Genomic DNA, 55,415 nt, shown 5'->3' on the forward strand with positions numbered 1-55,415 from the left:
CCCGCAGGCGCGCATCTTCCGCCTGCCCGGAATCTATGGCCCCGGCCGCTCCCCGCTCGACCGGGTTCGTGCGGGTCAGGCGCACCGGGTCGATCTTCCCGGTCAGGTGTTCAGCCGCATCCATGTCGACGACATCGTCGGCGCGGTGCTGGCAAGCTTCGATCAGGGGCCGCCGGGCATCTACAACATCGCCGACGATCGCCCCGTCAGCCAGAATCGGGTGGTCGAGGCGGCCTGCGCGCTGCTGGGCATCGCCCCGCCCCCGCTGCTGCCGATCGAACAGGCCGGCCTGTCGCCGATGGCGCGTGCCTTCTATGCCGAGAACCGGCGCGTCGCCAATGGCAAGGCGAAGCGCCTGCTCGGCTGGGCCCCGCACTATCCGGATTATCGCGCGGGTCTGGCCGCCTTGTTCGCCGAAGGCGCCTGAGCGCCGCTCTTGCCCCGCAGCGCGATGACGAGGCCGACGCCCGCGAGCACTGCGCCCGCGACCGCAGTTCCGGTCCAGCGATAGCCTTCGAGCAGCGTCGAGAAGAGCATCGCCACGATCGGGATCAGCACGCTCGAATAAGCGGCCCGCGCCGGGCCGATCGCGCGCATGACGTGCAGGTAGAGCGGAAAGGTCAGCGCCGAGCCGACAAAGGCGAGCCACAGCGTCGCCAGCCAATATTCGGGACGCGTGTCGATCCTGGGGAGGCCCGACATCGGCAGCGCGATCACCATATTGGCGACCGCGCCGAGCGCCATGGACCAGAAGAGAAGCTGCGCGGCATGGAGGTGGCTCGCACGCTGGCTCGCCTGGAGCAGATTGCCGACCGACGCCGACAATATGCCGAACAGCGAGAGGCCGATGCCGAGCAGCACGGTAGAGCCGCCGCCTGCCGCCTGGCCGATTTCGTGCCGGAACAGCAGCGCCATACCGAGTCCGGCGAGCAGCGATCCGATGAAGAAGGCGCCGCCGACACGCTGTTTCAGAAAGATGCGGCCGAGGACCGCATTGGGCACGATCAGCAGCGCGAAGATCATCGCGACCAGCCCCGAGGTGATGAAGCGCTCGGCATTGTAGACGAACAGGAAGTTGAGCACGAACTGCGTCATCGCGACGCCCAGCAGCAGCGGCACGTCGCGCCGGTCGAGCCGCAGCGATACGCCCGCCAGCCTTGCATAGAGGCCCATCGCGAGCGACGCGAAGACGAAGCGCCAGGCGATCGACCAGCCGGGTGCCTCGACCCCGAGCTGATAGCGGATCGCCGTCCAGGTCGAGCCCCAGATCAACACCAGCACCGCGAAGATCAGCATGACGCGCGGCGACATCGCCCCCAGAGCGGGCGATCCATCGCTCATAAGGCGCGGATGGCCCGGGCGAGCGCCTCCACCTCTTCCGCCGGCTGATCCCAGCTGCACACGAGGCGGCCGACGCCAGGCGTCCAGTCGTAGAATTGGAAACCCTGCCCGCGCAGCGCCGCCGCCTCATCGGGCGTCAGCCGCACGAAAATCTCATTGGCCTCGACCGGATGGAGCAGGCGCGGCTGGGCGGCATTGGCGATATGCGCGGCGGCCGCATTGGCTGCCCGCGCATTGCGCAGCCAGACATCGCCCTCGAGCATCGCCAGAATCTGCGCCGCAGCGAATCGCCCCTTCGACAGCAGATGGCCGGCGCGCTTGCGACGATAGCGCGTCGCTGCGGCGAGCGCCGGATCGAAGAAGACCAGCGCCTCGGCGAACATCCCGCCATTTTTGACGAAGCCGAAGCTGAGCGCGTCGACCCCGGCCTTCCAGCTGATGTCCGCCGGGGCGCAGCCGAGCGTCGCGACCGCATTGGCGAAGCGCGCGCCGTCCATATGCAAACCAAGATTTCGCGACTTCGCAACTTCGCCGAGAGCCGCGACATCCTCGGGTCGATAGACGAGCCCATATTCGGTCGCGTTGGTGATCGATATGGCGGCGGGCTGTGCCTGGTGAACGTCGGAGCGGATGCCGACGAGCGTTGCGCTGACGGTGGCAGCGTCGAGCTTCGCGCCCGCGCCCTTGGCCAGCAGCAGCTTCGCGCCGCCGGTGTAGAATTCCGGCGCGCCGCATTCGTCGCCCTGGATATGAGCCTCCTCGTGGCACAGCACCGACTGATGCGACTGGACCATCGCGGCCAGGGCAAGGCCGTTGGCGGCGGTCCCGCTGGCAACCCACAAGGCCGCGACATCGGCGCCGAACAGGTCGGAGAAGGCGCCGTCGAGCCGCTGGCTGAAGGCGTCGCCGTCATAGGCGGTGTCGGCCCTATTGGCTTTGTCGAGCGCCGCCATCACTTCGGGGCAGGCTCGGGCGGCATTATCGGAAAAGAAGCGCATCGCGCGATTGAGAACGGCGCACCGGCGAAGTCAATGCCGCCGCGACGAGCGACTCATCCTGCGGGTAGCAGCGCCAGGCCGATGCCCGGCCCGGCGGCAGGATCGCCGAAGATCAGTTCGAGACGGCGTCCGCCGAAATCGGTCCGGCGGAAACAGGGTTCGAGCAGGCGGCGGACCTCGTCGCGGCCCGCATGGCTCCGCACGTCGAGCAGCCAGGACGGCTCGGCCCGGCCTGGCCATTGCGCGAGCGCCAGCCAGGCGCCCACCGTCCGGCCATCGGCGGCGAGCGCCGCCCGCAGATCGTCGACCAGAGCAGTTGGCGCATCACGCGGCCTGGCGAGTACGACCTGCACCCCGTCGACCGCGCTGTGGTGGATCGGACGGCCCAGCAAGGCGGCGATGTCGTCGCGGGTCCAGTGGACGCTGACCGGCAGGCCGGGGTTGAGGATCGCGCCACCCGCCGAGACCAGCTCGAACAGCCGCTCGACCCGCATCTCGGTAAAGCTCGCCAGGCGGCCGAAGCGTTCGGCCAGCCGTTCGGGCGCGGTGAAGATGGCGGGCACCATCGTCCCGTCGGGTGCGGGAACGGTGCGCAGCTGGATCAGCGCATCGGCATTGATCAGCAGCGTGCCGCGCATGGCGGGAAGTTCGTTGGTCGCCGCATAAAGGGTCGAATCGATCAGCAGCCGGTTGAACGCAGCGCGACGGGCGGGATCGACTACGGCGGCGACCAGCGCCCGCTCGATCGCATTGAGGGGCGTAAAGACGATCTCCTCGCCGGGCGCCGCCTGGTCGATACCGGCATCGGGCGCCCCGCCCCGCTTGCGGAAGAATCTGTCGAGCATGGCGCCTGTTTGGCGGGCGCAGCCCTACGCCGCAAGCGTCTTGGTTCAGCCGATCAGGCCGATGAGAAGCGCGATCACCTCGAGCTTCATCACCACGATCGCCGGCAGCAGCGCGACCTTCCAGCGATCGCCGGCTATGTGCGCCCGTTCGGCAAAGACGATCGCACCGCCGATCATGATCGCGAACAGCGTCCAGAGATTGTAGCGCAGGTCGGGCGCGACGCTGACCACGGCATAGGCCAGCCCGTAGAGCAGCGCCGACCCGCCAAGCGCGAAGAGGATTCGACGGCTCGGCAGCTTCGGCGCCATGATCAGCAACCCGATCGCCAGAGCGAGCCAGGTGGCCGGCCGGCCGAGCGGGGTCCACGCCATGATCCGCGCCGCGCCCCCGACGACCCTGGTCAGCGGGTTGGGCACGAAGCGCAGACCGAGCTCGTTAGTCGCGCTCATCATGTAGACGGCATCGTCGGGTACGGACGGCACCAGAAAGCGCCAGTTCCAGTTGAGATGGTCGAGTCGGTGCAGAACCCAGGCGAAGGGCGATGCCGCGATCGCCCGGAGCCAGACGGCGATGGCGCTTTCGTGCCGCGTGGCGACATGAACGGCGATCATCTCTTCGGTCCGCGCACACAGCTGCTCGTCAGCCATGCCATAGAGCCGGGGCGTGTAGCAGCGCGCGACGAGCGTGCGGGCCTCTCCATCGGCGAGGCCGGGCCAGCCATTGCGGCCGCCATGGGCGACGATGCCGGCCAGATCGAAATTGACCAGCGAGTTGATCGGGTGCGAATGGCCAGGGCGCAGCATCGCTTCGTTGAGCGTCCAATTGGCAGCGACGAGCAGGCCGGCAGCGACTGTAGCGCTTGCTACATATGTGACGGGACGACGAATCCAGCCGCGCGGGGCGGCGAGCAGCATCAGCGGCAGCGCTGCGAACAGCGCATTGAACCGGGTCGCCCCGGCCAGCAGGATCAGCAGCAGCGCCGGCAGCCGGAACCAGCCCGGCCCACCCCATTCACGGTGGACCAGCAAGGCAGTCGCCGCGAGCAGGAGACAGGCCATGAAGGGATCCTTGAGGATCGCACCGACCTGCCCGAAGGCAATGGGCAAAAGGCCGAGACCGAGCACTACGAAGGCGGGCATCCATCCGTGCCGCCGAAGCAGCCCCTGTGCCACGAGCCCCAGCGCGGCCCAATAGAGCGTGACATCCATGATCAGGAAGGGCGCGCCGCCCGGTCCGAGATGGAGCAGCTGGCGCCAGATCCAGGCTGTGATCGGCGGGTGCCAGTCGTCATAGACGCCGCTTAGCGCCTGGCCATATTGCACGACGCTGTCGGGGGTGATGACGCCCCAGTGAAAAGCCAGCAGCTGCGTCAGCGCGCCGAGCAGGGACAGCAGAAGCAGTGCGACCGAATCCTTACGCCCGGCTGCGTCGGCCAGCGGGTCAGGACCGATCAATCGGGCAGTTTCGGCATCTGTTCGCCGACCGTCTCGCGGCCCGCGAAGAGCGCGTCGAGGCGGCGGCGCAGCGAGGCTTCATAGTCGCGCCGGTCGACGTTGATCGGACAGGACAGCATCAGATCGCCGCAGATCGCATCCTTGATCCGGCCGATCGCGGCCTCGTCGAGTGCGCCGACGCGGCGGAGCTCGATCGCCAGCTGGACCATGCCCGCGACGGTCGCCTGCGCGCGCAGACCGAGCAGGTTGATCGTCTCGCGAAGCTTGCGCGTTTCCGACGTGTCCATGGCCGTCTCCTCCCTGCATCCGGCGGAAAGCCGCCATTTCGGCTCCCTTCCCGGAACGCAGCATGACGCGCGACGCGACGCTTGCCAATGCCATGTTTCACTCTTTGCCGGCGGCGACCCGACCCGATCGTTCGAGCTTGCCCCATCCCACCCGCGGTCCACGCAGCGCCTGGGCGAGCGCCTTGAGCACCACATAATACATGATCTGGCGATAGCCGATCCGCTGCGGAATCAGCAGCCACAGCAGCCGCCACTTTTCGCGCCGTTCGAGCGCGAAGGCGATGAAGGCAGCGAGCAGGTCGATCAGCGTGAAGACCAGCCAATAGCCGAGCATTTTCTGCACATCGGTGCTCGCCTGCGCCCAGCCATGCGCCTGGACGTCGAGCCAGGTCGCGGCCAGGCTGGTGACGAGCGCCAGATCGATGATCGGCGAGATCGCGGCCAGCAGCACCTGGAACAGCACGGCCTGCGGCAGGCCGATCCGCGCCAGCCCACGCGGCTGCCCGGCCCGCATCGCCGCCCGGTGCTTCCACAGGCATTGCAGCGTGCCATAGGCCCAGCGATAGCGCTGCTTGGCGAGCGCACGGACGCTCTCCGGCGCCTCGGTCCAGGCCACGGCATATTGGTCATAGTGAACCGCCCAGCCAGCCCGCTGGATCGCGATGGTGAGGTCCTGATCCTCGGCCAGCGTATCGGGTGGATAGCCCCCCACCTCGCGGATCGCGGCGAGGCGCCAGGCGCCGACCGCGCCCGGAACGACGGTGATCGCGTTCAGGCGAGCCAGCGCGCGGCGTTCGAGATTCTGCGCAGTGATATATTCGAGCGCCTGCCAGCGCGTGATCAGATTCACCCGGTTGCCGACCTTGGCGTTGCCGGCCACAGCACCGAGCCGCTCGTCGGAGAACCAGCGGGCAAGCCGTGCGATCGTCGCCGGCTCGAACTGCGTATCGGCGTCGAGCGCAATGACGATGTCGCTGCGCACGAGATCGAGCGCGCGGTTGAGCGCGCGTGCCTTGCCGCCATTTTCGAGCGTCAGCAGGCGCACGCGCGGATCGTCGGCGAAAGCCTCGGTCACGACCGCGCTGGTCCGGTCCTTCGAGCCGTCGTCGATGACGATCACCTCGACGGTGACGTCGCGGCTGTCGAGCACCCGGCGGACCGAGCGTTCGATCACCCGCTCCTCGTTGAACGCGGGGATCAGCACGGTGACGAAGCGTCCGGGATCGATCGGCGGAAAGACGGTGCGCGCTTCGCGCCGCGCCTGGACGAGCGCGAGGCCCGACAACAGGATCGCCCGGGCGATGCCGAGCGAAATGGCGACGAGGAAAATCCATTTGAGCGCGATCGCGGCCCAGCCGAGCAGGCTGAACAGCGCCAGGTCGATCTCGGCCGCCGTGCGGTCGCCCTTCGAGATCGGCGGATTGGCGGCAGCGCGCGGCAGGCCCGCCAGTTCCGAGACGGGGACCAGAGTGTAGCCGCGCGCCCTCAGCCCCTCGATAATGCGCGGCAGCGCTTCGACCGTCTGCTCGCGGTCGCCGCCGGCATCGTGGAGCAGGACGATGTTGGCGGAGCGTTCTGGGCTGGCCTCCGCGACCCCGTCCAAGGTGCGCTGGACGATCTCGTCGACCCCGGGCCTTTTCCAGTCGTCGGGGTCGACATGCAGGCCGACCGACAGATAGCCCCGCCGCTGCGCCTCTTCGACCGGCACGATCTCGTCGCTGGTGGTCGGCTCCGCATCGCCGAAATAGGGCGCGCGGAACAGACGCAGCGAGCGTCCGGTATAGGCCTGGAACAGGCGCTGGGTGGCGTTGAGTTCGAGCCCCGTCTCGGTGGCGGTCGCCTGAGCCAGATTGGGGTGGGTGTAGGTGTGGCTGCCCACCTCATGCCCCTCGGCGATGAGGCGCTCGAGCAGAGGACGCTGCGTCAGCGCATTTTCGCCGACGATGAAGAAGGTCGCCGGCGCCTTCTCCGCCTTCAATATGTCGAGGATCTTCGGCGTCCAGGCGGGGTCCGGCCCATCGTCGAAGGTCAGCGCGACGAGCCCCGGCCGATAGCCGGTGCGCTGAATCTGATAGGGCGTGGGCAGGCGATCGAAGCGGACCCCGGTGATCGTGCCCGATCGGTCGGTCGAGACGATCCGGTGCCCCTCGACCGGCGTCGCGCCGATCCGCAGGATTTCGCCGGTTCCCTCGATGTCGACATTGGTGCCGGCGGGGATGGTCTCGATCGCCCTGGCCTTGGGCAGGCGGCGGGCATGGCCGAACATCGTCCAGATCGACGGATCCTCGGTCCCCAGCCGCCATAGCGCGACGGCATTGAGCCCCATGGTGCGCAGCGTCGCGATCTGCCCGTGCATCGCGGCCGCATCCAATATCCAGATATCGTGCCGCTTGCCCTGCTCGACATAGGCGAAGCTGCTGTTGTCGCTGACCGGGTCGAAGCGGGGGACCACGCCGCTATCATGCGCCGCGAGCCACACATCCTCGACCGAATGGGCGACGACGTCCCCGCCTTTCTCGAAATCATAGGCATAGGAGCCGAGTGCCACGACGATATGGTCGGAGGGCACGCCACGCACCGCGCGCGCGACCGAATCGGCGAACCAGGCGCGGCTGGCGATCGGCCCCGGCTCACCCGGCAACGAATGTTCGTCATAGGCCATCAGGAACAGCTTGTCGGTGACCCTGGCATAGGTTTTCAGGTCCCAGGCCGGATCGGCGACGGGTACCGCGATGGCGATCTGCATGCCCGGCAGGCGGCGGCGGGCGTCGGCGAGAAAGGCGCGATAGGCCGGGTGCGCATCGGCGGGCAGTTCCTCGAAATCGAAGAAGATTCCGCTCGCCTGATTGGCGCGCAGCAGCGCCGCGACCCTATCGAGCGTGGTGGCGCGCGCCTGGGGATCGCGCAGCAGGGCGGCGATCCCCGGACCATCCCAGCCGCCGTCGAGCGCGTTCTGGATCATCGGCATCAGCTTGGGGCGATGATGGGCCCGGCTGATGATCGCCTTGCCGCGCGCATCGGGAAAGCTCGTCACCTTGTGGTCGGGGCCGGTGATCGAGATCCAGCCGGGGATCAGCCAGTCGATATCCTCGACATGGCGGGCGAGCGAGGCGGTCGAGGCATCGTCCCAGGGGGCGTGGAAGGCATAGGAGGTCGGCGGAACCGTCCGGACGCCGCCATTGGCGACGAGATGGCGGAAATCGCGCCACATGCGACGCACCCTGCGCTCGCTCGCCTTCACCAGTCCGGGACGCGGCGCGGCGGCCTGAGGTCGCTCGAGTTCGAAGGGCAGCGGCGGCTGTGGCGTCACCTTGGCGATCGAACCGAAAAAGGCACCCGCCGAGAGCAGGAGAAGCAGAACGAATGCCACGACCGCCGCCGCGAACCGACGGCGCCGGCGCCCGGAGGCGTCATAGAAGATCGGCTTCTCGTGCATCCGTAGTACCCCGCAGCCCCGCGCGCCCACGGAACGGCGCGGTCCGGAGGCGGTTGATCAAGTCTCCCGCGCTCTGACGAAAGAAAGCTTTCTCTATGCTGACGATGGCACTTCAATATTATGGGGCCGCCGCCGGAGCGATCGCTGCCCTGATCGTCTCGCTCGATCTCGGCCGGCGCTGGACGGGGTTCGGCTTCGTCATTTTCGTCACATCGTCGCTGGCACTGATCGCCTGGGGCTTTCTCAAGCCCGATGCCGAGGGGATCGGCGTGCAGAACATCGTCCTGTTCGTGATCAACCTGATCGGGGTCTATCGCTATCTGATCCGCAAGCAGTCGCCCGCGCACTGATGGCAAAAAACGGCCCGCCCGGATCGCTCCGGACGGGCCAGCGCTGGCTAGGCCTGGTTGGTGGCCGAAGCTCAGGCCGCGTGCGCGAGCGCCGCGAGCAGAAGCAAGGCCACGATGTTGGTGATCTTGATCATCGGGTTGACCGCAGGGCCGGCGGTATCCTTGTACGGATCGCCGACCGTGTCGCCGGTGACGGCCGCCTTATGGGCTTCCGAGCCCTTGCCGCCATGGTTGCCGTCCTCGATATATTTCTTGGCATTGTCCCAGGCGCCACCACCCGAGGTCATCGAGATGGCGACGAACAGGCCCGAGACGATCACGCCCAGCAGCAGAGCGCCGAGCGCGGCGAAGCCATTGGCCTGCCCCGCCACCTGGGTGATGAGGAAATAGACGACGATCGGGGCCAGCACCGGCAACAGCGACGGGATGATCATTTCCTTGATCGCCGCCTTGGTCACCAGATCGACCGTACGCGCATAATTGGGCCGGCTCGTCCCCGCCATGATGCCGGGATTTTCCCGGAACTGGGCGCGGACTTCCTCGACCACGGCGCCGGCGGCGCGGCCCACGGCGGTCATGCCGAAGGCGCCGAAGACATAGGGCAACAGCGCGCCGAGCAGCAGGCCGACGATCACATAGGGATTGCCGAGCCCGAAATTGACCTCAAGATTGGGGAAATAATGGGTGAGGTCGGTGGTGTAGGCGCCGAACAGCACCAGTGCTGCAAGACCCGCCGATCCGATCGCATAGCCCTTGGTGACCGCCTTGGTGGTGTTGCCGACCGCATCGAGCGCGTCGGTCTTGACGCGTACGCTGTCGTCGAGGCCCGCCATTTCGGCGATGCCGCCGGCATTGTCGGTGACCGGACCATAGGCGTCCAGTGCGACCACCATGCCGGCCAGCGCCAGCATCGAGGTGGCGGCGAAGGCGATGCCGATCAGGCCGGCGAGCTGATAGGCGACGATGATGCCGACGCAGATGACGAGCGTCGGCAGCGCGGTCGACTCGAGGCTCACCGCCAGGCCCTGGATGACGTTCGTGCCGTGGCCGGTTTCGGACGCCTTGGCGATCGACCGGACCGGGCGATAGTTGGTCCCGGTATAATATTCGGTGATCCAGACGAGCAGCCCGGTCACCGCCAGGCCAACCAGGGCCGACCAGAACAGGTTGATCGCAGGGAAGCTCGTCCCGGCGACGCCGATCGGGGCGTTCAGATCGCCCAGCACCTGCGCCGTCGCGAAATAGATCGCCGGGATCGACAGGATCGCCGTGGTCCAGAACCCCTTGTACAGCGCGCCCATGATCGACTGGCTGGCCCCCAGCCGCACCATATAGGTGCCGATGATCGAGGTGACGATGCAGACGCCGCCGATCAGCAGCGGCAGCGACATCAGCTTGCCGATCCAGATCGCGTCGCCCGCGACGAGAAGCGCGGTGAGGACCATCGTCGCGCCGACGGTGACGACATAGGTTTCGAACAGATCGGCCGCCATGCCGGCGCAGTCGCCGACATTGTCGCCCACATTGTCGGCGATGGTCGCAGGATTGCGGGGGTCGTCCTCGGGAATGCCCGCCTCGACCTTGCCCACCAGATCGGCGCCGACGTCGGCGGCCTTGGTGAAGATGCCGCCGCCGAGACGCGCGAAGATCGAGATGAGCGATGCGCCGAAGGCAAGCGCTACAAGCCCGTCGATCACGATGCGATCGTTGGAGGCCAGCCCGCCGGGCCCGGTCAGATACCAGTAGAAGACCGCGATCGCGAGCAAGGCGAGGCCCGCCACCAGCACGCCCGTCACGGCGCCGGCGCGGAAGGCCACGGTAAGCCCGCTTTGCAAGCTGGTCCGGGCCGCCTCGGCCGTGCGGACGTTCGCGCGGACCGAGATGTTCATGCCGACATAGCCGGCGACGCCCGAAAGAAGCGCACCGATCACGAAGCCGATCGCGGAAATCTGCCCAAGAAAATAGAGAACCAGCGCTGCGACGATGACGCCGACGATGGCGATGGTCCTGTACTGGCGGCCAAGATAGGCCTGCGCCCCCTCCTGAATGGCCGCCGCAATGTCCTGCATCTTCTCATTGCCGGCGGAGGCGGCGAGCACCTGCCGGCTCGTGAATAACCCGTAGACTATGGCGAGCAGCCCGCAGCCGATCGCGACTTCATTAATAGGCATCCCAACTCCCTTCGCTCTTCAAAGTGTCGGGGTGGCGCTTTTCTGCCCTTTTTCGTCCCGACACCTGGCTTGCTTTGTATGTCTGCCTCGTCGGCGCATCGCAAGTACAGCTTTTTCAAAGACAGGAAGGCGATCGACTTTAAACAATTGTTGAAATGACAATTGCGCAAAGCACATTCGCAAATCGATCAGGACAAGCCTGAGATCAGTCGGCCCGATGTTCGAAGCCGAGACGCGCCGGAAGCGGGACATGACCATCAGCGTCGCGCAGGCTCAGCCCCGAGCCCGCAGTGAAGCGACCGATCTCGACGGCGTAAGCGGATGCGGCTTCGCGATGCTCGGGGGGGATGGCCGCCAGAAGCTGATAGTCATCGCCGGCGGTCGCCGCAGACAGGCGCGTCGCGCGGTCCTCGCCAAGGCCGCGCAGGTCCGGCGACAACGGAATCCGGTCGAGGTCGATCTCGACCGCGAGGCCGGAGGCGCTCGCGATGCGGGACGCGTCGATCAGCAGCCCGTCGGATATGTCCGCCATGGCATGGGCGAGCGGCGCCAGCGCCCGCCCCTCGGCGAGGCGCGGCATCGGCAGGCGATAGGCCTTGAGCAGGCGCCGGGGGCCCTCGATCTCGCCCAGTGCGATGCGCAGGCCGAGCCCGGCATCGCCGATCGGACCGGTGGCGAATAACAGATCGCCGGCCCTGGCGCCGCGCCGGTCGGGGCTGCCGCCGGGCGGTGCCTGGCCGATCGCGGTCAGGCCCAGCACCCGCGCCGAGCCCGCCGGCTGGGCGACGGTATCGCCCCCGAGCAGCGGAACCTCGAAATGGGCGATCGCCCGGCCGAGCCCTTCGACGAAGGCCGCATCCCAATCGCTGCTGCCGGTCAGACCATAGCCCATGAGCACGCCCAGGGGCTCCGCGCCCTTCGCGGCCAGATCGGAGAGATTCACGGCGAGCAACTTCCAGGCGACGTCACCCGGCGGATCGGTGGCGAGATAATGGACGCCTTCGACCAGCATGTCGTGGGTCAGCACCAGATCGCGGCCGAACGGCGCGGGCAGGACGGCGGCGTCGTCAGCAAGATCTCGCGCGGCGGGATGGCTGGCAAGAGGGCGGAGCGCGTCGATCAGGCGGCGTTCGTCGGACATGCCCCGGCTCTTTCCTTCCTTCGTCGGCTGTGCCGCCAGGCCCGCTCCGTCAGCGAGCCAACAGCAGCGCCAGCGCGTCCCACAGCAGCTTCACGCCGATCAGGATCGTAAGGCCATAGACCAGATTGTAGAAGCGGTCCGGATGGACCCGCCGGACGAGCCATACCCCCGCGAAGGTCGAGACGATCGCGACCGGCATCAGCGCAGCCGAGGCGAGCAGGTTGACCGGGGTGAACTGCCCGAGCGCGACATAGGCGGGCACCTTCACACAGTTGATCAGCGCGAAGAAGATCGCGGTCGTCCCCACCAGCACGTCCCGCTCCAACCGCTGTGGAAAGACGTAGAGCTGATAGGGCGGGCCCCCGGCATGGGCGAGTTGGCTGGTCAACCCGGCCGCGACGCTGCACGCGACGCCGACGCCATCGGGCAGGCGCTGGGTGGGTGCAGGACGGCCACCGCGCACCGCCCAGAGCTGCTGCGCACCGAACAGGATCGATATGACCCCCAGCGCGAGCAGGATCCAGTCCTCGCGCAGGCTGGCAGCAAACAGGTAACCGAGCAGCACGCCCAATATCGCCCCCGGCACCATCACCTTCATCACGTGCCGGTCCCAGCTGTGGCGGAACACCCAGACGCCGACCGCGTCCTGCACGATCAGCAGCGGCAGAAGGATCGCCGCCGATTGAACCGGGGGGACGACGAGGGCCATCAGCGGGATGGCGAGCGTGCCGACGCCGATGAACCCGCCCTTCCCCAACCCCATCAGGATAACCGAGGGGACACCGAGCAGCCAGAACAGAGGGTCGTGCAGTATCGTCGTGTCGACGATCACACGCGCACGGCCTTGGCGATCCCGTCGAGCACGCCGTTGACGAAGCCCTTTTCCTTCTTGTCGTAGAAAGCATCGGCAACGTCGACATATTCGCTGATCACGGTCGCGGTCGGTACGTCGGGGCGCGCGATCAGTTCATAGGCGCCGACGCGCAGGATCTGGCGCATCGGGCGATCGAGCCGCTCGAGCGACCAGCCGCTGGCCAGCTTGTCGGTAATGGCGGCGTCGATCTCTGCGCGGCGCGCGTCGACACCCTTCACCAGATCGTCGAAGAAGGCGATCTCGGCATGGGCATATTGGACGTCCTCGATCGTCGCGCCCAGTCGATGCTGGTGGAACTCGTCGAGCAGGTTCGCGAGCGGCGTTCCTTCCATTTCCTGCTGATAGAGCGCCTGCGCGGCGGCAAGGCGCGCGGCACTGCGCGAACGGGAACGCTCATTCTTGGCGTTGGCATTTTTGGCGTTGGTCATCTGTTTTCCAGTCTCGCGGCCACCGAGGCCGCGTGGGCGGGGAGCCCTTCGGCGCGGGCGAGCGCGACGGCGGCGGGGCCGATCGCGGCAATCGCCGACGCGTCGAGAGCTATGAAGCTGGTCCGCTTCATGAAATCGAGCACCGACAGCCCCGACGCGAAGCGCGCACGGCGGCCGGTGGGCAGGACATGGTTGGGCCCTGCGACATAGTCGCCGACCGCCTCGGGCGCATGGCGGCCGAGAAAGACCGAGCCCGCATGCCGGATGCGATCGAACAGCGCCTGCGGATCGGCCACGGCCAGTTCGAGATGTTCGGGCGCGAGACGGTCGCTGAGCGCCGGCACCTCGTCGAGCGAGCCGACGGTAATGATCGCGCCATTGGCGTCCCAGCTGGTCCGCGCGGTTTCACCGGTCGCCAGACCCGGCAGCTGCCGTTCGACGGCCTGGGCGACCGCATCGGCAAAGGCTGCGTCGTCGGTGAACAGGATCGACTGGCTGGTCGGGTCATGCTCCGCCTGGCTCAGCAGGTCGGCGGCGATCCATTCGGGATCATTGTCGCGGTCGGCCACGACCAGGATCTCGGACGGGCCGGCGACCATGTCGATCCCGACGACGCCGTAAAGCTGCCGCTTGGCCTCAGCGACCCAGGCATTGCCGGGGCCGACGATGACGTCGACCGGCCGGATGCGATCGGTGCCATAAGCGAGCGCGGCGACCGCCTGCGCGCCACCGACACGCCACACCTCGTCGACGCCGGCGAGCGCGGCCGCCGCGAGGACCAGCGGATTGACCTCGCCACCGGGGGTGGGCGTGACCATCACGAGCCGCTCGACACCCGCGACCTTGGCCGGCAGCGCGTTCATCAGCACCGAGGATGGATAGGCCGCGCGCCCGCCCGGAACATAGAGGCCAGCCGCCTCGACCGCGTTCCAGCGTGCACCGAGACGCACGCCGCTCTCGTCGGTGCGGCTCGAATCGGCGGGGCGCTGGGCGGCGTGGTACAGACGAATGCGTTCGGCAGCGAGTTCCAGCGCCGCGCGCAGGCCGGGGTCGAGCCCGGCCAGAGCCTCTTCGCACGCCGAAGCCGGAATGCGCCAACCGGTGGCCTCAAGATCATGGCGATCGAAGCGCTGCGTATAGTCGGCCAGCGCCACATCGCCCCGCGCGCGGACATCGGCCAAGATCGCGGCAACGTCGCGCGAAACATCGGCGTCGGCTTCGCGGCGGCCCTCGACGAGCGCGGTGAAGGCCTCGGCAAAGCCGGGATCGCGGCTGTCGAGCCTAAGCGGCATTGCGACGCTCCACAGCGGCGCGGAATCCCTCGACCAGCGGGCCGATCTCGGCCGCGCGGGTCTTGAAGGCGGCACGGTTGACGATCAGCCGCGACGAGATGTCGGCGATCTTCTCGACCTCCGCGAGACCATTGTCCTTGAGCGTACGGCCGGTCGACACGAGGTCGACGATGCGACTCGACAGACCCAGCACCGGCGCGATCTCCATCGCCCCGTTGAGCTTGACGCATTCGGCCTGCACGCCCCGCGCCTCGAAATGGCGGCGGGTGATGTTGGGATATTTGGTGGCGACGCGGACATGGCTCCACTCGCGCGGATCGTCGCCCTCGGCCATCGCGACCGGCTCGGCCACCGAAATGCGGCAATGGCCGATATCGAGATCGACCGGCGCGTAGAGTTCGGAATAGTCGAACTCCATCAACACGTCCGATCCGACGATGCCGAGCTGCGCCGCACCATGGGCGACGAAGGTCGCGACGTCGAAGGCGCGCACCCGGATCAGGCCGATGTCGGGCCGATTCGTGGCGAAGCGGAGCAGACGGCTGTCCTCGTCGCCGAAGGCCGGCTCGGGCACGATGCCGATCTGCGCGAACAAAGGCAGCACCTCTTTGAGGATGCGGCCCTTCGGCACGGCGATGATGATCTGCGCTGTCATGATGGCGCGCGCCATAGAACAGCAGGGCCCCGCTGACAACGGAGCCCCGGCCTTTTGGGAAGCGGGATCAGAGCAGGTCGCGCAGGGCGAGCGCGCCCAGAACGGCGAAGATCGCGGCGGCAGCGATGCGCATGGCCTGCAGCGGCACATAGCGGGTGATGCGGTCGCCGAGCAGCACGGCGGGGACGTTCGCCAGCATCATGCCCAGCGTCGTCCCGATCGCGACCAGTTCGACCGAATGGTAGCGCGCACCGAGCGCGACCGTGGCGATCTGGGTTTTGTCGCCCATCTCCGCCATGAAGAAGGCGATCAGCGTGGTCAGGAAAACGCCGTGCGAGGTCGGGCGGGCTGCCTCTTCCTCTTCGTCGATGCGGTCGGGAATCAGGGTCCAGGCCGCCATGCCGATGAAGCCGAGCGCGACCGCCAGCCTGAACCAGGGGCTGTCGAGCAGGCCGGCCACGGCAACCCCGGCCCAGGCGGCGAGCGCGTGATTGACCAGCGTCGCGGCGAAGATGCCCAGGATGATCTGAACGGGGGCGCGAAAGCGACAGGCCAGGATGATGGCCAGCAACATGGTCTTGTCGCCGATTTCGGCGAACGCCACGAGCAAGGTAGAAGCTAGGATAACGTCCATGGGATGTTCCGGGCCGGGCAGACGAAGGACGGACGACACCGACACCCCCGCCCGGCAGGCGAGGTCTCGGTGTCATCGGTCTTGCCAAGGTCCTGAAACCCCGATCGCGCCATGAGGTCTCCCCCAAGCATGTTGACGCGATGCCCGTCCTGTTCGGACGGCCGGCTACTCCCCGGATGACGGGTGCCGGTTACGCTGCGGCGGGCGGAGGGTCAAGCCCGCTGCCCGCCGCAAGACGTTCAAGTTCAGGCCGGTTCAGGCCGCGCGGGCGGTCTCGAACAGGAACCAGGCGCGCTGCTCGGCCTGGTCGGTCCAGTCGTCGAGGATACCGCTGGTCGCGTTATCCTTGGCGGCGTCGACGATGTCCTTCGCCTCGCGCAGCTTGGCGACCAGCGCCAGATTGTCGTCGCGCAGTTCCTTGAGCATGTCCTGGGCGCTGACGAATTCCGCATCATTGTCCTTGATCGACTGACGGCGCGCGATGTCGCCGATCGAGCGGAGCGTGGTGTTACCGGTCTTGCGCACGCGCTCGGCAATGTCGTCCGTGGTCGCCAATATCTGGCCCGCCTGTTCGTCGAGCATCAGATGATAATCCCGGAAATGGGGCCCCGAGACGTGCCAGTGAAAATTCTTGGTCTTGAGATACAGCGCGAAACTGTCGGCGAGGATGCCGTTGAGCGCATCGGCGACACTCATTGCGCTGTTGCTCGCCAGGTCGGTGGGGGTCGCCAGCGCCGGCTTAGGTTTCTTGGCCATGATAAGCTTTCTCCCGCTTTCTGATCGATTCGCATCTCCAACGAACGATCCGGAAAAAGGTCCCAACGTCCTTTGAGGAAAAAATCATGCGCTATGATCGAGTCAGTCGATCGATCGGCCTGCAGGCAGAATCCCTGTGGACAGAATCCTTGACTCTTTGCCCAGACCACCGGTAAGGGCCGCATCCGATGAACGGCGGCGGCAACGTCGCCCTATTTTTTTCGTGGATAAGGGTTTCCGGTCATGGCCAAGCCGACCACCGTCAAGATCAAGCTCGTCAGCACGGCTGACACCGGGTTCTATTACGTCACCAAGAAGAACCCACGCACCCAGACCGAGAAGCTCAGCTTCCGCAAGTACGACCCGGTCGTGCGGAAGCATGTCGACTTCAAGGAAGCCAAGATCAAGTAATCGGCTGCGGGCTTCGGCCCGCCCGTTGCTTCAGCCCATCGCCCGCCTTCCGGCGGGCGTTTGCATTTGAGCGCCAGCCGTCAAAGCACATGGCGCGCTTGCACCGCTCAGCTGCTGCGTCGACCGCCCTCGCCCAGGCTGCCTGCGAGCGCCTCGACCGCTTCGACGAAGCGCGCCACCGAGATCGGCTTGGACACATAGGCGTCGGCCCCCGCCTCACGGACGCGGCTCTCGTCGCCCTTGCCCGCATAGGCGGTCACCGCCATCACCGGTGTCTTCTCCAATGCGGGATCGGCCCGCATCATCCGAATCAGTTCGACGCCGCTGATATGCGGCAGCTGAATGTCCATGATCACCAGGTCGGGCAATTCGGCCTGCATCGCGGGCAGCGCATCGCGGGCATCACGAACCGTCGTGACCTGCGCCCCATGGGCTTCGAGCAGGTCACGGAAGAGCCGAAGATTCAGCTCATTATCCTCGACAATCACGACTTTTTTCGTCACGGCTACCCACCTATCCGACCTGCAGGTCTATGTCATGCCCTCCCTGCCTTCAAATCCGGAGAAACCCCTTCACGGCGACCGCGACGCTGCGGCGGCGCTGGCGCTGGCCGCGCTGGCATGGACGCTCAGCGAGGATATCCGGGCGCGCAGGCTGCTCGATCTGACCGGCCTGACGCCGGAAGGGCTGCGGGCGGGCGCAGGCGAATCCCACATATTGGGGGCCGTGCTGGATTTCCTGGCGGGGCATGAGCCCGATCTTATCGCCTGCGCCGACGCGACCGGCTACAAGCCCGCCGACCTGATCACCGCAAGGGACATATTGCAGGCATGAAGCGACCGCTGCTGATCACCGACTGCGACGAGGTTCTCCTCCATATGGTCACGCCCTTCGGCCAGTGGCTCGACGAGGCGCACGACATCGATTTCGCCATGGATCGCCCCGATTTCGTCGATGCGCTGACCCACCGCAGCGATTCGCGACCCGTCCAGACCGAGCATATCTGGCCGCTGCTCGACGCCTTCTTCACCACCGAGATGCACCGCCAGACGCTGGTCCCGCACGCACAGCATGCGCTCGCGACGATCGGGGAACTGGCCGACATCGTCGTCCTGACCAATTTGACCGACCAGTTCCACGCCGGCCGCGTCGCGCAGCTCGACGCGGTGGGCATCCGGCACCGGGTACAGTGCAATCAGGGTGGCAAGGGCCGCCCGGTTGCCGATCTGGTCGCCGAATATGATCCCAGCGCGACGGTCTTCGTCGACGACCTGGCCCAGCACCACCAGTCGGTCGCCGAGCATGCGCCCGCCGTGTGGCGGTTGCACATGATCGCCGAGCCGCAAGTCGCCCGCCACCGCCCGCCGGCCGCCGCAGCGCATGCGCGGATCGACGACTGGTCCGACGCGCTGCCATGGATTCTCGCCCGGTTCGCCGAGGCGGAAGCTGCCCAGGCCAGGGATCGTGCCAGCCACCCATGATCGAGCGAAGGGCAGCCGCTTGACGCTGTCCGGGGACTACAGGAAAGAGAAGCCATGACCATTGACGCACGTCTCGCCGAACTGGGCATCGTCCTGCCGCAACCCGCAGCCCCCGTGGCGGCCTATGTGCCGACCGTGGAGATAAACGGCCTGCTCCACATTTCGGGTCAACTCCCCTTCCGCGAGGACGGCAGCCTGGTGACCGGCCGTCTGGGCGAGGATGTCGGCGTCGCTGCCGGGATGGAGGCCGCACGCCGCTGCGGCATCATGCTGATCGCGCAGATCAAGGCCGCGCTGGGCGGCGATCTGTCGCGGGTCGAACGGATCGTGAAACTCGGCGCCTTCATCTCCTCGACCGCCAGCTTCACCGATCAGCCCAAGGTGGCCAATGGCGCGTCGGAACTGATGCAGGCCGTGTTCGGCGATGCTGGCCGCCATGCGCGCAGCGCGGTCGGCGTTCCGGTCCTTCCGCTCGGCGCTGCCGTGGAGGTCGATGCCATTGTCGCTGTTCGGCCTCTTTGATCGCTGGCGCTTCCCGGTACCCGACGCCAGGCGCGTCGGATTCCTGACCCGTACGCCCTTCGCCAATCGCGGGCTGCATGGCAGCCGCCATGTCGAGAACAGCCGCGCGGCGATCGAGGCCGCGGTCAGCCTCGGCTATGGCGTCAAGGTCGACGTTCAGTTCAGCCTCGACGGCCATGCCTATGTGATCGCCGATCCGACGGTCGACCGTCTAACCGAGCAGAGCGGACAGGTCCGCCATCTGTCGAGCAAGCATCTCAGCGAGATCCGCCTGCGCGGCACCGAAGAAAGCATTCCCCAGCTCAAGGAGATATTGGGCCTGGTCGCAGGCCGGGTGCCGGTGCTGGTCGAGCTGCGCGCCGTCGAGGGCCATGTCTCGCAGCTGTGCGTCGCGGTTCGTCACGCGATCGAAGGCTATCGCGGCGAGGCGGCGGTGATGTCGCTCCACCCCGAAGTGCCGCGCTGGTTCGCCTCGCACGGCAGCCGGATACCGCGCGGGCTGATGATGTCCGAAGACAGCGTCTATGCGAAGGAAGCCGGCACCGAGCAGGTCCGGACAATGTGGCGCTCACGCCCCGAATTCCTGGCGATCGCCATCGGCGACCTGCCCAACCGTTTCGCCCAGCGCCAGCGCAAGCGTGGCATACCGATATTGGCCTGGATCGTCTCCTCGGCCGAGCAACAGGCTGTCGCCGCCGAGAACAGCGACCAGATCATCTTCGAGGCGCCGGGATGGTAGAGCCCCTGACCGCCCGGACGGCGGAGGGGGTAGCCAGCATCGCCGCGACCGACTGGGACGCCTGCGCCGGCAGCGACAATCCCTTTCTTTCGCACGCCTTCCTGTCCGCGCTGGAAGAATCGGGCAGCGCGACGGCCCGCGCCGGCTGGCAGCCTCTGCCGATCCTGATCGACGGCGAGGATGGCAGACCAGCGGCGATCCTGCCGGCCTACGCCAAGAGCCACAGCCAGGGCGAATATGTGTTCGACCATGCCTGGGCGGACGCCTGGCAGCGCGCCGGGGGCGACTATTATCCCAAGCTGCAGATCGCGGTGCCGTTCAGCCCGGTGCCGGGGCCCCGCTTGCTGCTCCGCGATCCCGCACTCGCACCCGCATTGATCGCTGCGGCCGAAGCGGTGGTCGAGCAAAATGGCCTCTCCTCCTGCCACGCGACCTTCGTAGCACCCGAGCAGGTGCCTCTGTTCGAGGCGGCAGGCTGGCTGGTCCGCACCGACCGGCAATTTCACTGGCGCAACCGGGGGTATGAGAGTTTCGAGGATTTCCTGGGCGCACTGGCTTCGCGCAAGCGCAAGGCGATCCGCAAGGAACGCGCGGCGGCGACCGAAGGCCTGGAGATCGTCCACCTCAGCGGCGACGAGATCGGCGAGATGCACTGGGACGCCTTCTGGCACTTCTATCAGGACACCGGCGCGCGCAAATGGGGCCGGCCCTATCTGACGCGACGCTTCTTCTCGCTGCTGGGCGAGCGCATGGCCGACCGGGTTCTGCTGATGCTGGCGCTGCGCGACGGCGTGCCGATCGCCGGGGCGCTGAACATGATCGGGGCGGACACGCTCTACGGCCGCTACTGGGGCTGCACCGAGGAGGTGCCCTTCCTCCATTTCGAGCTCTGCTATTATCAGGCGATCGACGCCGCACTCGCGCGCGGCCTGTCGACGGTCGAGGCCGGCGCACAGGGCGAGCATAAGCTGGCGCGCGGCTATGAACCGGTGCCGACCTATTCGGCCCATTTCATTCCGCATGCCGGCTTCCGCCATGCGGTCGCCGACTATCTCGAAAGCGAGCGCGAGGCCGTCGCGCAGGACATCGAGATGCTCGGCAGCTTCGCCCCGTTCAAAAAGAGCGACGCCTGACCGCGTCAGGAAAACCTGCGGATCAGGCCGCCAGCCGGTTGCCGAAGCCGAGCATCGCGCGCGCCTGACGCTGCGCTTCCTGGATTTCGCGCGCCGTCATTTCCTCGGCGATCTCCTGGCGGCATTCGGCCGCCTGCGGATTGCCACCGAGCGCCGCGATGTTGAACCATTTGTGGGCCGCAATCAGGTCGAGCGGAAAGCCGTCCGCCCCCGCCGAATAGGCGACGCCCAGCTGGAAACAGGCGTCGATGTCGCCCGCCATCGCGTCGCGCAGCCGCGACTCGCTCAGAAATTGTTGCGCCTTGAGACTGTGAACCATGTCACGCTCCACCTTTCCGGGAGGTGACGGTGTTTGCTGACCAACCGTCGCCGTCCCAACAAGGTTAACGGCATGGGCGGCAGCTTCTTTAACCCTGTTCCCTTTGGGGCAGTCAGCCTCCGACGGGCAGGTTGTCGATCAGCCGGGTGCGCCCCAGCTTCGCCGCCGCGATCAGGCGGGCGGGCCCCGCCAGCCGCTCGACCGGTTCGAGCGTCGCGGCATCGACGAGGGCGACATAGTCGATCGGATCGAAGCCGGCCTCGCCCAGCCGCGAAACGGCCGCCGCCAGCGCGACCGCGACATCGTCGCCCCGCTCGATCGCGCTCTTGGCCTCGCCCAGCGCGCGCGGGAGGGTGCGGGCCGTCACGCGCTCTTCCTCGCTGAGATAGGCGTTGCGCGACGACAAAGCGAGCCCGTCATCCTCGCGCTGGGTGGGGACGCCGACGATCTCGATGTCGATGTCGAGATCTGCGACGAAGCGGCGGATGACTGCCAGCTGCTGGAAATCCTTCTCGCCGAAAAAGGCGCAATCGGGCTTCACCTGCTGGAACAGCTTGGTGACCACCGTCGCCACGCCCGCAAAGTGACCCGGCCTTGCCGCACCATCCCAGCGCTCGCTGACCCCGCCGACAGAAATGCTGGTCGCGAAGCCCTTCGGGTACATCGTCGCCACGTCAGGTGCCCACAGCAGCGCGGCACCTGCGGCTTCGAGCAGGGCAACATCGGCCGCCTCGCGGCGCGGATAGGCGTCGAGATCCTCGTTCGGGGCGAACTGGGTCGGGTTGACGAAGATCGACACCACCACCTGGAAACCGCGTCCGCGCGCGGCATCGACCAGGGCGATATGACCTGCGTGCAGCGCGCCCATCGTCGGCACCAGCGCGACCGGGGCGCCACTTATCCTCAAATTTGCGACCGCCGAGCGGAGATCGGCTATGTTCCGAACGATGTGCACCGACTAAAGACCCCTTCAGGTTGGGTCCGCCCTGGCGGACCGCGGTGCCATTTCCGTGCGCGCCGCCCTCTTTCGGGGCGGATAGGATCGTACAGGGCTGGCACCGTCGTTTCAGCTGTGCTGAAACGGCTCCTGTGAACGCTCCTTGGACAAGGCCGCCCGTGGGATCAAGCGCGGTGCGGCGAAGGGAATAGAGTTTGTCGAACGCGCACATCATCACCTTCGCCAACGAAAAGGGCGGATCGGGGAAATCCACCACGTCGGTGCATGTCGCGGTTGCCCTGGCTGCCGCCGGTCGCCGCGTGGCCGCGATCGACCTCGATACGCGCCAGCGCACCCTCGCCCGCTATCTGGAAAACCGCCAGGCGACCGCGGCCCGCATCGGGCAGGCGCTGCCGATGCCCAGCTTCGAGACTTTCGACAGCGCCAGGGGCCATATACTCGACGACCTGATCAACGGCTTCGCCGCCGATCATGACGTCGTCGTGATCGACACCCCCGGTCGCGACGACGAACATGCGCGCGCCTCGATCACCCGCGCCGATACGCTGGTCACCCCGATCAACGACAGTTTCGTCGACCTCGACCTGATCGGGCAGGTCGATCCCGAGACCTTCAAGATCCGCCGCCCCAGCTTCTATGCCGAGCTGGTGTGGGACGCGCGCAAGGTGCGCGGGCGGATCGATGGCGGCACGGTCGACTGGGTGCTGCTGCGCAACCGCCTCCAGCATCTCGAGGCGCGCAACATGCGCCGCGTCGCCGATGCGATGCAGGAACTGGCGAAGCGCGTCGGCTTCCGCGTCATCCCCGGACTGTCCGAACGCGTCATCTATCGCGAGCTCTTTCCCAAGGGGCTGACCCTGCTCGACATGAAGGCGATCGGCGGCGAAGCCGGTATCGGCCATGTCGCGGCGCGGCAGGAGCTGCGCGAGATGGTTTCCGGCCTCGCTCTCTCGCAATGGCCGCAGCATCAGGCGGCGGTGGGATGATCCTGCTGCTGCTGGCAGCCGCCGGGTTCGCCTGGTGGCAATGGGGACGCTCCATGTCCCGCCCGCAGCTCATGGCCGCGCTGTCGGCGCTCGGCGGCGCGATGCTGCTGACAAGGGGCGCCTGGATGGTCGCCCTGCCGATGTTCCTGCCGCTGATCTGGCTGTTGATGCAGCCGGCCGCGGCCCCCGGCGGGGCGGTACGCACGGCTCTGCCGGCGATGGATCGCGAGGAGGCGCGCCGCGTGCTCGACCTTCCGCCGACCGCCGACGCCGAAGCCGTCCGGGCCGCCCATCGCCGGCTGGTGGCGCGTGTCCACCCGGACCAGGGTGGATCGGCCGAGCTGACCGGGCGGGTCAATGCTGCCCGCGACATATTGCTGGCGGAGCTGCAAAGGCGCTAACCCTGTTCTGTCGCCGGGGCCTTCACCCCGCTCCTCGCATCTCAACGGAGGCTTGATTGACCCACCGCTTCGACCCGACCAGCCTGCGCGAATATGATATTCGAGGGATCGTGGGTAAGACCCTGGGGACCGCCGATGCCTATGCGATCGGGCGCGGCTTTGCGACCCATGTCCGGCGCGCCGGCGGAACCCGCGTCGCGGTCGGCTGGGACGGCCGCGTCTCGTCGGAATCGCTGCGCGACGAACTGATCCGCGGCCTGACCGAAAGCGGGGTCGACGTCGTCCGCACCGGCCTTGGTCCGACCCCGATGCTCTATTTCGCCGAGGCGACGCTGGAGGTCGACGGCGGCATCCAGATCACGGGCAGCCACAATCCGGCCGACTATAACGGCTTCAAGATGGTGCTCGCGCACAAGCCCTTCTTCGCCGAATCGATCCAGTCGATCGGGCGCATGGCCGAGGAAGGCGACTGGGACGAAGGCTCGGGCAGCGTCAGCGACGCCGATATCGAGGATCTCTATGTCGACCGGCTGGTCCAGGATTTCTCCGGCTCGGCCTTCCGGATCGGCTGGGACAATGGCAATGGCGCCGGTGGCCGCATCCTCGAGAAGCTGGTCAAGCGCCTGCCGGGCGAGCATCATGTCCTCTATGCCGAGATCGACGGACGCTTCCCGCACCATCATCCCGACCCGACCGAGGAGAAGAACCTCGCCGACCTGAAGGCGTTGGTGGCGGAAAAGCAGCTCGACTTCGGCATCGCCTTCGACGGCGACGCCGATCGAATCGGCGCGATCGACGGCGAAGGCCGCGTCGTGTGGGGCGACCAGATCCTGTCGATCCTCGCCGAGCCGGTGCTCAAGGCGGTGCCGGGCGGGACGATCATCGCCGACGTCAAGGCCAGCCAGGCGCTGTTCGATCGCGTCGCCGAACTGGGCGGTACCCCCTGCATGTGGAAGACCGGCCACAGCCTGATCAAGGTCAAGATGGCCGAGACCGACAGCCCGCTCGCCGGCGAGATGTCGGGGCACATTTTCTTCCGCCATCGCTGGTACGGCTTCGACGACGCGCTCTATTCGGCGGTGCGGCTGATCGAATCGGTCAGCCAGCTCGGCGGATCGCTGACCGCTCTCAAGAGCCGCATGCCTAAGCTGGTGAACACCCCGGAGATGCGCTTCCAGGTGGATGAGAGCCGCAAATTCGCGGTGGTCGAAGAGGTGCTCGACCGGCTCGAAGCCTCCGGCGCGGAGGTCAACCGCACCGATGGTGCCCGCGTCAACACCCCCGACGGCTGGTGGCTGCTGCGCGCATCGAACACGCAGGACGTGCTTGTGGCCCGCGCCGAGGCGGCCGACCAGGCCGGTCTCGATCGCCTGCTGGCTCAGATCGACGAGCAACTGGCCCTGTCGGGGCTGGAGCGCGGCGAGCAGGTCGGGCACTGATCGTGGTGAGCGCGGCGGGGATGGTGCATCCGCCCCGCCGTCGCCCCATATAGACCGGATGCCATCGACGCTCCCCACCGTCCTTTCGGACTGGTTCGCGGCCAAGGGCTGGGCGCCGCGCCGGCACCAGCTGGAGATGCTGGCGGCGGCACGCGGCGGCAAGAGCGCTTTGCTCGTCGCGCCCACCGGGTCGGGCAAGACCATGGCGGGCTTCCTTCCGTCCCTCGTCGACCTGGTCGAGAACCCGCGCGAGGGGCTGCACACTCTCTATGTCTCGCCGCTCAAGGCGCTGGCGGTCGACGTCCGCCGCAACCTGCTGACTCCGATCGAGGAGATGGGCCTCGACATCGCGGTCGAGACCCGCACCGGCGACACACCGTCGGATCGCAAGGCACGCCAGCGGGTTCGTCCGCCCCAGATCCTGCTGACCACGCCCGAATCGCTCAGCTTGCTGCTGTCCTATCCCGACAGCGCCGCCCTCTTCGCCGGGCTGCGGACGATCATCATCGACGAGGTCCACGCCTTCGCCACCGGCAAGCGCGGCGATCTGCTGGCGTTGTCGATGGCGCGACTGGGGACGCTGGCCCCCGAACTGCGCCGGGTCGCGCTGTCGGCGACGGTCGCCGATCCGGACGCCTATCGCGGCTGGCTGTCGGGCGACGGAGACTATGAATCGGTCGAACTCGTCCATGGCGACAGCGGCGCTCCGCCCCGGATCGACATCGTCATCCCGCAAGGCCGTATCCCCTGGGCCGGGCATTCGGGCCGCTATGCCGCCGAACAGGTCATGGCCGAGATCGAGACGCATCGGACCACGATCGTCTTCTGCAACACCCGCAGCCTCGCCGAGCTGATCTTCCAGGATCTGTGGAAGGTGAACGCGATGAGCCTGCCGATCGGCATCCACCATGGCTCGCTGTCGAAGGAGGCGCGTCGCAAGGTCGAGGAGGCGATGGCATCGGGCCGGCTGCGCGCGCTGGTCGCAACCGCCAGCCTCGATCTCGGCGTCGACTGGGGCGATGTCGACCTCGTCATCCAGATGGGCGCGCCCAAGGGCGCCTCGCGCCTGCTCCAGCGGATCGGCCGCGCCAACCACCGGCTCGACGAGCCGAGCGAGGCCGTGCTCGTCCCCGGCAACCGGTTCGAATATCTCGAGGGCCGCGCCGCGCTCGACGCGATCGAGGCGGGCGAGCTCGACAATGAACCCTTCCGCCCCGGCAGCATCGACGTGCTCGCCCAGCATGTCATGGCGGTCGCCTGCGCCGGCCCCTTCCGCGCCGAGGAACTGCTGGCCGAGGTCAACCGCGCCGCGCCCTATGCAACGCTGACCGCCGAGCAGTTCGACCGGGTCCTCAACTATATCGCCAATGGCGGCTATGCGCTGAAGGCCTATGAGAAGTTCCGCCGGCTGACTCGCACCGCCGATGGCGTGTGGCGGCTAAGCCATCCCAGTTACGCCATCCAGCATCGCCTCAACGCGGGGATCATCGTCGAGGCGCCGATGCTCGACGTGCGCTTCAAGAACGGGCGCAGCCTGGGCAAGGTCGAGGAAGGCTTCGGAACGAGCCTCGCGCCCGGCGACTGCTTCTTCTTCATGGGGCTGGCGCTCGAGGTGCTCAAGATCGACCTCACCGATCTGGTGGTGCGCGCCACCTCGAAGCCGGCGCGGATCCCGACCTATGGCGGCGCACGCATGCCGATTTCGACGCATCTTGCAGAGCGCGTGCGCCATTTCTTGCACGAACCGGCCGAATGGTCGCGCTTCCCGGCGGACGTCCGCGAATGGCTGGAGATGCAGGCGCGCCGGTCGCGGCTGCCGGCGCCCGACGAGCTTCTGGTCGAGACCTTCCCGCGCGAGAAACGCAATTACATGGTTCTCTACAGTTTCGAAGGCTGGAACGCGCACCAGTCGCTGGGCATGTTGCTGACCCGGCGGATGGAAAGCCAGGGCCTCGTCCCGATGGGCTTCGTCGCCAGCGACTATGCGCTCGCCTGCTGGTCGGTCGAGCCGGTGCTGGACCCCGCCAGCTTGTTCTCCGCCGAGATATTGGAGGAGGAGTTCGTCGAATGGGTCGAAGGATCGGCCCTCCTCAAGCGCGCCTTTCGCGAGGTGGCGGTGATCGGCGGCCTGGTCGAACGGCAGCACCCCGGCAAGAAGAAGTCGGGCCGCCAGGTCACCTTCTCGACCGATCTGATCTACGACGTGCTGCGCCGCTACGAGCCCGACCATCTGCTGCTCGACGCCGCCTGGGCCGATGCCCGCGCCAAGATGACCGATGTCGGCCGGCTGAGCGGACTGATCGAAAGAGCGGCCGAGCGGATCGTGCATGTGCCGCTGGAGCGGGTATCCCCCCTCGCCGTGCCCGTCCTTGTCCTGATCGGCCGGGAAACGGTGGCGCAGGGCGTCGCCGACGATGTGCTGCTGATCGAGGCCGAGGCGCTGGCGGCCGAGGCGATGCGAGCTTAGCTGCGGAATATCATTTATTGTAGATACGAATATTGAATTTCGGTTGAATTAATCGTATTTACAAAAAATGTGGAGCTAAAGGTGGGGTTTGGGGTGAACTGCCTATGGCGGCGGCCATTCCTGTCAGCAAAGCCGGAGGATAGATCAATGATCAAAGCCACCAGCCTGCGGGCAGCAAGCCCTTTTGGATTCACGAGACATGCGGATTTCCTACGATGAGGAAAAGCGTCTCAAAGTTTTGAACGATCGCCAGATCGACTTTGATGACGCGGCTGAACTTTTCAAAGCGTTCCATCTCACACGGCGAGATGACAGGCCTTATGATGAAGAGAGGTATATTTCGATCGGGGAGATAAGAGGCCAGGTCATTCTGGTCGTTTGGACGCCGAGGGAAGATAGCCGCCGCATCATCACAATGTGGAAAGCAGATCATGGAGAACGTGAAAAATTCTATCGACGCCGCGATCGAAGCGGATGAGCGCAAGCCCATCCTAGACGAGGATTGGTTTGAAGAAGCCGATGCATATATCGGCACCAAGCTAGTACAGCGCGGACGCCCAAAGGCCGACAAAACCAAAAAACTGGTTTCGCTGCGTCTGGATCGGGACGTCGTCGACTGGTTCAAGCAATCGGGTGCCAAGTGGCAAACCCGGATCAACGATGAGTTGAGGAAGGCGGCCGGTCTTTAAGATCGCCGCTTTCCTCAGCGTTGCGCGCAGCCGACCGCCGCGGCGTCGATCGCGCTGGCGACGCCCTTCAGCAGATAGCCGTCCGACCGGTCGCGCCCTTCCTTCGAGACCCAGGCGACGCGCATCGAGGTGGCGCTGCGCATCGTCGCGATGATCGCCGCATCGGCGCGCGGGTCTGGCGCCCAGGCGTCGACCGACGCCGCGACCAGCGGAAAGCTTCGTTCGCCGAAGATCAGGCGGATGGGGCTGTTGGGCGCGCGCGGTTCGCGCAGGCGGAAGTGGACCTGGCCGCTGATCCGCTGTTTCGGCCAGACCGCGACCGACGCGAAGCTGCGCCACTGGCCCGATCCGCGCCGCTCCGGCATGGCGATCGCATAGCAGCGGGCGGGATTTACATCCCGGAAAGCGCCCCAGCCGCCGAAAATTCCAAGCGACGTGCGCCCGGCCGGCGCCGCCGCGATCAGGGTCGCAAAGAGCACAAATGCACAGAAACGGGCCTTCAACCTGTCAATCCCCAATCTTGTCCTAGTTGCAAAAATGCAACATTTTCTGCTGTTTATCTGGCGTTCATGCAACTCCTGCCGGCTTGGTGCACTAGGCATCCACGTCGCCAGTACCCCTGAGGCGACGCGTTAGAAAATGGAGTTATACTATGCGTAGCATCGTTGTCGCCGCCCTCGTCGCGGCCAGCGCAGCAGCCCCCGCCCTCGCCCAGGACCGTGCGCCATTTACCGGCCCGCGCGTCGAAGGTCTCGTCGGTTGGGACCGCGTCCAGAACAACGGGCATGACGACGGCGTGGCCTATGGCCTCGGCGCCGGCTATGATTTCCAGACCGGCATGGGCCTGGTCGGCATCGAGGGCGAGGTTGCCGATTCCGGCGTGAAGCAATGCGCCGGTGCGGCCACCGCCGCTGATCCGCGCCTCTGCGCCAAGGCCGGCCGCGACCTTTATGTCGGCGGTCGCGTCGGCACCGTCATCGGCGGTCGTACCCTGCTGTACGCAAAGGCCGGCTATACCAACACCCGTGCGAAGCTGACCGGCGACGACGGCACGGGCCAGGTGACCCTCGCCAAGCAGGACCTCGACGGCGTGCGCGTCGGCGCGGGCGTCGAATATGCGGTCGGCCCCAACAGCTTCATCAAGACCGAGTATCGCTACTCGAACTATGAGCAGGGCTTCTCGCGGCATCAGGTGATGGGCGGCTTCGGCTTCCGCTTCTGATCGCGACGAAGATGGAGCGGTCGATCTGACACCGTCGGATCGACCGCTCCCGGTCCGAAAGGGGAGGGCTCGGCCGCGGGACGCCGGGCCCTTTTCTTTTGTGTCATTGGGTTTCATCGCGCCGAGAAATCACGCAGGGGGCCTTGATCGACTGCCGGACTCTCTACACAAGGAAAATGATCGGCGTACTTGATTTGCCGTGCGCTAAATGATAAGCCGCCACGCGGCTTATCGAGAAGGAGGCGCAATTGATCGACGTCGTCGCCGCCTTTAGCTTGCCCCAAGCAAGCAAGTTGACCGGAGTTCCTGAAGCTCGCTTGGTCGATTGGGACAGAGAGTGTTTTTTCATTCCATCTCTTGCCTACGAGGACCGGCGAAGCCCGTATTCGCGCGTTTACTCTTTTGAAGATTTGGTCGGGCTGCGCACCCTCAACATCCTTCGAGACCGCGTTTCGATGCAGCATTTGAAAAAGGCAGCCCTGCGCTTGAAGCAGCATAGCGGGAAACCGTGGTCGGACCTCACGTTATATACCCTCAATGACGAAGTTCACTTCAAAAACCCAAAAGACGGCAAGATTGAAGGCGTAATTTCGGGTCAATACGGCGCAACCATTCCTTTGGAAAGCATTGCAGAGGAGTTACGTGAAGAAGCCAACAAGTTACGTGAACGAGATCGCGACCGAGTAGGTACCATCGAGCGTCATAAATTCACTATGAGCAACGCCCCTGTGTTTGGTGGAACACGTATAACAGTGGCCTCTGTCGTGAGCTATTTGGACGCGGGCTATTCAGTTCAAGAGATCATCGAGGAGTACCCCGATCTAACGCGTGAAGATGTTGAAGCTGCTCGTCGGTTCAGAGAGGGTTTGACTCGCGCCGCGTAATACTCCTTATTCCGGGACAGTGTTGTTCCTGATCGATCATAACGTTCAAACAAGTGTGCATCGCGTGTTAAAGCAGATGCACCATGACGTTGCGCTTTCTAAAATAGAAGTTGGGCAGGATGCGCCGGATCCTGTCGTTGCTACAAGAGCGATGGAGCAAGGGCGGATTCTCGTTAGCCATGACCGCGACATGAAGCGAATTCAGCGGTTCGTTTCTCCACGCGATAGAGCGCGATATCCAGCTCTATCTAGGCTTATGCTCCAACTGCCTGAACCATTGGCTGCGCGGAGACTGCGGGAAATGATGCCACTCATAGAGTGTGAATTTGAGCTAGCACGTCACAGCGGCCAGCCAATGCTAGTACACCTTCAGGAGCGCATTGTCCGAATCCTTCGCTGACCGTCTGCACACAGTATAGCGAGATATCTTCTGGCGTCTCCGAGGATTAGGCTACTCTCCAGTCTTGCGGCCAGCTTTTGAAGGCGAATCCCAAAAAGCCGCTTTTGTCCCCAGCTTTCGACGCTTTGGGCTGGCGGGTGCGCAAAGCCGCGCTATAACCGGGTTCCATTTAACATCGGGGATCCCGGGGCAGTCCATGAAGGTAACGATCGAACGCGCGACTCTTCTCAAAAGCCTGGGTCACGTCCAGTCGGTCGTCGAGCGCCGCAACACCATCCCGATCCTGTCGAACGTGCTTATCGAGGCCACCGCCGAGGGCAAGCTGCGCCTGATGGCGACCGACCTCGACCTGCAGATCGTCGAAGTGATCGACGACGCCGCAGTCGACCAGCCGGGCGCGACCACGGTCTCCGCGCACACGCTGTTCGACATCGCCCGCAAACTGCCCGAGGGATCGCAGGTCCAGCTGGCCGCCGCCGAGGGCAAGATGCAGGTCGTGGCCGGCCGCGCCCGCTTCAACCTGCAGACCCTGCCCAAGGACGACTTCCCGATGATCGCGGAGGGCGAGCTGCCGACGCGCTTCGAGCTTTCGGCGGAAACGCTCAAGCAGCTGATCGACAAGACGCGTTTCGCCATCTCGACCGAAGAGACGCGCTATTATCTCAACGGCATCTTCTTCCATGTGCAGGATGACGTGCTGAAGGCGGCGGCGACCGACGGTCACCGGCTGGCCCGCGTCACCATCGCACGCCCCGACGGGGCCGAGGGGATGCCCGACATCATCATCCCCCGCAAATGCGTGGGCGAATTGCGCAAACTGCTCGACGAGGCCGAGGAAGCGGTGAGCATCTCGCTGTCGCCGACCAAGATCCGCTTCGGCCTCGGTAGCGCGATCCTGACGTCGAAGCTGATCGACGGCACCTTCCCCGACTATAATCGCGTCATCCCGACCGCGAACGACAAGCTGCTCAAGCTCGACCCCAAGAGCTTCATGCAGGGTGTCGACCGCGTCGCGACGATCGCCTCGGAAAAGACCCGCGCGGTGAAGATGGCGCTCGACCGCGACAAGGTCACGCTGTCGGTGACCAGTCCCGAAAACGGCACCGCCGCCGAGGAAGTCCCCGGCGAATATACGTCGCCCGGTTTCGAGATCGGCTTCAACGCGCGCTATCTGATGGACATTCTCGGGCAGATCGACGGCAGTTCGGTCGAGGTGCATCTGGCCGACGCCGCCGCGCCGACGCTGATCCGCGAGAATGACAAGTCGCCCGCGCTCTATGTGCTGATGCCGATGCGGGTGTGATCGCATCGGCCGGGGGCTGAGGGGGAGGACGCGACGCGATGCCGGTCACGGTCAACCCCGATCTCCAGGCGATCGTCGATCGCATCACCGCCGACATGGAAGCCCGCGAGGATCGCGGCAAGGTGGCCGACTATATTCCGGGACTGGCGCGCGTCGATCCGCGCCATTTCGGGCTCGCCATCGCCACCCATGACGGGCGGATCTTTTCCGCTGGCGACGCGGCCACCGCCTTCTCGATCCAGTCGGTATCGAAGGTCTTCGCGCTGACCATCGCGCTCGGCAAGGTGGGCGATGCGCTGTGGAAGCGGGTCGGCCGCGAGCCATCGGGCAACGCCTTCAATTCGATCGTCCAGCTCGAAGCCGAGCAGGGCATTCCGCGCAACCCCTTCATCAACGCGGGGGCCATCGTCGTGTCCGACGTGATCCTGTCGGGCCATCGGCCGCGCGAGGCGATCGGAGAGATTTTGCGCTTCGTCCGCGACCTGGCCGGTGACGACGATATCGCGATCGACGAGGATGTGGCGCAGGGGGAAGCGGAGACAGGCTATCGCAACGCCGCGCTCGCCCATTACATGCGCAGCTTCGGCAATATCCGGCATCCGGTCGAGCAGGTGCTGGGCGTCTATTTCCACCAATGTGCGCTGAGCATGAGCTGCGTCCAGCTGGCCCGCGCGGGGCGCTTCCTGATGCTCGAAGGCCAGCATCCCGAAACCGGCTTCAACATCGTCTCGCCGACCCGAGCGCGGCGGATCAACGCGCTGATGATGATGTGCGGCCATTATGACGGGTCGGGCGAGTTCGCCTTTCGCGTCGGCATCCCCGGCAAGTCGGGGGTGGGCGGCGGCATCTTGTGCATCGTTCCCGGCATCGCGTCGATAGCCGTCTGGTCGCCGGGCCTGAACGAGCGCGGCAATTCGACGCTGGGGTCGCTCGCGCTCGAAAAGCTGGCGGCAGCGACCGGCTGGTCGATCTTCAACGAGCGCGACCCCGGCTGACCGCCGGCGTTCCCGGTATCAGCGCGTATAAGGGACGAAGCTGCCGAGACCGCAGGCGCCATAGGTCACGGGTGCGTTCCGCTCGGCGACCATGATCAGGTCATTGATGCAGAGCTGGCTGCTCGGGGTGCGCGTCACGATCACCCGGTCGGGCCGCAGCAACGCGCAATGCCCGCGATCGGGCTGGTTGACGTACCAGAGCCGTTTCGACACCTTATAGATGATCGCGCTTGCGTCGACGATCCGGGTCGAGCGGAGCGCGCGGAGCGGCACGCAGTTGAGCGGTTCGCCCGCTATGCGTCCCGCAAGTTCGCCCTTCGCCTTGTCCGACAGCGGCGCCGACACATCCTCCGCCGCCATCAGCAGCGGCAGTGCGAGCAGCAACAGCAGATGTCTTGCCCGGCCCATCGCGACTCTCCTCGGCACAGCTTATAGCCGGATCAGCCCCGGAACACATCCTTGGCCGCACGCCGCGCCGCAAGCTCGGCCACATCGGCCGCGCGCATGAAGGGGTTGGTCGCCCGTTCGAGCGCGATCGTGGTCGGCACCGTCGCCTCGCCCGCCGCACGCAGCCGGTCCACCTCGGCCATGCGGTCGCGCAATGCGACATTGTCGGGTTCGGCCACCAGCGCATAGCGGCCGTTGGACTGGGTATATTCATGCGCGCAATAGACGCGCGTGTCGCCCGGCAGCGCGGCGAGCCGGCGCATATTGTCGAACATCTGCTCGGGCGTGCCCTCGAACAGACGTCCACAGCCCATAGCGAACAGGGTGTCGCCGACGAAGACGACCTCCGCCTCGGGCAGGTGGAAGGCGATATGTCCGGCGGTATGCGCCGGTACCTCCAGCACCTCCGCCTGCAGCGCGCCGATCGCGACCCGATCGCCTTCGGCCAGCGGCACGTCGAGGCCGGGGATGGTGTCGGCCTCGGCCGCCGGGCCGCTGATGCGCGCGCCGGTCGCGGCCTTGATCGCCGCATTGCCGCCGACATGGTCTCCATGCCAGTGGGTGTTCCAGATCTGGCCGATCGTCCAGCCGCGCTGGGCCGCCTCGGCCAGCACCGGTTCCGACACCGCAGGATCGACCGCAACCGTCTCGCCGCTGGCTGCATCATGGAGCAGCCAGACATAATTGTCGTCGAGGACCGGGATGCGGACGATCTCGAGCGCCATTACCAGCTGCCGCTGTTCGGCATCGACGCCCAGGGCTCGGCGGGTTCGAGGCGGCCGTCCTGCAGCAGCTCGATAGAGATGCCGTCGGGGGTGCGGACGAAGGCCATATGGCCGTCGCGCGGGGGACGGTTGATCGTATAGCCAGCGTCCAGGATGCGCTGGCAGGTCTCGTAGATATTGTCGACGCGGTAGGCGAGGTGACCGAAATTGCGGCCGCCGTCATAGCCCTTCTCGTCCCAGTTGTGGGTAAGTTCGACCTGCGCATCCTCATCGCCGGGAGCGGCGAGGAAGATCAAGGTGTAGCGCCCGGCCTCATTGTCGAAGCGCTTGATTTCGCGCAAGCCGACCAGTTCGAGAAAGCGGATCGTCTCCTGCGGATCGGAGACGCGGATCATGGTGTGGAGATATTTCATCGCGCCAATGTAGGACGCCCATCGCCGGGTGCAACCGGCAGACGGGCCCGGCCGGCGTCAGGGCTGCGGCTCGGACTCCCCGCCGCGCAGAGCTAGTGCGGCGGCTTTGCCTGCGTTGCTCTCGGGTGCGGCAGTGGCGGCGCGGGTCCAGGCTGCGCGGGCATCGTCCATATTGCCCGATGCGGCGGCGATGTTGCCGGCCTCATAGGCGACCGAAGGATCGTTCGGCGCCAGCTTCGTCGCCTCGCGGATCGCGGTGAAGGCCAGCGGCAGGTCCTTCGCCTTGCGCGCGAGATTGGCGCGCAGGAGCCAGCCGAGCGGGTCGCGCGGGACCAGCCGTGTCGCCTGTTCGAGGTCGACGCGCGCACCCGCGACGTCGTTCGCCGCGACATTGGCGCGGGCGCGGTCGAGATGGACCTCACCCTTCATCTCGTCGGACAGCCCCGGAATCAGCAAGGCACGGTCGAACGAACCCTTGGCGCGCACCGGTTCGTCGGCGGCAAGCGCGGCATTGCCCGCCTGCATCCACAGCACGACCGTCATCTGGTTGTCGTCGAGCAGCGCATCCTTGGCCGCCGCCTCGAAGCTTTCGGTCGCCTCGCGCCACTGGCCGAGATTGCTCTGCGCAATGCCCAGGCACTGCCGCGCGGCCATGCCGCCCCCGGCGGCTTGCCAGGCTTTCGCCTCCTCGACCGCCTTTTCGGGAGCCGTGCCCGCCAGCGCACCACATCTGGCGCCGCGCGCCTTGTGATCCTCCTGCGATATGGTCGGCCGCGCCGGCACCGCCGGTTTGGGCGGAACGAGCAAAGGCGCGGCTGCGACGGTAATGGCGACGAGAAACGGGACCATCAAGGCTCCATGAGCGCGGCGACCGTCCTGATGAGGAGGTCGATATCCGACGGGCGCGAAAGGCGGTGATCGCCCTGTTTGACCAGGATCGTCTGCACATCGCCTGAACGAAGCGCCCGCGAGAGGCGCAGCGCGATCGACACGGGAACGGTCTCGTCGAGCTGGCCGTGCAGCAGCCGGACCGGGCTGTCGAGTGCGATCTCCTGCTCCAGCAGCAGATTGGCCTGGCCCGACTCCCAGAAGCCGAGCGTCGTCACATAGGGCTCATCCGAATAGTCGCTCGGCTCGGCGATCCGGCCCTCGCGGCGCAGCAGTGCGACGACGTCGGCGCTGAACCCCCATTCGGTGAAGTCGGGCGCCGCCGCGATGCCCACCAGCCCCGCCACACGGTCGCCGAGCGCCAGGGCGACGAGCAGCGCCAGCCAGCCGCCCATCGACGAACCGACGAGGACCACCGGCCCTGCCGAGGCGAAGGCGTCGATCATCTCCAAGGCGTCGTCGCGCCAATCGGCGAGGGTGAAATCCTCGAACGCGCCCTCGCTCGATCCGCAGCCCGAATAGTCGAAGCGCAGCATCGCCCTGCCCTCGCGCCCCGCCCAGGCATCGAGCGCGGTCGCCTTGTCGCCTTCCATGTCGGAACGATAGCCGGGCAGGAAGACGATCGTGGGACCGCGCCCGGGGCGGTAGCGATAGGCGAGCGCGGGCTTGTCGGGCCGGGTGAGAAAGGCTGTCATGCGCGCGCCTTACCGCGATTCGCCGTCAGAAGCGAAGATCGATGTCGCCCAGCGGCTTCGTCCCGGCGCAGATCGAGCGCAACGCGGCCCATTGTTCGGGCGACAGCGCCGGCCGGAACGCCGCCTTGCCACCGGCCGCAGCGGCCTCGAAGCGGCGGCGCCGCTCATCGGAGGGCGGGTGGCTCGCCAGATAGACCAGCGGCCCGCCCAGGCCCGCTTCCTCCTTGCTCATCCGCCGGAAGAAAGCGGCGGTCGCGGCGGGGCTGATCCCGGCATGTAGCAACTGCTTCACCGAAAATTCGTCTGCCTCGCTCTCGGCCGACCGGCTGTAGCGGGCGTCGAGCAGCGCCTGACCATATTCGGCCGCCGACCCGCCCGATCCGATCAGCAGGCCGAGGCCGAAGCGGCGGAGCAGCGCGACCATGACATGGCGGTTCTCGACATGGCCGATCTCATGCGCCACCACGCCCGCCACCTCGTCGGGCGAGCGCGCCTCGTCGATCAGGCCGCGAAAGACGAGGATCCGCCCGCCCGGAAGGGCGATGGCGTTGACGATCGGGATGTTGACCACGCCGATCCGGATTGGACGGTCTGATGGCGACAGCCGCCGGGCGAGATCGTCTAGCGCCTTCTGTCCGCCCGGTGCGCGGCAGGCCTGCTCGCCAAAGTCCCCGCTGATCGCATCGCCCAGCTTCTGCTCCCACGCATAGGGAATGGCGCGGGCGAGAAGATCGAGCCCCTTGATCGCCCCCACCAGCACCAGTGCCGAGAGGACCAGCGCGATGCCAGCCGCCCACCACAAACCGACGCGATCGATCGGTCCGCCATAGCGGGCGGCGGCCGGAAGCTGCCACAATATCGGTCCCGGTGGGTCGGCATCGAAGCCCAGCCGCCAGCCGTCGACATCCTTGCGCCCGAACAGCAGCCGATCGGGATCGATCCGTTCGAGATCGGACAGGGCGACGGGATCGAAGCCCTCGATCACCAGCATGCCGCCGGCGACGCTCACGCGGACGTCGTGACGAACCGCGCTCCTGCCGTCGTGCAGCCAGGCCGGCGCCGACTCGCTCAGAAGGCCCCCACGTCGAAGGCATCGAGCAGCCCTTCGCCCTGGCGGGGTTCTTCGGTAGCGGACTGGACCAGCGTGGCGAGCTCGACCTCTCCATAGGCCTCGAGATGACGGATGAAGAAGGTCCAATGCCGATAGCTGAGAAATACGAAGCCGAGGCCCAGCGTGCCGACAAGCAGGAGGAGGTCGCCCAGAACCAGCTTGGCGACATCATAGGATCGCGCGGTGAAGCCGAAATCGATCCGGTTGAGCGACAGGCCTCCGATCGCGAGGCGGAGGAAAAGCGCATAATAGGTCGTGACCAGCGCAAACGCGACCAGCATGAAGCCGAGCAGGAAGACGAAGACCGCCAGCGGCGCAGCGGCAGCTGCCAGGGTGAAGATCAGAGCGATCATCACGGCGCCGACCCCATAGCAGATGAGCAGACGCTTCACGAGCGCACCATGTTCGGCGCCCGCATCGAAGCGATGGGGACCGAAGCTCATGCTGTTCCAGCGTTGGTTGAACAGGTCGATCATCGACCAAGGCAGCATCAGGCCGAAGACGAGCCCCCCGACCAGCGACTTCCACAGATAGGACCAGCCATAGGCCACACCCTTTTCGTCGCTGCCGCCGCGTATGCCATGCCAGCGGGTGCGGCTCAGGCGATAGCGCAGCGCACGAAATCGGCCGAGGCCAGCGACGTACAGAAGGCCGAAGGTAAACAGGAAACCGAAGATCTGGGCCGCGCCCAGATGCCCCCGCGTGATGAGCGCCTGTGCGGCGAACTGGATCAGGATCAGGGGCACGCCGAAGATCAGCACCGCCAGAAGGAAACCGATGAACAGCTCCTTGCCCGTGCCGGTCCATTCGAGCGGGTCGCCGATGAAGGCGGTGCGGCTCCACAGATAGCGCCGCTCGCGCGCCTTGGCCCAGAAGCGATAGATGCCGAGCGTGGCGATCATCAGCAGCAGGTTGGTGAAGGCGATCGGCGCGAATTCGCGCCATGTTCCCTCGAACCGGAAGGCCGTGTCGGTCCGCGCGTCTTCCATCCCGATGATCCCCCTTTTCCCCCTGCAGCAGGGGACCGCGAACGGGGGTTCGCGTCAAGCGCAGATAAGTCCGTTCCGGCGGATTCCATGCGGTTCGGCACGCGAATCGCGGCGCTTGCCCCTGCCCCCCTAGTCCGGGCATAAGCCGCGCTCCGCAAACTCGAAGGAATCTCCCTTTCCCATGTCCGATCTTCTCACCATCACGCTTCCCGACGGCTCGGTGCGCGAAGTGAAGACCGGCACTACCCCCGCCCAGATCGCCGCCGCGATCGGACCGGGCCTGGCCAAGGCCGCGCTCGCCGCGCGGGTCGACGGGGAACTGCGCGACCTCGACCGTCCGCTCGAGCGGGATTCGGCGCTCGCCCTCGTCACCGCGCGCGACGAGAAGGATGCGCTCGAGCTGGCCCGCCACGATTATGCGCACATCCTCGCCGAAGCGGTGCAGGCGCTCTTCCCCGGCACGCAGATCACCTTCGGCCCCGCAACCGACGACGGCTTCTATTATGACTTCGCGCCCGCGCCCGATCGCGGCCCGTTCACCGACGAGGATCTGCCCGCGATCGAGGCCGAGATGCGCCGCATCATCGCCGCCGACAAGCCGCTCCGCCGCGAGGAATGGAGCCGCGAGCAGCTGATCTCGCGCTGGAAGCAGCAGGGCGAGAGCTTCAAGGCCGAGTGGGCCGCCGAACTGCCGGGTGACGAGGCGCTGACGGTCTACTGGTCGGGCGACGACTGGCTCGACATGTGCCGTGGGCCGCATCTGCCGAGCACCGGCAAGCTCGACCCGCAGGCGTTCAAGCTGACGCGCGTGTCGGGCGCCTATTGGCGCGGCGACCAGAAGAACGCGATGCTGAGCCGCATCTACGGCACCGGCTGGCTCAACAAGAAGCAGCTCGACGCGCATCTGACCCGGCTTGAGGAAGCCGCCAAGCGCGACCATCGCCGGATCGGGCAGGACATGGACCTGTTCCACCTCCAGTCCGAAGCGCAAGGCTCGGTCTTCTGGCACCCCAAGGGCTTCCGCCTGTGGCGCGAGCTGGAGGCCTATATGCGCCGCCGGCTCGACGCGTCGGGCTATGTCGAGGTCAAGACGCCGCAGCTGATGGACGCGCGCCAGTGGGAGCAGTCGGGCCACTGGGGCAAATATCGCGAGAATATGTTCGTCGTGCCCGACGAGATTCCGGGCACCGAGGATGACGGTCCGGTGCTGTCGGGCGAGGGCGATCTGATGGCGCTCAAGCCGATGAACTGCCCGGCGCATGTCCTGATCTTCCGCCAGGGCATAAAGAGCTACCGCGACCTGCCGATCCGCATGGCCGAGTTCGGCTGCTGCCACCGCAACGAGCCGCACGGCGCACTCCACGGCATCATGCGCGTCCGCCAGTTCACCCAGGACGACGCGCATATCTTCGTCCGCGAGGACCAGCTGATCCCCGAGATCAAGGATTTCTGCGATCTGCTCGATTCCGTTTATCGCGATCTCGGTTTCGAGCGCTATGCAATCAAGCTGGCGCTGCGCCCCGAGAAGCGCTTCGGCAGCGATGCAATGTGGGACAAGGCCGAGCAGACGCTGCGCGACGCGGTCGCCGCCTCGGGCCGCGCGACCGAGGAGTTCGGCTGGGAAGAGCTGGAGGGCGAAGGCGCCTTCTATGCGCCCAAGCTCGAATTCCACCTGACCGATGCGATCGGCCGCACCTGGCAGGTCGGCACGATTCAGGCCGACACGGTGCTGCCCGAGCGGCTCGACGCCTCCTATGTCGGCGAGGATGGCGAGCGCCACCGCCCGGTCATGCTCCACCGCGCGATCCTCGGCACCTTCGAGCGCTTCATCGGCATATTGATCGAGCATCATGCCGGCCGCTTCCCGATGTGGCTGTCGCCGGTGCAGGCGGTGGTCGCGACGATCGTCTCCGATGCCGATGGCTATGCCCGCGAGGTCGAGGCGAAGCTGGCGGCAGCAGGCCTGCGCGTCGAGAGCGACCTGCGCAACGAGAAGATCAACTACAAGGTGCGCGAGCATTCGCTCGCCAAGGTCCCGGCATTGCTGGTGGTCGGCAAGCGCGAAGCCGAGGAAGGCACGGTCGCGATCCGGCGGCTCGGCGAGCAGGCACAGAGCGTGATGGGCCTCGACGAAGCGATCGCCATGCTGCGCGCCGAGGCGACTCCGCCCGACCTGCGGGCCTGATGGATCGGGCAGGCTCCCCCCACATGTCCACCACGCGGCGGGATATGATGGCGGGGGGCCTGGCCCTGGCAATGCTGGGCAGCGCGGCCGGTGCCGCGTCGCCGGCCGATAAGGAAGGACAGACCATGTACGGACTGATCGGTCGGATGTTCGCCAAACCGGGCACGCGCGACACGCTGATCGCGATCCTGACCGAGGGGTCCAGCGCCATGCCCGGCTGCCGATCCTATATCGTCGCCCGCGACGCCAAGGATCCCGATGCGATCTTCGTCACCGAAGTCTGGGCCAGCCGCGAGGCCCACGCCGCGTCGCTCAAACTGCCCTCGGTCCAGTCCGCGATCGCACGCGGGCGGCCGCTGATCGCCCGCTTCGACACCTATTTCGAGACCGAACCGGTCAGCGGTGTCGGCCTCGTCTGACGCACGCGCGACACAGGTGCGGAGAAAGCGCAACAGTGGCGCGCGCCCATCTTCCAAAGCCCGGCGTTTAGGCCTATATCGCCCGAGAATAACGATGACAGGAGATTGAACTATACGTCCCCCGATGATGCGCCGCCCCCTGGGGCAGCCGCCTATGCCGCTCAACGGCCCGCGCTACAATGAATTCATCCAGGTCCCCAAGGTTCGGGTGATCGATGAAGAGGGCGAGAATCTGGGCGTGATGTATACGCGCGAGGCGATCGAGCAGGCACAGGAAGCCGGGCTCGATCTGGTCGAGGTGTCTCCGAACGCCGACCCGCCCGTGTGCAAGTTCCTCGATGTCGGCAAGTTCAAGTACGAGGCCCAGAAAAAGGCCAATCTTGCCCGGAAGTCGCAGAAGACGCAGGAGATCAAGGAGATCAAGATGCGTCCGAACATCGACGACCATGACTATGACACCAAGATGAAGAAGATTCACGAGTTCATCGGCGAAGGCGACAAGGTGAAGGTCACCCTGCGCTTCCGTGGCCGTGAGCTCGCCCATGGTCAGCTGGGCATGCAGGTGCTTCAGCGCGTGCAGGCCGACATGGCGGAAACCGCCAAGGTCGAGCAGTTTCCGCGCATGGAAGGCCGCCAGATGCTGATGGTGATCGCGCCGAAATAAGCGAAGAGGCCGGGCGCTCCTGATCGGATTGCCCGGCGTCCTCGCGGCGCGACGACGCTCCCTATGCGCAAGCCGATGATTGGCCGATGGCGCGCGATGGCGCGTCGGGATCTCGACGCGGTGGTCCGCATCGCCGACCGCGTCCATGTCGACTATCCCGAACGCCCCGAGATCATCGCCGAGAAATTCGCACTCTACCCGGAAGGCTGCCTGATCCTCGACGGATCGGACAGTGCCATCGGCTATGTGCTCGCTCATCCCTGGTACCGGACCACGCCGCCCAAGCTCGACCATCCGCTCGGCGCGATTCCCGAAGATGCCGACACCTATTATCTGCACGACCTGGCCCTGTTGCCCGAAGCGCGCGGCACCGGTGCCGGGAGGGCTGCGGTCGAGATCATCGTGGCGCAGGCAAAGCGTGCCGGTTTCGCGGACATCAGCCTGATCGCAGTCGGCGACTCTGGCCCCTTCTGGAGCTCGCAGGACTTTCTGCCCGCCACGGACGGTCCCGACCGGCCCTATGGCCCGGCCTCGCTGTTCATGCGGCGCGCGCTCGCCTGACGACGCGCCGCCGGCACGCGATCACGCCGCCTTGCGGCTGACTCCGCCAGCAGCCGCATCGAGGATCAATCGCTCGAGCGTCTTGAGCCGCGCGGCGCTGGTGATCTTGTCCCCGGTCAGATCGGCCACATAGAAAACGTCGACCGCACGCTCGCCATAGGTCGCGATATGTGCGGAATGGATCATCACCTTCGCCTGGAACAGCGCATGGGCGAGAGCGTGGAGCAGCGCCGGACGATCGCGGGCGTTGACCTCGATCACCGTGTAGCGGTTCGAGGCGCGGTTATCGATCAGCGCGGCCGGCTCGATCGAGAAGGCGTCGGCACGCGGACGGGTGAGCGGCTTGGCGGCGAGGCGGTCGGCCATGCGCGTCCGGTTGGCGAGCGCATCCTCGATCGCGATGCTCAGCCGCGTCATCCGGTCGTCGCCCTCGAAGGGCTGGCCGAACGGGTCCTGCACCAGCAGATTGTCGATCGCCATGCCGTCGCGGGTGGTGTGGATGCGGGCATCGATGACGCTCGCCCCCGCGAGGTGGATGGCACCCGCGATGCGGTAGAAGAGGCCCGGATGGTCGCCGGCATAGATGCTCACCAGCGTCGCGCCCCGATCGGGGTCGGGCGAGGAGGCGATCGAAAGCGGCTTGCCTTCGCCATCGGCCGCCTCGATCAGGCGCGCATTGCCCTCCAATATGTCGACGCTTTCGGCAACCCAATAGGCCTCCGGGAAGCGCGCCACATAGGCTGCGAAGCGAGCATCGTCCCAGCCGAGGCGTAGCTGCAATTGCGCATGTTTTGCGGCAATCCGCTCGCGGCGGCCGGTCTGTTTGTGGCCGAGCCGCAGCACTTCCTCGGCCGCTTCGTAGAGATCGCCGAGCAGCTGGCGTTTCCAGCTGTTCCAGACGCCCGGCCCCACCGCGCGGATATCGACGATGGTGAGGCAGAAGAGCAGGCGCAGACGTTCCGGGCTCTGCACCTTTTCGGCGAAGTCGAGGATCGTCTTGAAGTCGGACAGGTCGCGCTTGAACGCGGTGTCGGACATGGCGAGATGGTGCCGGACGAGCCAGGCGACGGTTTCGGTTTCCGCCGCGCTGAGCCCGAAGCGTGGGCACAGCTTCTCGGCCACCTCCGCCCCCAGCAGGCTATGGTCGCCGCCGCGCCCCTTGGCGATGTCGTGGAGAAGCACCGCAGCATAGAGCACGCGACGCTGGACGATCCCCGGCAGGATCTTCGACGCGAGCGGATGATCGTCCCTCAGCTCGCCCTTCTCGATGCGGCTGAGCAGGCCGATGGCGCGGATCGAATGTTCGTCGACCGTATAGTGATGGTACATGTCGAACTGCATCTGCGCGACGACGCGGCCGAAGTCGGGCACGAAGCGGCCGAACACCCCGGCCTCGTTCATCCACCGCAGCACCGTCTCCGGCGTGTTGTGCGACGTCAGAACATCCATGAAATAGGCGTTGGCACGCGGATCGCGGCGTACCCCATTGTCGATCAGCTTGGCGTCCCGACCAGCCGCGCGCATCGCCAACGGATGGATCTCCAGCCCATGGCGGTCGGCGATCGCGAACATCTGGACGAGCCGCACCGGATCCTGCGCAAAAAAATCGTCCGCGGGGATTGCCAGCCGTCCGCGATCGAGCACGAAGCCGTCGAGCTTGGACGGCCGCCGACGCAGCGACGGAAAACCGAAGCGTCGTCCACGCGCCGCGAAGGTCTCGTCGATATGCGCCAGGAAGATCGCGGTCAGGTCTCCGACGCGCTTCGCCATCAGGAAATAATGCTGCATGAAGCGCTCGACCGCCGACTTGCCCGGCCGTTCGGCATAGCGCATCCGCCGCGCGATCTCTGGCTGGACGTCGAAGGTCAGGCGGTCTTCGGGCCGCCCCGCGACGATGTGGAGGTGGCAACGCACCGCCCAGAGGAAATTCTCGGCCTTCTGGAACTGGCGCAGCTCGGCGCGGGTCAGCAGCCCCTTTTCGACCAGCTCGGGCACCGACTGCACGAGATAGACATATTTGCCGATCCAGAAGAGCGTGTGGAGGTCGCGCAGGCCGCCCTTGCCCTCCTTCAGATTGGGTTCGACGACATAGCGGCTGTCGCCCATCCGCTTGTGCCGGTCCTCGCGCTCCTGCAGCTTTTCGGACACGAAGGTCCGCGCGGTGCCGGTCACGACATCGCGGCGGAACAGCACCGCTGCCTCGTCGTAGAGCGCGATGTCGCCCCACACGAAACGCCCTTCGAGCAGGGCGGTGCGGATCGTCAGGTCGCTCTTGGCCATGCGGATCATGTCGTCGAGCGAGCGGCTCGAATGGCCGACCTTCAGGCCGAGGTCCCACATCGAGTAGAGCATCGACTCGATCACCTGTTCGGACCAGCTGGTCTGCTTCCACGGGGTCAGGAAGGCGATGTCGACGTCCGAATGGAGCGCCATCTCGCCCCGGCCATAGCCGCCGACCGCGATCAGGGTCAGCCGCTCGGCCGAGGAACGATTGCTGATCGGATAAAGCCGCTCCGTGGTGAAATCGTAGATCAGGCGCAATATCTGATCGGTCAGAAAGGCATAAGCCGACGCGGTCTCCGACCCGCGCGTCGGCGCCGCCGCGAGGCGGCGGGCGATCTCCGCGCGACCGACGTCGAGCGCAACCTTGAGGATGGTCGTCCCCGCATTGCGCAGCGCGGTCGCGTCGGTGGAGCCGGGCAGGAGCGCGGACAGAGCATCGGCCACGGCGCGGCGATCGATGATCGCGCGGCGTTGCGGCAGGATATCGAACTTCGTGGCCATGGCAGCCACATAGGGAGGAATGGTTAAAAGAGCTAGGCGACCGCGAGGGAATGGGCGTCGATCAGAACTCTTCCCCGCCGACCCGGTGCCCGTTGCGGTCGCGCCGTACGGCAATGCCTGCTGGCTCCGCCGCTTCCCGTCCGTCGGACAGGATCGTCAACACCGACAGGGCTATGCGCACTTCCGCGAAATCGTCGCCTTCACCCGTCCGCACGAGCGCCGCTTCGGCAGGATAGCCCGAAGCATCGAGGTGACGCGCCGCCGCTTCGCGCGCAGCAGCGAGAGGGCCCGCAGCGTTCATCGCCGCTCGGGCGGCAGCACTGCGGGGCCGTCGGCGCCATAGGGATACCAGGGCCGGCTCAACCGCCCCTCGCCCGCCTTGAAGAAATATTGGCTGCAGGTCAGCCAGCCCTTCAGCGGCCGCAGCGGCAGCAGGCAGGTGACGAGGAGGAAAGGCCCGGTCAGCAGCAGCTGCGTGAGCAGCGACGCATTGGCGAATATCTCCAGCATCAGCGCGAAGATCACCGCAGGCACGCAGCCGAAGCAGATGACGAAGAAGGCGGGTCCGTCGGCCGGGTCGGCAAAGCCGTAATCGAGGCCGCAATGGTCGCATGAGGAACGCAGCTTGAGAAAACCGTCGAACAGCGCGCCTTCGCCGCAGCGGGGGCAGCGGCCGCGCGTGCCGGTCTTGACCGGGTCGAGACGGGGCCAGGCGATATCCTCGCTGGCGATCGGGGAAAGGTCGGTCATGGGGTGCTCCAGCCTGCTTGCCCCAGATAGGGAAGATTGTATGGCTTTCTCAACCATACATAAGGATCGCACCCGGCCATGCAAAGCTGGCTCGACGGCATAGAGAGCAATCACGGCCCCAAATATCAGGCGATTGCCGACGCGATCGACCATGCGATCCGGACCGGGGCATTGCGCCCCGGCGAACGCCTGCCACCACAACGCGCTCTGGCCGGCGAACTGGGCGTCGATCTCACTACGGTCACGCGCGCTTATGGGCTGGCGCGCGACGCCGGGCTGATCGAGGGGTCGGGCCGACTCGGCAGTTTCGTCCGCAATGCCGCCGGCCTGCCGGTCGCCGATCTGGTCGGCGATCCGGGCATGATCATGCCGCCGCAACCGGGCTTCGCGCGCCTCGGCGACGCCCTGCGCGAGGGGATGGCGCGGCTGCTGCACGCAGGGGGGCAATCCCCGCTGCTGCAATATCAGCCGCGCGGCGGGGCGGTGCGCGACCGGCAGGAAGCCGCGCGCGCCTTTGCTGCGCGCGCTATGGCGACCAGGGAAGAGCAGGCCATCGTCACCGCAGGCGGGCAGCATGCGCTGCACGCAATCATCGGCACGCTGTTCGCGCCGGGCGACATCATCTGCGCGGGGCGGTCGACCTATCCGGGCCTGATCGCGCTGGCGCGCCGCTTCCGCCTGACCCTGCACGCGATTCCCGGTGATCGGGACGGGCTCGATCCCGACGCTGTCCAGTCGGCCGCGCTCGCCGGCGCGAAGGCCATCTATGTCGTACCGACCAACGACAATCCGACCACCGCCACGCTCGACATCGAGCGACGGTTGTGGCTGGCAGCGATCGCGCGGCGACATGGGCTGATCCTGATCGAGGACGACGCTTATGGTCAGCTCCCCGAAAAGCCCCTGCCGCCGCTCGCCGCCTTCGCCCCCGAAATCAGCTGGCATATCGCCAGCCTGTCGAAGATCGTCTCGCCCGTGCTGCGCGTGGCGCATGTCCGGGCACCGTCGGCCCAAGCAGCGAAACTGCTTGCCGACGATCTCCACGAGACGAGCGTCATGGCCCCGCCCCTGAATGCGGCGCTGGCGACCTACTGGCTGCGCGAGGGGATCTTCGCCGAGCTCGTCGCAGGGGTTCGCGCCGAGGGCGTGGCGCGGCAGCGCCGGATCGCACCGCTGCTCGCCGGGCTGGACCATGCCGGTCATCCGGAAGGCTATCATCTCTGGCTGCGCCTGCCGGGCGATGCCCCTGCCCCGGCGGACCTCGCCGCGCGGCTGGGTCCCCTGGGCCTGTCGATCGTGCCCGGCGAGCGCTTCGCGGTCGATCCGGGGGCACCCGAAAGGGCGATCCGCATCTCGATCGGCGGCGCGATCGGCCATGAAAGCCTGACGCGGGCGTTCGAGGGCCTTCGCACTCTGCTCCGTCTCTAGCCCAATATGCTGCCCGGCTTGGTCCACAATGGAGCAGATTGCCGCCCCCCTCATCTTCCGGCCAAAGCGCGACCGCTTTAGAAACACCTCCGTTTCAACAGGGGGAATGTTCATGCGCTATCGGATATTGGCTGCGGTTGCGGCCGGCTTGATCGCGGCACCGGCGGTTGCGGCCGACGACGCCGTCACCTTCCGCGTCGAAGCCCATGGCGGCTGGGACCGCGTCACGGTCGGCGGCAGCGATGACGATGGCCTGCTTTATGGCATCGGTCTTGGCGTCGACGTGCCGATCGGATCGATGGCGTTCATCGGTTTCGAAGCCGATGCCGATCTGAGTTCGACCAAGCAGTGCGACCAGTTCCTTGGCGGCGGCTTTTGCCAGGAGGCCAAGCGCGACCTCGCCGCCGTTGCCCGGGTCGGGCTGAAGGCGAGCGACAAGATCAAGGTTTATGCACTCGCCGGCTATACCAATGCCCGGATCAAGCAGACGGCTACGATCGTCATTTTTCCGGGAACGATTACCGAGAGCACGTCGGTAAATGGCGACGGCTTCCGCGCCGGTGCAGGGGTCGAGATGAAGCTGGGCTCGTCGGCCTATACCAAGCTCGAATATCGCTACAGCAACTATGAGGGCGGCTTCTCGCGCCACCAGCTGGTCGCAGGCCTCGGCCTCGGCTTCTAAGGAAGAGCCTGGCGCGCGTGGGGATCAGGCCCCGTCGCGCGCCAGCGCCTTCAAACGGTAGAGCAGGTCGAGCGCTTCGCGCGGGCTGAGCGCATCGACGTCGATCGTCTCGATCTCCAGCCGCAGCGGATCGCGCTTGTCTTCCTCGGCCTGCGCGGCGGCAGCGAACAGCGGCAGATCGTCGAGGCCCGCCGCCAGCCCGCCGGTCGCGGCGCGCCCGGCCTCCAGCTTCTTCAGAACCTCCTTGGCCCGTCCCAGCACCGCCGGCGCCAGGCCGGCAAGTTTCGCCACGGCGATGCCATAGCTGCGATCGGCCGGGCCTTCCGCCACTTCATGCAGCAGCACCAGCTCGCCTTTCCACTCGCGCGCGCGGACATGGTGGAGCGACAGCGCGTCGAGCCGCTCGGCCAGCCGGGTCAGCTCGTGATAATGGGTCGCGAACAGACAGCGGCAGCGATTGATGTCGTGCACGGCCTCGACCACCGCCCAGGCGATGGCGAGACCATCATAGGTCGAGGTGCCTCGCCCGACCTCGTCGAGGATCACGAAACTGCGTTCGGTCGCTTGGGCAAGGATCGCCGCAGTCTCGACCATCTCGACCATGAAGGTCGAGCGGCCGCGCGCCAGATTGTCGGAGGCCCCGACCCGGCTGAACAGGCGATCGACGATGCCGAGCCGGGCGCTCGCGGCCGGCACCGGGCTGCCCGCCTGGGCGAGGATCGCGATTGCGGCGTTCTGGCGCAGGAAGGTCGACTTGCCGCCCATATTGGGCCCGGTGACGAGCCACAGCCGCTCCTGCTCCGACAGGCCGCAGTCATTGGCGACGAAGCGTCCGCCCTGTGCCCGGACCGCCGCCTCGACCACCGGATGGCGGCCGCCGCGAATGTCGAAGCAGGGGTGCGGCTCGAAATGGGGGCGGGTCCAGCCGCCCTCGACCGCGCGGTCGGCGAGCGCCGCTGCGACATCGAGCCGCGCCAGCGCGTCTGCCGTCACGGCGATCTCGGCGGTCCCGGCCAGCGCCGTGCAGATCAGGTCCTCCAGATGAGCGGCCTCGGCGGCGAGAGCATGTTCGCCCGACTGGCCGACCTTCATCGCCTGTTCGTGGAGGTCGGGCGCATTGAAGCGCACGACGCCCGCCAGCGTCTGGCGGTGGGTGAAGCCCGAGTCCGCTGCCATCAGCGGGTCGGCATGTTTCGCCTGAACCTCGATATGATAGCCGAGCACGCCATTATGACGGATCTTGAGCGACGCGATGCCGGTTTCCGCGCGGTAGCGGGCCTCGAGCGCGGCGATCGCCTTGCGCCCCTCGCCCCCCTGCCCGCGCAGCGCGTCGAGTGCGGGATCATAGCCCTCGGCGATATAGCCGCCCTGAGCGGCATCGATCGGCGGGCTCGCGACCAGCGCGCGGCGCAGCAGTTCGATCAGCGGCTGATGGCCGGACAGCCGCGGCAGCAGCGCCTCCAGCAATTGCGGCATCGGCGCCACCCCGGACAGCAGGTCGTGGAGCATGTGCGCCTGTTCGAGACCATCGCGCAGTTGCCCAAGATCGCGCGGGCCACCCCGGCGGGCGACGAGGCGGCCGAGGGCACGACCGATATCGGGCAGTGCCCGCAGCGCCGACCGCAGCCTGTCACGCAGCAGTCCGTCCCCTTCGAACAGCGCGACGAGGTCGAGCCGTGCCTCGATCGCGGCGATGTCGGTCAGCGGGGCCGACAGGTCGTTGCCAAGTAGCCGCGCCCCCGCGCCGGTGACGGTGCGGTCGACCGCGTCGAGCAGGCTGCCCTTGCGCTGCCCCGACTGGCTGAGCGTGATCTCCAGGCTCTCGCGCGTCGCCGCGTCGATCATCATATGATCGGCGACCACGCGGCGGCGCGGCGGCTGCAGGAAAGGCAGGCTGCCCTGCCCCGCCCGTTCGAGATAGGCGATCAGCGCGCCCGCCGCCGCCAGTTCAGCCCGCTCGAACGATCCGAAGGCGTCGAGCGTCGCCACGCCGAGCAGCGTCTTGAGCCGCTCCTCGCCCCGCAGGCTGTCGAAATGTTCGCGCGGCCAGCGAACCGCCTCGGCGACCGGCTCGTCCAGATCCTCGGGCACGACGACCTCGGCCGCACCGAGCCGCGCCAGTTCGGCATCGAGCCCGCTGGCAGGCAGGCCCGCAATCTCGAACCGCCCGGTGGAAATATCGGCGGCGGCGACCCCCAGCCGGCGGTCGCTGCCCTGCCCGATCGCGGCGACGGCGACGAGCCAGTTGGCCGAGCGCGCATCGAGCAGGGCCTCCTCGGTCAGCGTTCCCGCCGTCACCACCCGCACGATCGCGCGCTCGACGAGCGCCTTCGAACCCGCGCGCTTCCGCGCCTCGGCGGGGCTTTCGGTCTGCTCGGCGATGGCGACGCGGTGGCCGGCCTTGATCAGCCGGGCCAGATAGGCCTCGGCGGCGTGGACGGGGACTCCGCACATCGGAATCGGCTGCCCCTGATGTTCGCCCCGCGCGGTCAGCGCGATGTCGAGGCAGGCCGATGCGGCGCGCGCGTCATCGAAGAACAGTTCGAAGAAATCGCCCATGCGATAGAAGAGAAGGCAGTCCTCTGCCGCCGCCTTCAGCGCCAGATATTGCGCCATCATCGGCGTCGGAGCAGAGGCCTGGCTGTCGCTGCGGTTTTTTGGGTTTTGCGCCATGCACGGGCTGATAGCGGCTTGTCGATTTCCCGACCATGCCCCACAAGCAGCCCGGGCAAAACATCTGGCGCCGAGGGGGGCCGCACATGACCAGCAGCAAGGTTCAGTTTTCCGATCGCGAAGCGCTTTTCTTCCATTCGACCGGCCGTCCCGGAAAGATCGAGATCATCGCCTCCAAGCCGATGGCGACGCAGCGCGACCTGAGCCTGGCCTATTCCCCCGGCGTCGCGGTTCCGGTCAAGGCGATCGCCGCCGACCCCGCCACCGCCTATGACTATACCGCCAAGGGCAACCTCGTCGCGGTCATCTCCAACGGCACCGCCATCCTCGGCCTCGGCAATCTCGGCGCGCTGGCGTCGAAGCCGGTGATGGAAGGCAAGGCGGTGCTGTTCAAGCGCTTCGCCGACGTCGACTCGATCGATCTGGAACTCGACACCGAGGATCCCGAGGCCTTCATCAACGCGGTCGCCCTGCTCGAGCCCTCTTTCGGCGGCATCAACCTCGAGGACATCAAGGCGCCCGAGTGCTTCATCATCGAACAGGCGCTCAAGGAGCGCATGAACATCCCGGTGATGCATGACGACCAGCATGGCACCGCGATCATCGCCGCCGCCGGGCTGATCAACGCCGCCTTTCTGACGGGCCGCAACCTCAAGGACATGACCGTGGTGGTCAACGGCGCCGGTGCCGCCGCGATCGCCTGCACCGAGCTGATCAAGGATGTCGGCGTGTCGCCCGACAAGGTGTTGCTGTGTGATTCCAAGGGCGTCGTCTATCAGGGCCGCCAGGAAGGCATGAACCAGTGGAAGTCGGCCCATGCCGCGCCGACCTCCAAGCGCACGCTCGCCGAGGCGGTCGAGGGCGCGGACGTGTTCCTGGGCCTGTCGGTCAAGGGCGCGCTGACGCCCGAGATGGTCAAGACCATGGCCCCGCACCCGATCATCTTCGCGATGGCCAATCCCGATCCCGAAATCCTGCCGCCCGAAGCCAAGGCGGCGCGCGAGGATGCGATCGTCGCCACCGGCCGCTCGGACTATCCGAACCAGGTCAACAATGTCCTGGGCTTTCCCTTCATCTTCCGCGGTGCGCTCGACGTCCGCGCGAGCGGGATCAACCAGGAGATGAAGATTGCCGCCGCCCGTGCGCTGGCCGAACTGGCGCGCGAGCAGGTGCCCGAGGAGGTCGCCGCAGCCTATGGCGGCGCAGCGCCCCGCTTCGGCCGCGACTATATCATTCCGGCGCCCTTCGATCCGCGCCTGATGGAGGTGGTCCCCGTCGCGGTCGCGCAGGCAGCGATGGATACCGGCATCGCCCGCAAGCCGATCCTCGACATGGCCGCCTATCGCGACAGCCTGAAGGCACGCCTGAATCCGACCACCTCGGTGCTGACGCTGGCGTCGGACATCGCCCGCGCCCATCCCAAGCGCGTCGTCTTCGCCGAGGCCGAAGAAGAGGTGGTGCTGCGTGCGGCAATCCAATTCCGGACGCTCGGTTATGGCACCCCGGTTCTGGTCGGCCGCGACGATGTTCCCGACAAGCTGCGCGAGCTGGGCGTCGAGGATCCGGAAAGCTTCGAACTGCACAACAGCCGCAACTCGCCGCTGGTCGATAAAATGGTCGATTATCTGTATGACCGCATGAAGCGGCGCGGGGCGCTGCGCCGCGAGGTGCAGGCACTGGTCAACCAGGATCGCAATGTCTTCAGCGCGCTGCTCGTGGCGCTGGGCGAGGCCGATGCGATGGTGACGGGTACCACCCGCACCTACAGCCAGACCTTCCGCCAGATCCGCCGCGTGCTCGACCCGGTCGAGGGGAAGAAGCCGCTGGGCATCCATCTGTTCGTCGGCCAGAATCACACCGCCTTCATCGCCGATACGACCGTGACCGAGCGGCCTTCGGCGACCGAACTGGCGGACATTGCCGAGGCGACCGCAGCGGTCGCGCGCCGTATGGGCCATGAACCGCGCGTCGCCTTCCTCAGCTATTCGACCTTCGGCAATCCGTCGGGCACCTGGCTGGAGACGGTGCGCGGCGCGGTCAGCGAACTCGACGCGCGCGGCGTGAGCTTCGAATATGAAGGCGAGATGGCACCGGATGCCGCGCTGAACCCGTCGATCATGAAGCTCTACCCGTTCAACCGCCTGTCGGCGCCGGCCAATGTGCTGGTCATGCCCGGCCTGCAGTCGGCCAATATCTCGGCCAAGCTGCTGCGCGAACTCGGGCGCGGCTCGGTGATCGGGCCGATGCTGGTCGGCATGGAAAAGCCGGTCCAGATCGCGACCATGTCGTCCAACGCGTCGGAGATCATGACGCTGGCGCTGCTGGCCGCATCGGGCATCGCCCACTGACGATCCCGCTCCCTCCCGCACTTCGGTGCGGGAGGGTGTTGTTCCTTATTGCGGCTTCTGTGCCATCGCCGCCTTCATCGACAGGACCAGCGATCCGACGCTCTGCGGCTGGGCCGGAAGGCGGAAATAAGCCGAAGGAAAGGCCGCCTTGCTGGCGACGTTGAGCCGGAAGCGACCGCCCACGTCGATCGGCGTGCCGAGCGAGAAGATTGTCCGCGTCTCGGCGATCAGCTCCTTCGCCATCGCCCCGATCAGCGGCGCCGAGGGAACCACCGCCGCATTCATGAAGCCCTCGAGCGCGGCACCGACCGGTTTCAGATCCTCGTCCGCGCTGATCAGGAAATCGCTCGGCTTGTCGGGCCGGACATGGTCGAGCCCCTTGATATGGTAGACGCGTCCGTCGCGGCCGCCTGCATTCGCGACTTCTCCCGGTTCGACGGTCAACGGTGCTTTCGGCATGGCGTCGGGCGCCAGTTCGAACAGGCCGTTGAACACCGGCGGCAGCACCTGGTCCATCGCCGCCGCCACGTCCCTGAGCCGTGCGACGGTGGTCGTGCCGCCCTCCTTGTCGACGATGTAGAATTGTCCGCCGACCAGCAGACCATAATCTTCGCTGCCCACCTCGCCGATGCGCGCGTCGCCATTGTCGTAAACGTCGATCTGCAGCTGCTTCGCCTTGGCGATATCGATATAGATGGCACGCAACCCCGCCTGCGCGGCGGTGCCGGCGCCCGACAGGATCAGGAAAGCGCCCATCAGGAGCGCGCGACGGAAGGATGCAGCAGCGATCATCGCCGTTGCTTAGCCCATTTTGGAGACAGGTCGAGAGCGCCATGCGCTGCCCGCATGATCATCGCTCCGTCCCTGCGCTTCCCCTTGCGCGCAAAAATCGCCAACAGGGGCGCATGACCGTCGCCCGCCTGATGCTGACCGACTTCCGCTCCTATGCGTCGGCGACGATAGCGGCCGCACCGGGCTTCGTCGTGCTCACCGGCGAGAATGGTGCGGGCAAGACCAACATATTGGAAGCCGTGTCTATGCTCGGCCCCGGTCGCGGGCTGCGCGGCGCGCCTCTGTCCGAAATGGCGCGCAGCAGCGGGCCCGGCGGCTTCGCGGTGGCGGCCGAACTGGCCGACGGCGTCCGGCTCGGCACGGGGACCACCGCCGCCACGCCCGATCGCCGCCAGGTCCGGATCAACGGCGCGGCCGCCTCGGCCACGGCGCTGGGCGAATGGACCGCCCTTCTGTGGCTGACCCCGGCCATGGACCGGCTGTTCGCCGAGGGCGCGGAGGCGCGCCGCCGCTTCCTCGATCGCCTCGTCCTCGCGATCGAACCGGGCCATGCGCATCATGTCAGCCGCTATGAAGCCGCGATGCGTGCGCGCAACAAGCTGCTCGCCGCCGAAGGTACGCCCGACGCGGCCTGGCTGGATGCGCTCGAACTGCAGATGGGCCAGCATGGCGGCGCGATCGCCGAAGCGCGCGCACGCACCGTCGTTGCGCTGGGCTTTCGCATCGCCGCCGAGGTCGAAGCGCCCTTCGCGCGGGCCGCGCTGGCCATCGAAGGCTGGGTGCCGGGAAGCCGCCCGCTGGCCGAGGAGCTTCGGCTTGGCCGCGCGCGCGATCGGGCCGCCGGCCGGACGCTGGCCGGACCGCACCGGCAGGACCTCGCGGTCAGCCACGCCGCCAAGCAGCAACCCGCAGCCCGCGCCTCGACCGGCGAGCAGAAGGCACTGCTGCTGGGGATCGTGCTGGCCCATGCCGATCTGGTCGCCGAGGAGCGCGGCCAGCGGCCGTTGCTGCTGATGGACGAGGTCGCCGCCCATCTCGACCCAATCCGCCGCGGCGCGCTGTTCGAACGGCTCGCACGAAGCGGCGGCCAGATCTGGCTGACCGGCACCGAGCGCGCGCTGTTCGAGGGCATCGGCACGGCCACCTGGCTTGCCGTGGAAAATGGCATCCTTCGGGAAGAGTGAACCAAGGCGGACTGGCCTCACGCGAGCGGGGCTGTATAGATCGGCGCTCCAGGGGTGGAGAGAAAGTCGTAGCGCAGATGAAATTGGGGGATATTTCGGGGCTGTTCATCAATCTGGACAGGTCGACCGACCGCCGCGCCAGGATGGAAGAGGCGCTAGCGCGATATGGACTCGATAAGGTCGGCCGTTTTCCCGCGCTGCAGGGGGACGATCGCAAACGGGGCATCAGCCGGAACGAACTGGGCTGCTTCCTGTCGCATCAAGCGGTTACGGAGTCGATCGGCGACGACCGTCACTTCCTGATCCTCGAAGACGACATCCGCTTTCCGGATGCCTTCGGCGACTATGTCGGCCACGCATTGGCAGAGTGTGAGAAGGAGGAGTGGGACGTCCTGTTCCTGACCCAGATGATCTCCTTCACCAACGTCGGATCGGTCTACCAGCTTCTGCGTCAGCGACGGCACGTGGGCGACATACGCTCACCGTCCTTCACCCAGTTCGCGACCTATGACTGCAAGAACATCTTCGCCTCCTGCACAGCCGCCTACATCATCCGGGCCGGATCGGCGGGTAAAGTCGCATCGCTCCTCCAGAAAATGGCCGAGCATGGCTATCCCTGCGCCGTCGACATCGCGCACATGCGTGCGATCAACGCGGGCATGCTC

The 55,415-nt window shown here is 66.6% G+C and carries 58 protein-coding genes and 1 riboswitch (2 of these 59 running past the window's edge); of the genes, 28 read left to right on the plus strand and 30 right to left on the minus strand.

Annotated elements, in window-relative coordinates; translation table 11 throughout:
- A protein-coding gene (locus ACNI3R_RS10330; protein WP_426182914.1) for a Rossmann-fold NAD(P)-binding domain-containing protein crosses the window boundary here: on the plus strand, positions 1–427 show its 3' portion. Its footprint begins 365 nt before the window's first position; 427 of the gene's 792 nt are visible here — the last part of the coding sequence; its start codon lies beyond the left edge, outside the window; the stop codon is at positions 425–427.
- On the opposite strand, the gene ACNI3R_RS10335 is transcribed toward ACNI3R_RS10330, so the two are convergent.
- From ACNI3R_RS10335 to ACNI3R_RS10360, 6 genes are all read right to left on the minus strand, one after another.
- Complete coding sequence (locus ACNI3R_RS10335; RefSeq protein ID WP_426182917.1) at positions 385–1,341, minus strand: DMT family transporter; 957 nt, start codon at positions 1,339–1,341, stop codon at positions 385–387. The genes ACNI3R_RS10330 and ACNI3R_RS10335 overlap by 43 nt on opposite strands.
- Positions 1,338–2,339, minus strand: a complete 1,002-nt coding sequence (locus ACNI3R_RS10340; protein ID WP_426182919.1) for a threonine aldolase family protein — start codon at positions 2,337–2,339, stop codon at positions 1,338–1,340. Before ACNI3R_RS10340 ends, ACNI3R_RS10335 begins: the two co-directional genes overlap by 4 nt.
- 53 nt (positions 2,340–2,392) lie before the next feature.
- On the minus strand, positions 2,393–3,184 hold the full coding sequence (locus ACNI3R_RS10345) for an SseB family protein (protein WP_426182921.1): 792 nt from the start codon (positions 3,182–3,184) through the stop codon (positions 2,393–2,395).
- A gap of 45 nt (positions 3,185–3,229) precedes the next feature.
- Positions 3,230–4,639 (minus strand): hypothetical protein, encoded by a 1,410-nt coding sequence (locus ACNI3R_RS10350; RefSeq protein ID WP_426182923.1) that lies wholly within the window; start codon positions 4,637–4,639, stop codon positions 3,230–3,232.
- Positions 4,636–4,926, minus strand: coding sequence for a hypothetical protein (locus tag ACNI3R_RS10355; RefSeq protein ID WP_426182925.1), 291 nt, complete (start codon positions 4,924–4,926; stop codon positions 4,636–4,638). Before ACNI3R_RS10355 ends, ACNI3R_RS10350 begins: the two co-directional genes overlap by 4 nt.
- Before the next feature lie 97 nt (positions 4,927–5,023).
- On the minus strand, positions 5,024–8,362 hold the full coding sequence (locus tag ACNI3R_RS10360; protein ID WP_426182928.1) for a glycosyltransferase: 3,339 nt from the start codon (positions 8,360–8,362) through the stop codon (positions 5,024–5,026).
- Between the two features lie 95 nt (positions 8,363–8,457).
- Between ACNI3R_RS10360 and ACNI3R_RS10365 the strand changes: the two genes are divergently transcribed.
- A complete protein-coding gene (locus ACNI3R_RS10365) occupies positions 8,458–8,712 on the plus strand; it encodes a hypothetical protein (RefSeq protein WP_426182930.1) in 255 nt (84 codons plus the stop codon).
- 71 nt (positions 8,713–8,783) lie between these two features.
- Here the strand turns inward: ACNI3R_RS10365 and ACNI3R_RS10370 are convergent, their stop codons facing one another.
- From ACNI3R_RS10370 to ACNI3R_RS10405, 8 genes are all read right to left on the minus strand, one after another.
- Complete coding sequence (locus ACNI3R_RS10370; protein WP_426182933.1) at positions 8,784–10,883, minus strand: sodium-translocating pyrophosphatase; 2,100 nt, start codon at positions 10,881–10,883, stop codon at positions 8,784–8,786.
- A 205-nt stretch (positions 10,884–11,088) separates the two neighbouring features.
- Positions 11,089–12,024 carry a thiamine-phosphate kinase gene (gene thiL, locus ACNI3R_RS10375; protein WP_426182936.1) on the minus strand — a complete coding sequence of 312 codons (936 nt, stop codon included), beginning with the start codon at positions 12,022–12,024 and terminating at the stop codon, positions 11,089–11,091.
- A gap of 49 nt (positions 12,025–12,073) precedes the next feature.
- Positions 12,074–12,856, minus strand: coding sequence for a sulfite exporter TauE/SafE family protein (locus tag ACNI3R_RS10380; RefSeq protein ID WP_426182938.1), 783 nt, complete (start codon positions 12,854–12,856; stop codon positions 12,074–12,076).
- Positions 12,853–13,326 (minus strand): transcription antitermination factor NusB, encoded by a 474-nt coding sequence (gene nusB / locus ACNI3R_RS10385; RefSeq protein WP_296621382.1) that lies wholly within the window; start codon positions 13,324–13,326, stop codon positions 12,853–12,855. The genes ACNI3R_RS10380 and nusB overlap by 4 nt, the downstream gene beginning before the upstream one ends.
- On the minus strand, positions 13,323–14,618 hold the full coding sequence (gene hisD, locus ACNI3R_RS10390) for a histidinol dehydrogenase (protein WP_426182941.1): 1,296 nt from the start codon (positions 14,616–14,618) through the stop codon (positions 13,323–13,325). The genes nusB and hisD overlap by 4 nt, the downstream gene beginning before the upstream one ends.
- Entirely contained in the window at positions 14,608–15,273 is a 666-nt protein-coding gene (gene hisG, locus ACNI3R_RS10395) for an ATP phosphoribosyltransferase (RefSeq protein WP_426182944.1), read from the minus strand. Before hisG ends, hisD begins: the two co-directional genes overlap by 11 nt.
- A gap of 67 nt (positions 15,274–15,340) precedes the next feature.
- Positions 15,341–15,907: a TMEM165/GDT1 family protein gene (locus tag ACNI3R_RS10400; protein ID WP_426182946.1), complete on the minus strand. Its 567-nt coding sequence runs from the start codon at positions 15,905–15,907 to the stop codon at positions 15,341–15,343.
- A 2-nt stretch (positions 15,908–15,909) separates the two neighbouring features.
- Positions 15,910–16,094, minus strand: a riboswitch (yybP-ykoY riboswitch).
- Positions 16,095–16,162: 68 nt separating this feature from the next.
- Complete coding sequence (locus tag ACNI3R_RS10405) at positions 16,163–16,663, minus strand: Dps family protein (protein ID WP_426182949.1); 501 nt, start codon at positions 16,661–16,663, stop codon at positions 16,163–16,165.
- Between the two features lie 243 nt (positions 16,664–16,906).
- Between ACNI3R_RS10405 and rpmG the strand changes: the two genes are divergently transcribed.
- Complete coding sequence (gene rpmG, locus ACNI3R_RS10410) at positions 16,907–17,074, plus strand: 50S ribosomal protein L33 (protein WP_165323357.1); 168 nt, start codon at positions 16,907–16,909, stop codon at positions 17,072–17,074.
- 107 nt (positions 17,075–17,181) lie between these two features.
- Here the strand turns inward: rpmG and ACNI3R_RS10415 are convergent, their stop codons facing one another.
- On the minus strand, positions 17,182–17,577 hold the full coding sequence (locus tag ACNI3R_RS10415; protein WP_426182953.1) for a response regulator: 396 nt from the start codon (positions 17,575–17,577) through the stop codon (positions 17,182–17,184).
- 34 nt (positions 17,578–17,611) lie between these two features.
- Here ACNI3R_RS10415 and ACNI3R_RS10420 point away from each other — a divergent pair, with 34 nt between their 5' ends.
- The 5 genes from ACNI3R_RS10420 to ACNI3R_RS10440 are packed head-to-tail and all read left to right on the plus strand — an operon-like array spanning position 17,612 to position 20,949.
- On the plus strand, positions 17,612–17,908 hold the full coding sequence (locus ACNI3R_RS10420) for a DUF3572 family protein (RefSeq protein WP_426182955.1): 297 nt from the start codon (positions 17,612–17,614) through the stop codon (positions 17,906–17,908).
- Positions 17,905–18,555, plus strand: coding sequence for an HAD family hydrolase (locus ACNI3R_RS10425; protein ID WP_426182957.1), 651 nt, complete (start codon positions 17,905–17,907; stop codon positions 18,553–18,555). Before ACNI3R_RS10420 ends, ACNI3R_RS10425 begins: the two co-directional genes overlap by 4 nt.
- Before the next feature lie 54 nt (positions 18,556–18,609).
- Complete coding sequence (locus tag ACNI3R_RS10430) at positions 18,610–19,077, plus strand: RidA family protein (protein ID WP_374647982.1); 468 nt, start codon at positions 18,610–18,612, stop codon at positions 19,075–19,077.
- Positions 19,049–19,816 carry a glycerophosphodiester phosphodiesterase family protein gene (locus tag ACNI3R_RS10435; protein ID WP_426182959.1) on the plus strand — a complete coding sequence of 256 codons (768 nt, stop codon included), beginning with the start codon at positions 19,049–19,051 and terminating at the stop codon, positions 19,814–19,816. The genes ACNI3R_RS10430 and ACNI3R_RS10435 overlap by 29 nt, the downstream gene beginning before the upstream one ends.
- Entirely contained in the window at positions 19,810–20,949 is a 1,140-nt protein-coding gene (locus tag ACNI3R_RS10440) for a GNAT family N-acetyltransferase (RefSeq protein WP_426182961.1), read from the plus strand. The genes ACNI3R_RS10435 and ACNI3R_RS10440 overlap by 7 nt, the downstream gene beginning before the upstream one ends.
- A gap of 22 nt (positions 20,950–20,971) precedes the next feature.
- Here ACNI3R_RS10440 and ACNI3R_RS10445 read toward each other — a convergent pair whose 3' ends face one another.
- Complete coding sequence (locus ACNI3R_RS10445; RefSeq protein ID WP_426182963.1) at positions 20,972–21,268, minus strand: hypothetical protein; 297 nt, start codon at positions 21,266–21,268, stop codon at positions 20,972–20,974.
- 112 nt (positions 21,269–21,380) lie between these two features.
- Complete coding sequence (panC, locus tag ACNI3R_RS10450; protein WP_426182965.1) at positions 21,381–22,223, minus strand: pantoate--beta-alanine ligase; 843 nt, start codon at positions 22,221–22,223, stop codon at positions 21,381–21,383.
- Positions 22,224–22,420: 197 nt separating this feature from the next.
- Between panC and ACNI3R_RS10455 the strand changes: the two genes are divergently transcribed.
- From ACNI3R_RS10455 to ACNI3R_RS10480, 6 genes are all read left to right on the plus strand, one after another.
- Complete coding sequence (locus ACNI3R_RS10455; RefSeq protein WP_426182967.1) at positions 22,421–23,212, plus strand: division plane positioning ATPase MipZ; 792 nt, start codon at positions 22,421–22,423, stop codon at positions 23,210–23,212.
- Positions 23,209–23,613 carry a J domain-containing protein gene (locus ACNI3R_RS10460; RefSeq protein ID WP_426182969.1) on the plus strand — a complete coding sequence of 135 codons (405 nt, stop codon included), beginning with the start codon at positions 23,209–23,211 and terminating at the stop codon, positions 23,611–23,613. Before ACNI3R_RS10455 ends, ACNI3R_RS10460 begins: the two co-directional genes overlap by 4 nt.
- A 56-nt stretch (positions 23,614–23,669) precedes the next feature.
- The gene (pgmG, locus tag ACNI3R_RS10465) at positions 23,670–25,052 is read left to right on the plus strand and encodes a phosphoglucomutase/phosphomannomutase PgmG (RefSeq protein ID WP_426182971.1); all 1,383 of its coding nucleotides are present in this window, start codon (positions 23,670–23,672) and stop codon (positions 25,050–25,052) included.
- 58 nt (positions 25,053–25,110) lie between these two features.
- Positions 25,111–27,519 (plus strand): ligase-associated DNA damage response DEXH box helicase, encoded by a 2,409-nt coding sequence (locus tag ACNI3R_RS10470; RefSeq protein WP_426182973.1) that lies wholly within the window; start codon positions 25,111–25,113, stop codon positions 27,517–27,519.
- Between the two features lie 199 nt (positions 27,520–27,718).
- Complete coding sequence (locus tag ACNI3R_RS10475) at positions 27,719–27,997, plus strand: BrnT family toxin (RefSeq protein ID WP_426182975.1); 279 nt, start codon at positions 27,719–27,721, stop codon at positions 27,995–27,997.
- The gene (locus ACNI3R_RS10480; protein ID WP_426182977.1) at positions 27,951–28,208 is read left to right on the plus strand and encodes a BrnA antitoxin family protein; all 258 of its coding nucleotides are present in this window, start codon (positions 27,951–27,953) and stop codon (positions 28,206–28,208) included. The genes ACNI3R_RS10475 and ACNI3R_RS10480 overlap by 47 nt, the downstream gene beginning before the upstream one ends.
- A gap of 14 nt (positions 28,209–28,222) precedes the next feature.
- Here ACNI3R_RS10480 and ACNI3R_RS10485 read toward each other — a convergent pair whose 3' ends face one another.
- Complete coding sequence (locus ACNI3R_RS10485) at positions 28,223–28,711, minus strand: hypothetical protein (RefSeq protein WP_426182979.1); 489 nt, start codon at positions 28,709–28,711, stop codon at positions 28,223–28,225.
- Between the two features lie 149 nt (positions 28,712–28,860).
- Between ACNI3R_RS10485 and ACNI3R_RS10490 the strand changes: the two genes are divergently transcribed.
- The 5 genes from ACNI3R_RS10490 (at position 28,861) to ACNI3R_RS10510 (ending at position 33,012) form a co-directional block, all read left to right on the plus strand.
- The gene (locus ACNI3R_RS10490) at positions 28,861–29,430 is read left to right on the plus strand and encodes an outer membrane protein (RefSeq protein ID WP_426182981.1); all 570 of its coding nucleotides are present in this window, start codon (positions 28,861–28,863) and stop codon (positions 29,428–29,430) included.
- A gap of 248 nt (positions 29,431–29,678) precedes the next feature.
- Complete coding sequence (locus tag ACNI3R_RS10495; protein WP_426182983.1) at positions 29,679–30,314, plus strand: DUF433 domain-containing protein; 636 nt, start codon at positions 29,679–29,681, stop codon at positions 30,312–30,314.
- A gap of 19 nt (positions 30,315–30,333) precedes the next feature.
- Complete coding sequence (locus tag ACNI3R_RS10500; RefSeq protein WP_426182985.1) at positions 30,334–30,714, plus strand: DUF5615 family PIN-like protein; 381 nt, start codon at positions 30,334–30,336, stop codon at positions 30,712–30,714.
- A 196-nt stretch (positions 30,715–30,910) separates the two neighbouring features.
- Positions 30,911–32,017, plus strand: coding sequence for a DNA polymerase III subunit beta (dnaN, locus tag ACNI3R_RS10505; RefSeq protein ID WP_426182987.1), 1,107 nt, complete (start codon positions 30,911–30,913; stop codon positions 32,015–32,017).
- Between the two features lie 38 nt (positions 32,018–32,055).
- A complete protein-coding gene (locus tag ACNI3R_RS10510) occupies positions 32,056–33,012 on the plus strand; it encodes a glutaminase (RefSeq protein ID WP_426182989.1) in 957 nt (318 codons plus the stop codon).
- An 18-nt stretch (positions 33,013–33,030) separates the two neighbouring features.
- Here the strand turns inward: ACNI3R_RS10510 and ACNI3R_RS10515 are convergent, their stop codons facing one another.
- Genes ACNI3R_RS10515 through ACNI3R_RS10545 form a run of 7 tightly spaced genes read right to left on the minus strand, consistent with a single transcriptional unit; the run spans position 33,031 to position 38,280 of the window.
- Complete coding sequence (locus ACNI3R_RS10515) at positions 33,031–33,420, minus strand: hypothetical protein (RefSeq protein ID WP_426182991.1); 390 nt, start codon at positions 33,418–33,420, stop codon at positions 33,031–33,033.
- Between the two features lie 32 nt (positions 33,421–33,452).
- Positions 33,453–34,184: a hydroxyacylglutathione hydrolase gene (gloB, locus tag ACNI3R_RS10520; RefSeq protein WP_426182993.1), complete on the minus strand. Its 732-nt coding sequence runs from the start codon at positions 34,182–34,184 to the stop codon at positions 33,453–33,455.
- Positions 34,184–34,597 carry a VOC family protein gene (locus tag ACNI3R_RS10525; protein ID WP_426182995.1) on the minus strand — a complete coding sequence of 138 codons (414 nt, stop codon included), beginning with the start codon at positions 34,595–34,597 and terminating at the stop codon, positions 34,184–34,186. Before ACNI3R_RS10525 ends, gloB begins: the two co-directional genes overlap by 1 nt.
- A gap of 57 nt (positions 34,598–34,654) precedes the next feature.
- Positions 34,655–35,446 (minus strand): tetratricopeptide repeat protein, encoded by a 792-nt coding sequence (locus ACNI3R_RS10530; protein WP_426182997.1) that lies wholly within the window; start codon positions 35,444–35,446, stop codon positions 34,655–34,657.
- Positions 35,446–36,180 (minus strand): alpha/beta hydrolase, encoded by a 735-nt coding sequence (locus ACNI3R_RS10535; protein WP_426182999.1) that lies wholly within the window; start codon positions 36,178–36,180, stop codon positions 35,446–35,448. The genes ACNI3R_RS10530 and ACNI3R_RS10535 overlap by 1 nt, the downstream gene beginning before the upstream one ends.
- A gap of 25 nt (positions 36,181–36,205) precedes the next feature.
- Entirely contained in the window at positions 36,206–37,189 is a 984-nt protein-coding gene (locus ACNI3R_RS10540; protein ID WP_426183001.1) for a M48 family metallopeptidase, read from the minus strand.
- 59 nt (positions 37,190–37,248) lie between these two features.
- The gene (locus ACNI3R_RS10545) at positions 37,249–38,280 is read right to left on the minus strand and encodes a YjgN family protein (RefSeq protein WP_426183003.1); all 1,032 of its coding nucleotides are present in this window, start codon (positions 38,278–38,280) and stop codon (positions 37,249–37,251) included.
- 181 nt (positions 38,281–38,461) lie between these two features.
- Between ACNI3R_RS10545 and thrS the strand changes: the two genes are divergently transcribed.
- From thrS to ACNI3R_RS10565, 4 genes are all read left to right on the plus strand, one after another.
- Complete coding sequence (thrS, locus tag ACNI3R_RS10550; RefSeq protein WP_426183005.1) at positions 38,462–40,465, plus strand: threonine--tRNA ligase; 2,004 nt, start codon at positions 38,462–38,464, stop codon at positions 40,463–40,465.
- A gap of 23 nt (positions 40,466–40,488) precedes the next feature.
- The gene (locus ACNI3R_RS10555; RefSeq protein WP_426183007.1) at positions 40,489–40,884 is read left to right on the plus strand and encodes a putative quinol monooxygenase; all 396 of its coding nucleotides are present in this window, start codon (positions 40,489–40,491) and stop codon (positions 40,882–40,884) included.
- 124 nt (positions 40,885–41,008) lie between these two features.
- Positions 41,009–41,548, plus strand: a complete 540-nt coding sequence (gene infC, locus ACNI3R_RS10560) for a translation initiation factor IF-3 (RefSeq protein ID WP_426183009.1) — start codon at positions 41,009–41,011, stop codon at positions 41,546–41,548.
- Positions 41,549–41,644: 96 nt separating this feature from the next.
- Positions 41,645–42,109 (plus strand): GNAT family N-acetyltransferase, encoded by a 465-nt coding sequence (locus ACNI3R_RS10565; protein ID WP_426183010.1) that lies wholly within the window; start codon positions 41,645–41,647, stop codon positions 42,107–42,109.
- A 21-nt stretch (positions 42,110–42,130) separates the two neighbouring features.
- On the opposite strand, the gene ACNI3R_RS10570 is transcribed toward ACNI3R_RS10565, so the two are convergent.
- The 3 genes from ACNI3R_RS10570 to ACNI3R_RS10580 form a co-directional block, all read right to left on the minus strand.
- Complete coding sequence (locus ACNI3R_RS10570) at positions 42,131–44,893, minus strand: [protein-PII] uridylyltransferase (protein ID WP_426183012.1); 2,763 nt, start codon at positions 44,891–44,893, stop codon at positions 42,131–42,133.
- 61 nt (positions 44,894–44,954) lie between these two features.
- Positions 44,955–45,194: a hypothetical protein gene (locus ACNI3R_RS10575; protein ID WP_426183014.1), complete on the minus strand. Its 240-nt coding sequence runs from the start codon at positions 45,192–45,194 to the stop codon at positions 44,955–44,957.
- A complete protein-coding gene (locus tag ACNI3R_RS10580) occupies positions 45,191–45,643 on the minus strand; it encodes a DUF983 domain-containing protein (protein ID WP_426183016.1) in 453 nt (150 codons plus the stop codon). Before ACNI3R_RS10580 ends, ACNI3R_RS10575 begins: the two co-directional genes overlap by 4 nt.
- A gap of 78 nt (positions 45,644–45,721) precedes the next feature.
- On the opposite strand from ACNI3R_RS10580, the gene ACNI3R_RS10585 reads away from it, so the two are divergent.
- Positions 45,722–47,071: an aminotransferase-like domain-containing protein gene (locus tag ACNI3R_RS10585; RefSeq protein ID WP_426183018.1), complete on the plus strand. Its 1,350-nt coding sequence runs from the start codon at positions 45,722–45,724 to the stop codon at positions 47,069–47,071.
- A 106-nt stretch (positions 47,072–47,177) separates the two neighbouring features.
- A complete protein-coding gene (locus ACNI3R_RS10590; RefSeq protein ID WP_426183020.1) occupies positions 47,178–47,753 on the plus strand; it encodes an outer membrane protein in 576 nt (191 codons plus the stop codon).
- 24 nt (positions 47,754–47,777) lie between these two features.
- Here the strand turns inward: ACNI3R_RS10590 and mutS are convergent, their stop codons facing one another.
- Positions 47,778–50,426 (minus strand): DNA mismatch repair protein MutS, encoded by a 2,649-nt coding sequence (gene mutS / locus ACNI3R_RS10595; RefSeq protein WP_426183022.1) that lies wholly within the window; start codon positions 50,424–50,426, stop codon positions 47,778–47,780.
- 86 nt (positions 50,427–50,512) lie between these two features.
- On the opposite strand from mutS, the gene ACNI3R_RS10600 reads away from it, so the two are divergent.
- The gene (locus tag ACNI3R_RS10600) at positions 50,513–52,774 is read left to right on the plus strand and encodes an NADP-dependent malic enzyme (protein WP_426183024.1); all 2,262 of its coding nucleotides are present in this window, start codon (positions 50,513–50,515) and stop codon (positions 52,772–52,774) included.
- Positions 52,775–52,819: 45 nt separating this feature from the next.
- On the opposite strand, the gene ACNI3R_RS10605 is transcribed toward ACNI3R_RS10600, so the two are convergent.
- Entirely contained in the window at positions 52,820–53,566 is a 747-nt protein-coding gene (locus ACNI3R_RS10605; RefSeq protein WP_426183026.1) for a hypothetical protein, read from the minus strand.
- Positions 53,567–53,679: 113 nt separating this feature from the next.
- Between ACNI3R_RS10605 and recF the strand changes: the two genes are divergently transcribed.
- The gene (gene recF, locus ACNI3R_RS10610) at positions 53,680–54,750 is read left to right on the plus strand and encodes a DNA replication/repair protein RecF (protein ID WP_426183028.1); all 1,071 of its coding nucleotides are present in this window, start codon (positions 53,680–53,682) and stop codon (positions 54,748–54,750) included.
- A gap of 77 nt (positions 54,751–54,827) precedes the next feature.
- Positions 54,828–55,415, plus strand: the 5' portion of a protein-coding gene (locus tag ACNI3R_RS10615; protein WP_426183030.1) for a glycosyltransferase family 25 protein. Its footprint extends 237 nt past the window's final position; the window shows 588 of its 825 coding nt (coding positions 1–588); the start codon lies at positions 54,828–54,830; the stop codon falls past the right edge of the window.

Origin of the sequence: Rhizorhabdus antheiae (assembly GCF_049889055.1) — a bacterium.
In the GTDB taxonomy this organism is placed as follows: Bacteria; Pseudomonadota; Alphaproteobacteria; order Sphingomonadales; family Sphingomonadaceae; genus Rhizorhabdus.

Bases quoted from the DNA above. Each gene is read 5' to 3' on its own strand.
- ACNI3R_RS10525 (WP_426182995.1), bottom strand. From the start codon at position 34,597: ATGAAATATCTCCACACCATGATCCGCGTCTCCGATCCGCAGGAGACG.
- ACNI3R_RS10440 (WP_426182961.1), top strand. From the start codon at position 19,810: ATGGTAGAGCCCCTGACCGCCCGGACGGCGGAGGGGGTAGCCAGCATC.
- ACNI3R_RS10490 (WP_426182981.1), top strand. From the start codon at position 28,861: ATGCGTAGCATCGTTGTCGCCGCCCTCGTCGCGGCCAGCGCAGCAGCC.
- ACNI3R_RS10565 (WP_426183010.1), top strand. From the start codon at position 41,645: ATGGCGCGTCGGGATCTCGACGCGGTGGTCCGCATCGCCGACCGCGTC.
- ACNI3R_RS10370 (WP_426182933.1), bottom strand. From the start codon at position 10,883: ATGCCTATTAATGAAGTCGCGATCGGCTGCGGGCTGCTCGCCATAGTC.
- thiL (WP_426182936.1), bottom strand. From the start codon at position 12,024: ATGTCCGACGAACGCCGCCTGATCGACGCGCTCCGCCCTCTTGCCAGC.
- ACNI3R_RS10345 (WP_426182921.1), bottom strand. From the start codon at position 3,184: ATGCTCGACAGATTCTTCCGCAAGCGGGGCGGGGCGCCCGATGCCGGT.
- ACNI3R_RS10365 (WP_426182930.1), top strand. From the start codon at position 8,458: ATGCTGACGATGGCACTTCAATATTATGGGGCCGCCGCCGGAGCGATC.
- rpmG (WP_165323357.1), top strand. From the start codon at position 16,907: ATGGCCAAGCCGACCACCGTCAAGATCAAGCTCGTCAGCACGGCTGAC.
- ACNI3R_RS10420 (WP_426182955.1), top strand. From the start codon at position 17,612: ATGCCCTCCCTGCCTTCAAATCCGGAGAAACCCCTTCACGGCGACCGC.
- ACNI3R_RS10445 (WP_426182963.1), bottom strand. From the start codon at position 21,268: ATGGTTCACAGTCTCAAGGCGCAACAATTTCTGAGCGAGTCGCGGCTG.
- ACNI3R_RS10430 (WP_374647982.1), top strand. From the start codon at position 18,610: ATGACCATTGACGCACGTCTCGCCGAACTGGGCATCGTCCTGCCGCAA.
- ACNI3R_RS10605 (WP_426183026.1), bottom strand. From the start codon at position 53,566: ATGATCGCTGCTGCATCCTTCCGTCGCGCGCTCCTGATGGGCGCTTTC.
- recF (WP_426183028.1), top strand. From the start codon at position 53,680: ATGACCGTCGCCCGCCTGATGCTGACCGACTTCCGCTCCTATGCGTCG.
- ACNI3R_RS10480 (WP_426182977.1), top strand. From the start codon at position 27,951: ATGGAGAACGTGAAAAATTCTATCGACGCCGCGATCGAAGCGGATGAG.
- ACNI3R_RS10555 (WP_426183007.1), top strand. From the start codon at position 40,489: ATGTCCACCACGCGGCGGGATATGATGGCGGGGGGCCTGGCCCTGGCA.
- ACNI3R_RS10535 (WP_426182999.1), bottom strand. From the start codon at position 36,180: ATGACAGCCTTTCTCACCCGGCCCGACAAGCCCGCGCTCGCCTATCGC.
- ACNI3R_RS10510 (WP_426182989.1), top strand. From the start codon at position 32,056: ATGCCGGTCACGGTCAACCCCGATCTCCAGGCGATCGTCGATCGCATC.
- ACNI3R_RS10580 (WP_426183016.1), bottom strand. From the start codon at position 45,643: ATGACCGACCTTTCCCCGATCGCCAGCGAGGATATCGCCTGGCCCCGT.
- ACNI3R_RS10355 (WP_426182925.1), bottom strand. From the start codon at position 4,926: ATGGACACGTCGGAAACGCGCAAGCTTCGCGAGACGATCAACCTGCTC.
- ACNI3R_RS10400 (WP_426182946.1), bottom strand. From the start codon at position 15,907: ATGGACGTTATCCTAGCTTCTACCTTGCTCGTGGCGTTCGCCGAAATC.
- ACNI3R_RS10425 (WP_426182957.1), top strand. From the start codon at position 17,905: ATGAAGCGACCGCTGCTGATCACCGACTGCGACGAGGTTCTCCTCCAT.
- ACNI3R_RS10545 (WP_426183003.1), bottom strand. From the start codon at position 38,280: ATGGAAGACGCGCGGACCGACACGGCCTTCCGGTTCGAGGGAACATGG.
- ACNI3R_RS10340 (WP_426182919.1), bottom strand. From the start codon at position 2,339: ATGCGCTTCTTTTCCGATAATGCCGCCCGAGCCTGCCCCGAAGTGATG.
- ACNI3R_RS10460 (WP_426182969.1), top strand. From the start codon at position 23,209: ATGATCCTGCTGCTGCTGGCAGCCGCCGGGTTCGCCTGGTGGCAATGG.
- ACNI3R_RS10435 (WP_426182959.1), top strand. From the start codon at position 19,049: ATGCCATTGTCGCTGTTCGGCCTCTTTGATCGCTGGCGCTTCCCGGTA.
- nusB (WP_296621382.1), bottom strand. From the start codon at position 13,326: ATGACCAACGCCAAAAATGCCAACGCCAAGAATGAGCGTTCCCGTTCG.
- ACNI3R_RS10405 (WP_426182949.1), bottom strand. From the start codon at position 16,663: ATGGCCAAGAAACCTAAGCCGGCGCTGGCGACCCCCACCGACCTGGCG.
- ACNI3R_RS10470 (WP_426182973.1), top strand. From the start codon at position 25,111: ATGCCATCGACGCTCCCCACCGTCCTTTCGGACTGGTTCGCGGCCAAG.
- hisG (WP_426182944.1), bottom strand. From the start codon at position 15,273: ATGACAGCGCAGATCATCATCGCCGTGCCGAAGGGCCGCATCCTCAAA.
- hisD (WP_426182941.1), bottom strand. From the start codon at position 14,618: ATGCCGCTTAGGCTCGACAGCCGCGATCCCGGCTTTGCCGAGGCCTTC.
- mutS (WP_426183022.1), bottom strand. From the start codon at position 50,426: ATGGCGCAAAACCCAAAAAACCGCAGCGACAGCCAGGCCTCTGCTCCG.
- ACNI3R_RS10585 (WP_426183018.1), top strand. From the start codon at position 45,722: ATGCAAAGCTGGCTCGACGGCATAGAGAGCAATCACGGCCCCAAATAT.
- ACNI3R_RS10600 (WP_426183024.1), top strand. From the start codon at position 50,513: ATGACCAGCAGCAAGGTTCAGTTTTCCGATCGCGAAGCGCTTTTCTTC.
- thrS (WP_426183005.1), top strand. From the start codon at position 38,462: ATGTCCGATCTTCTCACCATCACGCTTCCCGACGGCTCGGTGCGCGAA.
- ACNI3R_RS10515 (WP_426182991.1), bottom strand. From the start codon at position 33,420: ATGGGCCGGGCAAGACATCTGCTGTTGCTGCTCGCACTGCCGCTGCTG.
- infC (WP_426183009.1), top strand. From the start codon at position 41,009: ATGATGCGCCGCCCCCTGGGGCAGCCGCCTATGCCGCTCAACGGCCCG.
- ACNI3R_RS10575 (WP_426183014.1), bottom strand. From the start codon at position 45,194: ATGAACGCTGCGGGCCCTCTCGCTGCTGCGCGCGAAGCGGCGGCGCGT.
- ACNI3R_RS10570 (WP_426183012.1), bottom strand. From the start codon at position 44,893: ATGGCCACGAAGTTCGATATCCTGCCGCAACGCCGCGCGATCATCGAT.
- ACNI3R_RS10475 (WP_426182975.1), top strand. From the start codon at position 27,719: ATGCGGATTTCCTACGATGAGGAAAAGCGTCTCAAAGTTTTGAACGAT.
- dnaN (WP_426182987.1), top strand. From the start codon at position 30,911: ATGAAGGTAACGATCGAACGCGCGACTCTTCTCAAAAGCCTGGGTCAC.
- gloB (WP_426182993.1), bottom strand. From the start codon at position 34,184: ATGGCGCTCGAGATCGTCCGCATCCCGGTCCTCGACGACAATTATGTC.
- ACNI3R_RS10530 (WP_426182997.1), bottom strand. From the start codon at position 35,446: ATGGTCCCGTTTCTCGTCGCCATTACCGTCGCAGCCGCGCCTTTGCTC.
- ACNI3R_RS10360 (WP_426182928.1), bottom strand. From the start codon at position 8,362: ATGCACGAGAAGCCGATCTTCTATGACGCCTCCGGGCGCCGGCGCCGT.
- ACNI3R_RS10335 (WP_426182917.1), bottom strand. From the start codon at position 1,341: ATGAGCGATGGATCGCCCGCTCTGGGGGCGATGTCGCCGCGCGTCATG.
- ACNI3R_RS10590 (WP_426183020.1), top strand. From the start codon at position 47,178: ATGTTCATGCGCTATCGGATATTGGCTGCGGTTGCGGCCGGCTTGATC.